Below are 54,941 nucleotides of genomic sequence, written 5' to 3' on the forward strand. Positions count from 1 at the left end.
CGGTGCTCAAGCTCAGCTAGCCGCCACGCAGCCTTCCGCCCGCACACCCGCCCAACGCAAGGACAAGCAGAAGAATGACCATCAACGGGAACGTGTCGTTTTGGTATGCCGAAGACGGGCTGCCGGCCCCGCGCCCGGCGCTCGCCGGGGACCTGGAGGTCGATGTGGCCATCGTCGGGGCCGGGTACACCGGGCTGTGGAGCGCCTACTACCTGGCCAAGGCCGATCCGTCGCTGCGCATCGCGGTGCTCGAGTCCCGCTTCGCCGGGTTCGGCGCCTCGGGCCGCAACGGCGGTTGGCTGGCCAACACCATCACCGGCGGACGTGACGGGTACGTCAAGAGCCACGGCCGTGCCCTGGTGGGGGACTTCCAGCGGATGCTCAACGACACCGTCGACGAGGTCATCAAGGTTGCCGCGGCCGAGGGCATCGAGGCGCACATGCACAAGGGCGGGGAACTGCTGGTGGCCCGCAACCCCGCGCAACTCGGCAGGCTCGAGGCCATGGCGGCGGAGCAGCTGAGGTGGCCGGAGGACGACGCGGTGCGGCTTTCGGCCGCCGCGACGCGCGAGCGGATCAACGTGGCCGGCGCCCTGGGTTCGATGCACATCCCGCATTGCGCCCGCATCCACCCGGCAAAGCTGGTGCGCGGGCTGGCCGAGGCGGTTGAACGCCGCGGTGTCAGGATCTACGAGAACACCCTGGTCACCGAGATCAATGCCGGGGCCAACGGGGCACTTGCCGGCGCGGTGACCGAACGCGGGACCGTGCGCGCCGCACACGTCCTGCGGGCCACCGAGGGCTTCACCGCGAACCTGGCGGGGGCGCACCGCGACTGGCTGCCGATGAACTCCTCGATGATCGTCACCGAGCCGCTGGATGCGGGTACCTGGGAGCAGATCGGCTGGGAGGGGTGTGAGACCCTGGAAGATTTCGCCCACGCGTATGTGTACCTGCAGCGCACGGCCGACGGCCGCATTGCCATCGGCGGTCGCGGGGTGCCCTACCGCTTCGGCTCGCGCACCGACATGGACGGGGCAACCCAACCCAAGACCATCAAGACCCTGACCGGGATCCTGCACGAGATGTTCCCGGCAGCGGCGGAAGCCCGGATCGAGCATGCCTGGTCCGGGGTCTTGGGGGTGCCGCGTGACTGGCGGGCGACGGTGAACTACGACCCGACCACGGGCCTGGGCTTTGCCGGGGGATATGTCGGCACCGGGGTCACCGCGACCAACCTGGCCGGCCGGACGCTCACGGACCTGGTGCTGGGGCGGGACACCAAGGCCACCATCATGCCGTGGGTCAACCGCACGGTGCGCCGCTGGGAACCCGAGCCGGTGCGCTGGCTCGGGGTCCAGGGCATGTACGCCATGTACCACCGGGCCGATGCCCAGGAAAGGGACGGCAGGGCCGCCACCGCCCCGATCGCGCGGTTCGCGGATCTGGTCTCCGGCCGGTAGGACTCAGCTGCCGGAGGCGATGGCCTGCAGCGCGGCCAGGTGCTGGGTCCAGGTCTCCCGGCCGGCCTTGGTCAGCGAGAGCCAGGTGCGCGGACGCTTGCCGACGTAGCCCTTGCGGATGCGCACGATGCCGGCTCCCTCCAGTGCGGAGGCCTGGCGGCTGAGCACCGAGTCGCTGACCTGCAGGTGGTCGCGGAGCACCGCGAATTCCGTCTCGTCGGTGGCCTCCAGCGCTGCGGCCATCGAGAAGCGCACCGGGTGCGCGAGGTCCTCGGCCAGCTGGTGGCGGGGGTGCGAAGGGATCTCCGGCGTGCTCACTTGGAGACCTCGGTCCAGGCACCGACCACGGTGGCGATCGTGATGGCGGCCGCGCTGGCGGCGAAGAACCACAGGTCATCGGCGAAGACGTTCAGTCCGACGATGCACCCGATGCCCCACGGCACGGCCCAGATTCCGATGCAGATGCCCCAACGGACGGTGAAGCCCTGCTTCGGGGACCTGCCGAAGTGCAGCATCCCGACCATGGGGATCCAGATCAGTGACTCGTCGACCTGGCCGACGAGCCAAAACGCGAGCAGCGACAGCGAGGAAATTGCGCCCAGGCCCAGCAGCATCGTGATGTGCGGCCAGCTGGCCCCGAAGCGCGAGGCGGCGCCGAGCCGGCCCGCCTCGTTGAGCAGGTCCTGGGTCGCTGAGGGTGAAAACTTGTTGTCATCCATGGTGTTCTGCTTGCGGATGGTTGCCGGCGATCCAGCGGTTTACCCAGGGCACGCAAGTACTTTCCAATATGACAAGTACTTTTCGTAGGGGATTGTTTGTCCGAAGACGGTCGGCCATGCTTTCCGTTGGCATCGCGGTTGTAGTCCGGGTTGTCCCGCGTCCAGGTCCATGGCACAGGCCCGAAACACAACGCCCCGACAAGCGCCATGCCCGCCGGGGCGTCTGAAACCGGCGTTAGTTCTTCTTGAGCTTCACGGTTGTCGTGGTTCCAAGTGCGCTGACCTTGTAGCTGATGGTGTCACCTTCGTATGTGAACTCCTTGGTGTCGGACGTTGAGGCCATCAGCGCGGAGTCGGTCGCTGCAGCATCCCTTTTTGAGGTCCAGGTATGCGGTTCGTTTGCGTCCGTCGGAGCTGCGAAGGTTCCAACCCAATAGATCGAGGTCGTATCTCCGCCGTCGGCAACCCATTCGACGGTGATGGTGTCTGCGGTGATCGTGGCCTGCTGGTAGGCGTCCTCGCTGTTGGGATTGCTCTGCCTCCAGGCCCCGGTCAGCTCGGGAACCTGGGGAGTTTCCTTGGCGGCCGTGGAAGGTGCAGGACCGGTCGGGGCGGTGGATGCTGCGCCACACCCCGTCAAGGCAAGAACGAGGGCAAGGGCAACAGGTGAGATGAGCTTCTTCATGGATTGATCTTTCCGTGCGCCACCGACGCTTCTTGACCAAGGTTCGCTCTTGGCCGCTGACAGGTTTTCTTGCACGACCTTGTAAATCAATGCGCAGCAAGTCGAGGAATGCCCCGCATTTTCAGGCCGTCGGTTTCGCCACTATCGGAGGCGGGTTCGGCACCGGCAACCATGGCCAAGGTGGCGATCGGGGTGATCCCGGCCAGCGCCTGCAACGAAGCCCCGACCCAATCCCCGAAGGCGTTCCGGTTCGTGGGCCGTGTGCCCGTCTAACGACGATTCCCGCGACCAACGCCCCTCGCAGGCCTGGCTAGATGCTCGGCACCAGGTTCTTGGTTGCCTTGTCCTTGGCCGGGGTCCAGCGCAGGTGGACCTGCTCGTCGAGCTCGTTCTCCTTCAGCAGCGACAGGCGCGGGCGGACCGCGTCGGTGCGGGCGCTGGGCGGCTTGCGGCGCCCGGCCCTGAACGGCAGCGGCCAGGTGGCTCCGTCACCGACATAGTCCTGCTCGGCGGCTGCCTGCAGCGTCCACTGCGGGTTGTACAGGTGCGTGCGGCCCAGTGCGACAAGGTCCGCGCGGCCCGCGAGCAGGATCGAGTTCACGTCGTCGTAGGAGGAGATGGCACCCACCGCGATGACCGCGACGCCGGCCGCCGCCGCGACCTGGTTGCGGATCTTGTCGGCAAACGGGGTCTGGTAGCTGCGGCCGAACGCGGGGCGTTCATTGCGCACGATCTGCCCGGAGGACACATCGATGGACTTGACCCCGTGGTCGATGAACGCGGCGGCGATGGCCAACGCATCGTCCTCGGTGTTGCCGCCCTCGGTCCAGTCGGTGGCGGAGATGCGCACGCCGATGGGCTTGTGCGCCGGCCACGCCTTGCGCACCGCGTCGAGCACCTCTAGCGGGTAGCGCAGGCGGTTTTCCAGCGATCCGCCGTATTCGTCGGTGCGCCCATTTGCAAGCGGGGAGAGGAAGGATGAGAGCAGGTAGCCGTGGGCGGCGTGCAGCTCCAGCAGGTCGAAGCCCGCCGCATCGGCCCGGCGGGCCGCTGCGACAAACTGGTCGCGGACCGTATCCATCGCGACGCGGTCCATTTCCACCGGGACGTGGCAGCCCTCGCCGTAGGGGATCGCGCTGGGTGCCAGCACCTCCCAATTGCCGGACTCCAGGGGCTCGTCGATGCCCTCCCACATGAGCCTGGTGGAGCCCTTGCGGCCGGAGTGGCCGATCTGCGCGCCGATCTTGGCATTGGAGTTGGAGTGCACGTACTCGGTGATGCGCTTCCAGGCGCTCGCCTGCCGGTCGTTGTACAGGCCGGTGCAGCCGGGGGTGATGCGCCCGTTCTCCGAGACGCAGACCATTTCGGTCATGACCAAACCGGCGCCGCCCATGGCCTTGGAGCCCAGATGCACCAGGTGGAAGTCCCCGGGAACGCCGTCGGTCGCGGAGTACATGTCCATGGGGGAGACGACCACGCGGTTGACCAGTTCCAGTTCACCGATCTTGTATGGCTGGAACATGGCCGGTGCGGTCTCCGCGGAGCCTGCCAGGCGCGCGAAGTCGGCATCGACCTTCGCGGCGAAATCGGTGTCGCGCAGCTTCAGGTTCTCATAGGTGATGCGGCGGGAACGGGTGAGCAGATTGAAACAGAACTGCACCGGATCCTGGTCCTTGTACTGCCCGATGTTCTCGAACCACTCCAACGAGGCCTGGGCGGCGCGCTGGGTCGAGGCCACCACCGGGCGGCGCTCGGTCTCGTAGGCTTCCAAGGCCGCGTCGACCGATTCGTGTTCGTGCAGGCACGCGGCCAAGGCCAGGGAGTCCTCCATGGCGAGCTTGGTGCCCGAGCCGATGGAGAAGTGCGCGGTGTGCGCGGCATCCCCGAGCAGCACGATGTTCTCGTGGCGCCAGTTTTCGTTGCGCACGGTGGTGAAGTTGATCCACTTCGAGTTGTTGGTCAGCACGTTGTAGCCGGCCAGTTCCCCGGCGAAGATTTCCTTGACCTTGGCGACCGCCTTGTCGTCGCTCACCCCTGGGGCGAAGACCTCGTGCTGGGTCTCGTCGAAGCCCGCGGCCCGCCAGACGTCCTCGTGCATTTCCACGATGAAGGTCGAGCCCGTCTCCGAGTACGGGTAGCCGTGGATCTGCATGGTTCCGGCGTCGGTTTCCTTGACGAAGAACTTGAACGCCTCGAAGACCTGGTCGGTGCCCAGCCACATGTACTTGGAGGTGCGCGCGTCCAGGGACGGTTTGAAGGACTCGGCGAAGCGGGTGCGGATCGCGGAGTTCAACCCGTCCGCGGCCAGCACCAGGTCGTAGTTTGCCGACAGCTCGTCCACGTCCGGGGCGATGGTGGAGAACCGCACGTCGACGCCGAGCTCGATGGCGCGGCGCTGCAGCAGCTGAAGCAGTTCCTTGCGGCTCATGGCGGCAAAGCCCTGGCCTCCCACGGTATGCATCTGCCCGCGGAAGTGGATGTCGATGTCACTCCAGCGGGCGAAGCGCCGGGACATGTACTCGGCAATGACGGTGTCGGCGTTGCCGATGCCGCCGAGGGTCTCGTCCGAGAAGACGACGCCGAAGCCGAAGGTGTCCGAGGCCGCGTTGCGCTCCCAGACGGTGACCTCGTGGGAGGGATCAAGTTGCTTCATCAGGGAGGCGAAGTACAGGCCGCCGGGGCCGCCGCCAACAACTGCAATTTTCATGTCTGGGTCCTTTCGGGGGTCGGCAGGGCTGCGGCGGCCGGGGCTGGACCCGGGGCCGTGCGGTGCTGACAGGGGGGGAAGAATAGGGAAAGTGGTTAGGAGGCCGGGGATTGGGCCAATGCCTCGCGCAACTTGAAGTGCTGGAGCTTGCCGCTGGGGTTGCGGGGCAGCTCCTCGACGAAGCGGACCTCGCGCGGGTACTTGTACGGTGCGATGACGGTCTTGACGAAGTCCTGGAGTTCCTTGGCCTTCTCGGCCGAACCGGTGACCCCGTCCACCAACACCACGAAGGCGCAGACCACCGAGCCGCGGTGTTCGTCGGGCCGTGCGACGACGGCGGTTTCCATCACGTCGGGGTGCTGGATGATGGCTTCCTCGACCTCGGGCCCGCCGATGTTGTAGCCGGAGGACACGATCATGTTGTCGCTGCGTGCCTGGTAGGTGAAGTAGCCGTCGGCGTCGCGCACGAAGGTGTCCCCGGTGACGTTCCAGCCGTTGGAGACGTAGGCGTGCTGGCGTTCGTCATCGAGATACCGGCAGCCGGTAGGGCCGATGACCGCCAGGCGTCCAACCTCGTTGGGCCCAAGTTCGTTGCCGTCAAGGTCAAGAATCGTTGCGCGGTAGCCGGGGACCGCCGTCCCGGTGGTGCCGGGGCGGATGTCCGCCCCTGCAGCGGAGATGAACACGTGCAGCAGCTCGGTCGAGCCGATTCCGTCGATCAGCTCCAGGCCGGTGGCGTCCTTGACGGCTTCCCAGGTGGCCGCCGGAAGGTGCTCGCCGGCCGAGACGGCAATGCGCAGCGGGCTCAGCAACTCGGCCTTGCCCTCCTTGAGGATGGCGCGGTAGGCGGTGGGTGCCGTGAAGAGGATCGTGGCGCCGGCGTCATGGGAGAACCGCGCCAGCTCCACCGGGGTGGTGCGTTCGGTGAGCAGGGTGCTGGCGCCGAAGCGCAGCGGGAAGACGACCAGTCCGCCCAGGCCAAAGGTGAAGGCCAGGGGCGGGGAGCCTGCGAACACGTCGTCGGGTGTCGGGGCCAGGATGTGCCGGGCGAAGGTGTCCGCGTTGGCCAGGATGTCGCGGTGGAAGTGCATGGTGATTTTCGGGACCCCGGTGGTCCCGGAGGTCGGGCCCAGCAGGGCCACGTCGTCGGCCGCGGTGTCGACGTTGGCGAACTCGCCGGATCTGGATCCCGAGAGCACCACCAGGTCCGCGGGGTCCTGGGATCCGACTGCCACGACGGGGTAGGAGGAACCTGCGGCGTCGCGGGCGTCATCCAGGAAGCGGTGGTCGCACAGCATCAGGGCGGGCTTGGTCAACTGGGCCAGCTTGGCGATTTCCGGGGTGCGCAGGGCGGGCATGGTGGTGACCACCACGGCGCCGGCTTTCAACACCCCGAGCCAGCAGGCCACGAGCCAGGCATTGTTGGGGGCCCGGAGCATGACCCGGTTTCCGGGGACGATCCCGAAGTCCTCGACCAGCACCTGGGCGACCTGGTTGGAGCGGGTGAGCAGCTCTCCGTAGCTTTGCACGGTTCCGTCGGGGGCCAGCAGAGCCGGGGAATCGGCCCCGAACTTGGCCACGGCGTCGTCGATCAGCACCGTCGCGGCGTTGAGCCTTTCGGGGTATTGCAGCTCGGGCAGCGTGAATTCCAGGGTTGGCCACAACTCGTGCGGCGGCAGGTGATCGCGCGTGAAGGTGTCTTGATGGGCCGAAAGCGATAATTCCATGAACTTGCCGTCTCTTTCCAGGAGTCGATTTTCAAGATTGCAATGGTGCTTGTGGTGCCTTAGCGCGGTCCGCGGATCATGCCCTCCTGGGCGACGGTGGCCAGCAGCCGGCCATCCCGGGTGTAGAAGCGGCCCAGTGCCAGGCCGCGGTTGTTTTGGCTGGAGATGGCTTCCTGGACGTAGAGCACCCAGTCGTCCACGCGCCCGCTGCGGTGGAACCACATGGAGTGGTCAAGGCTCGCGGTGACAAGTCCTTCGGTGCTCCAGGACAGGTTCTGGGTCCGGAGCAGCGGTTCCAGGATGGTGTAGTCGCATACGTAGGCCAGGGCCGCGCGCTGGGTGATCTGGTCATCGGGAAGTTCGGTGAACGCCTTGACCCAGACCGCCTGGTGGGCCGACGGCTTGCCGTCGACCTCGAGGTACAGGGCCCCGGGAACGTGGCGCATGTCGAAGGACCGGCCGGTGGACCAGTACTCGGCGGCGGGACCCTCGGCCGAGGCGAGGACGCTGGCCGCGCTGGCCAGGGTTTCGGGATCCAGGTCCAGGAATTCGGCCGGGGCCGTGGAGGACTGTTCGGGACCGGTTTCGGGTACGTGGAAGGAGCCCAATGCGGTGTAGACGGCCTTGCCGTTTTGGAAGCCGCGGACCTGGCGGGTGGAGTAGCCGCGGCCATCGCGCATCAGCTCGACCTCGTAGCGGACCGGCACGTGCATGTCCACGGGGCGCAGGAAGTAGGAGTGCATCGAGTGCAGTTCCCGGTCCCCGTTCACCGAGCGCATCATGGCCGAGGCGCCCTGGGCCACCATGTCCCCGCCGTAGGCCTTGGGCCACGGAACATATTGGGGGATGGCGGTGAAGGCCGTGTCAAAGACCTCGGCGTCGCAAGCGGTCAGGTCGATGGCATCAAGGAAGATTTGTGAGCTCATGCCCGGCGGTATCCTTCCAGGGTTTCGTCGGCGACCTCTTCGAGGTTCACCACGATGTTTTCCGGGGTGCGGGCGGTGAGCCACACGAGGTCCTCGGTGATCGACATGTTGGCCTCTACGTGCGGCATGAACGGCGGGACGAAGACCCAGTCGCCGGCAGTCATGTCCAGGAACTGTTCGTAGTTCTCGCCGAAGTAGATCCGGCCGTGGCCGCGCAGCACGTATCCGCCGGTCTCGGCTTCGCCGTGGTGGTGGGGGAGGGACCGGTATCCGGGGGTGTTGGAGACCTGGCCGAACCAGAGCTTGGTGGCCGGTGTGTGCTGGATGCTGACCCCGGAGACGCGGATGCAATCGCCGGATTGCGCGGTGTTGGTGTCTTCGGCTCCCTTGCGGGTGACCACGGGGACGACGACTCCGTCGGAGTTGGCGTAGACGGTGTTCTCACCCTCGGTGCGGTAGATGGTGGGGGTCGGGTTGTCCATGGGCTTGGCTCCTTGGTCTGTGGCTGGATGCATGGATGAGGTGGTTGGCATGGTGTCTAGAGTGAAGCGTTGATTCGCAGGCTGATGCGGTTTGACAGGGTTCCGATTCCAGGGAGCTCGGTGACAAGCTCGTCCCCGTCCTGCAGGAAGCGCGGCGGGACCATGCCCATGCCGACCCCGCCCGGGGTTCCGGTGAGGACAACGTCGCCGGGGTGCAGCACGGTGAAAGTGGAGATGTAGGACAGCAACTTGGCGGCGGAGAAGAACAGGGTCTTGGTGTTGCCGCGCTGGACCTCTTCGCCGTTGAGGGTGCAGATGACCTCGAGGCCGGCCTCCGGGTCCAGCGCGTCGGCGGTGACCAGCACGGGGCCCAGTGGCGTGGTGCGGTCAAAGGCCTTGCCCTGGAACCACTGCAAGGTGCGGCGTTGCCAGTCGGGCATGGAAATGTCGTTGGCCACGGTGTAGCCGGCGATGGCGGTTGCCGCCTCGTCCTCGGAGGCGTCCTTCAGGGTGGATCCGACCACCACGGCCAGCTCGGCTTCCCAGTCCAGGTCCACCGATTCGTCGGCGACGATCGGTGCGCCGGGGTCGGTGAGGGTGTCGGCGAACTTTGCGAAGAGCGTGGGGAACGCGGGGAGCTCGCGTCCCATTTCCAGGATGTGCTCCGAATAGTTCAGGCCGCAGCAAATGACCTTCGCCGGCCTCGGCACCGGGTTCAACAGCTCGACCGCGGATGCGGGCAGGACATCGGGACCGCAGTGGCCGGAAGCGGCATCCTTGAGGATATTCTTCCACCCGGGAAGGGCAAGCAGCTCGCTGAGATTGCGTGCGGGCAGCGGCTGGTAGCCGCCTTCCACCACCAGTGCGGCGGGGGTGCGCCCACCATGTCGAACCGTCGCGAGTTTCATTCCTTGGGCTCCTTCGCCATTCACCAAACCCACTGTGTCGACTTTATGACTGCCGTCACGTATCCTCAATGTAACACGCATCACTAACCTGCGCCAGAGCGGAAGCCGCTCAACCGCCACAAGAACCCACAGGAGAGCACGATGACCGAAACCACCCTCATCCAGAACCTCACCGTCAACCCCGATTCACTGGGCAAGCCCTCCGGATTCGCCCACGGCGTGCTCGCCGGCAAGACCGTGTACCTGGGCGGCCAGACGGCCCTGGACAAGGACATGAAGATCGTCCCGGGCAACATCGTGGACCAGTTCAAGCAGGCGTTCTCCAACGTCCTGGCAACACTCGTCGAGGCCGGCGGACAGCCCGAGGACCTGGTGTCGGTGACCATCTACCTCACCGATGTCGATGACTACCTGGCCAACGGTCGCGAGATCGGCCGGCTCTGGCGCGAAATGGCAGGCAGCAAGTACCCGGCGCTCGCCGGCATCGGCGTCAGCCGTCTGTGGCAACCGGAGGCACTCATTGAGATCCAGGGCGTTGCTGTGATCCAGGACCGCGCCTAGCTGCCGGGGCAAGCAAAAGGGGTTTCAACCCAAGGAAGCCGTGCTGCGCAACCGCATCCCCGTTAGAGGACGGTTGCACGGCACGGCTTCCTTTTGATGTGGGGGAACAGCTATGCGGTGACCGCGTGGTCGGCAATGGCACGGTCGGCATGGCGCTGGGCACGTGGGGCCAGCAGGGTGTGGAGCTGCTGGAAGAGGTGCTCGGCCTCCAGGGCGTTCCAATTATCGGGCAGGAACTCGGTGGGTAGTCCCGGGTCGAGGTAGGGCAGGCGCCGCCACTGGGTGACCAGGACCAGGTAGTCGCCGAAGGCCCGGGCATCGGAGTCGGGATCGGCGTCGAACCCGTCGCGCTGGACCCATGACTCCAGCAGTTCCCGGTTGTGCTCGAGGAAGTCCGAGTACAAGGAGTCCAGCGCCGGCAGGTCCCACCAAGATCCGATGTTCTTGTGCAGATCGGCCCCGCCGACATGGTCGGCCATGAAGAATTCGAGGTACTCGTTCAGCCCGCGGGTGTCGAAATAGGCCAGCACCGCGTCGCGGAGGTGGCCCGGCGCGATCCACAGTCCCGGGGTCACCGAGCCGAAGCCCATGCGGACCAGCGAGGAGCGGATCTTGTGACGGATGTTGCGCTGGGACTCGGGGACGGTGAAGGTCGCCAGCAACCATTGATCGCCTTTCTTGGCCCGCCGGGGGTGGAAGATGCGTTCGTCGCCCTCGATGAACGTGGCGATGACCGAAGACGCCAAGGCATACCCGTTGCGGCCGTTGACCTGCACGCTGTCGATGACACCTCGCTTTTTCAGGCGGGAGATCGAGGACCTGGTACCAGTGGATTCGATCCCGATGTCACGCATCAGGTCAATGATGGTGGCTACGGCCAAGGCGCCGCCATGTTGGCGTGCGTACAGACCGAACAAAGAGACGATGAGCTGGTGGTGCCGAGGTACCGGGGTCTCACTGGGGCCCTTGCGGTCACCTACGTGTGTGGTCATGCGCTCACCTTATCGAATCACCCAAGGTAGCCTGTCCGAGGGGCCCTGTTTTTCGTCGTGTCGTTCTCGTGACGCCGGAGACCACAACGGATGAGTCATGCCCCGTTGGTCCCGCCACCCAATGAAAGAGGTTCTGGAGTCCCATGCGCCCACAGGTATTGATTTGCTCGTTTCTCCAGGAAGAGCTGGTCGACCGGTTGATCGATGCCACTCCCGAGGTTGATGTCATCTACCGACCCGAACTGCTGCCGGTCCCGCAATTCGAGGCTGACCACTGGGGCAAGCCTCGTGAACTCACCCAAGGACAGTTGGCCGAGTGGCAGGGGCACCTAGCCAATGCCACCATCAAGTTCGACTTCGACTGGTGGCAACCGCGCGGTTGGCAAGAACACAGCCCACTGCTCGAATGGATCCAGGCCTCGCAGGCCGGAGTCGGTGCGCGGGCAGCAGCGATGGGGCACACCGAAGACAAGGTCCGGATCACCACCGCTGCGGGCGTGCATGCCAAGCCCTTGGCGGAATTTGCCTTGGCCGGGCTGCTTCATTTCATCCGCGAACTGCCGCGACTTGAATCGCAGAGAAGGGCGCACCGTTGGACGAACGGGGCGTCGCAGACCCTGCACGGACTACGTGCCTTGATCATCGGTGCGGGCAGCATCGGTGGCGAAGTGGCCAGGACCTTGAGCTTCATGGGGGTCAGCTGCGACGGGACCACCCGAGGAAGCAGGCTGCTGGACAAGCCATTTGAACGATCCGTCAGCCTGCAGGAATGCCAGCTGGGGGAGTACGACATCGTGGTCCTTGCCTGCCCGCTGACCGAAGAAACCGCGGGGCTCATGGACAAACGGAGACTGTCCGAAATGAAGCAAGGGGCATTTCTCGTAAATCTGGCGCGCGGCCCGGTCATCGACCAGGAGGCCCTTCTGGACATGCTCGCCGGAGGGCATCTTGGTGGAGCCGTTCTTGACGTGGCGAATCCGGAACCACTACCAGCCGGGCACCCCTTGTGGGACGCCCCGAACCTGATCCTCTCCCCTCATACCGCCGCAAACGTGGACGCCGAAAACGCACGTCTGGTGGAACTCTTCACGAAAAACCTGCGCCGATACCTGGACGGAGAGGCATTGCTCAATACCTATGATCCATTCCAGGGATACTAATTCTGGCCAAAGATTCAGGCACGGGGCGTTGCATGACGCAAGCGGCCGACCCCCAAGGGCACGGTCGTTCGCGATTCTTCCAGTAGACCGGCCTGAACGGCCAAGACAGCGAGCTGGACACGGTTGCTGACACCAAGTGGCTCCATGATTTTTGCCAGTTGCGCCTTGACCGTGCCCTCACTGACATGCAGCAATGCGGCGATTTGGACGTTGGTGAGGCCTTCTGACAGCGCTTGTAGTATGCGTCGATCGCGAGGTCCGGTCTGACGCAATAGTTGCGATTTCAAGTCGTACTTGCTCGCGGAGTGGGGCGGGAACTGGTCCGCATCCGTGGGCTTGGAGAAGATCATGTTTCCCGAGTGGATCATCCGAAGCGCGGCGCCCAGGTCGGTTGAAATCGAATTCTTGGCCAGGTAGCTGCAGGCACCCGCCGAGTGGGCTCTGGCCATGGTCTCGATGTCGTGGGTCGACGAGAGCATTACTACCTTCGTCCCCGGGGCCGCCGACACGATCCGCCGGGTGGCTTCCATGCTGCATATGTTGCTGAGCCTGCTTTCCATGAGGACCATGTCGGGATTTGTCTCCAGTGCCGCGTCAGCGGCGTCGTTGCCGGTGCTGGTGACTTGTTCAAGCAGGACGTCCGCGCTGGCGGCCAAGAGGCTTTCCAAGCCAAGCCGAAGAAAGTAATCGCCATCAGCAAGACGGGTTCGTATTTCTTGTCTTCTACACGGCAGTCAACGCACAGAACACGGCGATTGCCGATGGCGGAAACTACTTCATCCGCATCATGCTGATCTACATGATCTTTGCCGACATCTCACGCCGTTGGTCCTTGGATGCCAAACGACGTGCAACGGGTCCGACCCGTCTCACGAACACCGAGACCCAAGTTGGCACGGTCTTCCACAACCTTGCCCTGTGCTTGATTGTTGCGCAGTTATGCATCGTGTACTTCGAAGCTGGAATGGACAAGGTTCAGGGGCGACTGTTGCAAGAAGGTACAGCCATGTACTACCCGATCAGTTCCACGGCCTACGGTGTCTTCCCATGGCTCTCCGAAATTTTGACGGCTAACACCTGGATGGTGGTGTTGCTGACCTACTTCACCGTCATTGTCCAGATTGCCTTCCCATTCCTGCTGTCCAACCGCATCACTCGACGCATTGCGTTGATCTCAATCTTGGGAATGCACCTCGGCATCGCCATCGTCATGGGGTTGCCGTTCTTCTCAGGCATCATGGCTTCCGCCGATGCAGTCCTGGTGTCCGCAGCTACCTGGATCACGATAGGTACATGGTTGGCAAACCAGTTCCGGTCCATCGGCAGAAGGTTCCCAAAGTTCAGAGAACGGATACGCGACGAGGAAGAACCGCAGAAATCTGTCGTGCACCTGGACCCAGAACCCACGGTCGGGAAGGATTCTTCCGACAAGAAACCAACCTTGGTCTGAGTTCGGGGACCATGCGAAAACTCGACTGTGCCTCGCCATCTTGGCGGGGGCACAGCCGACAATCCACTATTTCTTGCTGCGGATCCGACCGCATGTCAAATATGCAGCTGGGCCCAAGAAATTGATGAACGACGCAGCGGCCCACCCAACCTTGGATCCCCGGACATCTTTGGCTGGACGCTTGACCAGATCGCGCAAAGCGACGAACTGCAAGGCCAGCTGGACGATACCCAAGACAACGATTCGCCAGCGTGAAACTACAGAAATTTCGTTCCAGCGTTTCTTCTGAGCCATGTTTCTCCTCAATCAGGGGTTCGGGTACAAAGCCTTCAAGTCGCGTATCCAGTGACTACTACTCATCGTAGTCGCGGGCTAACGGAAATTATCGCGAAGCCGTTCCATCTCACGCCGATCCTTCTTCGTCGGTCGACCCGCGCCCCTGTCCCTGATCGGGACCTGGGGGATGACTTCCTTGGGACGGACAGGTGTGTGGTCAACGTAGCAGCGTGCTGCGATATCGGCACCGACCCTTTTGGCAATCACTGCCGTAACTTCCAGGATCCTGTCGAAACCTGCCTGTCTGACCCGGATGGTATCGCCCGGAACAACAATCTGTGCCGCTTTCGCGGGCTTGTCGTTCAGGCGCACGTGGCCGGCTCTGCACGCCGTGGTCGCCGCCGAGCGGGTCCTGTAGATTCGAATCGACCATAGCCAGGCGTCGATTCTGACGGCTCTTGATTCTTGCTTCACCTCGCCAGTCTAGCCATCCAAGAACGAACGGTTAGGCCATGTTGCGCCAGGCCGGGACCGCGAACTGTGGCAAGGACCCATTCGAACGCGGTTCTAGTGGCAACCGTTGGCAGGACTGAACATTCCAGCGTTGTCTCGTTGCGCCTGCTTTTGTGCCGTGAGCAGCTGGGCATAGAACTGCACGTTTGGTTCCACTTTCATGGCCTTGGCATGGCCCGAGGCGACCAACGACTCGTTGATGGATTCGCCTGTGTAATTCACCAAGGCAAGGGTGCGCCCGTAACGGTCGTATCGCTCGATATCGAATGCAAGCTGGATCGTTGAACCCTTGGGCAGCTTCTTGGAAAGATACCGCGAGGCCTCCTGGCCGAAGCACTGCCCGGGCTGGTCACCGTGGGTGAGCTCCGGCGCATCCACATTGAGCAGTCGGACCTTGGTTCGTTCCCCGTCCAGCAAGACATACAAAGTGTCGCCGTCAACGACATGTTGGACCGTTGCGCTGCTCGACAGATGGCCGGTGTCGTCGTTCTTCGGCGTGAACAGCCAGTAACCGACGATGACGGCTGCGCAAAGCAGCACGACGGTCACTGCAAACCCGCTGCGGTTTCCTCTTCGCAAGGCAGTGGCCCGTTCGCCTAGACCAATGCGTTGTCGCAGGCGGTGACGAGCCTGGCCTGGACATCGGCGGGAACCTTGTCGCCCGAGGCAGCAACGTCGTCAAGGGCGCTGACGATCTCTTGGGGCAAGCCGCCTTCGCGGACCGCGTCAACCATGGAAGAGACGACCTTGAGGTCGGAGGCGTTGATGCTGCCGTCCTTGATGGGGGCGCACACCTTCTTGATGAGTTCCTTCTTTGCCCCATCGGCCAGCTGAGTAGCCGCCGAGGATGCGGCGGAGGAAGCGGTGTCGGCGATGGTCGCGCAACCGCTCACCGAGAGCAGCAAGACGGCAGCGGAAAGGAGCACGGCATTTTTGGAACGTGAAAATCTCATGCGTTCCATCGTAGTGGCTCGAAGGTGGGAGAACGCCGGGAATTTCGAGGCCTCCCACCCGCGGGCGCTGGCGACTATCCAGAAACCGGTACGATCTCCTGACGTGCCGGCTTGGCCAGGCCCAGGGTCTCGCGCAGGGTGCTGCCCGGGTATGACGAGCGGAACAAGCCTCGTGCCTGCAGGATCGGAACCACGAGTTCCACGAAATCATCCAATCCCGCCGGGAAGCTTGGGCACATGAGGTTGAAGCCGTCGCAGGCGCCGGAAATGAACCACTCCTCGATCTCGTCGGCGACCTCGGTGGGAGTGCCGATCATGGTGGCATGCCCGCCGCCGGCCGCCAAGAACCCCAGCAACTCGCGAAGCGTGGGCTGCTTCGTTTCGATGATGCGTTGCACCGTGAGGTAGCGACCCTGCGGGCCCGTGAACGCCTCGACCGGCGGCAGTTCTACCACCGGCTCATCCAGCGGATGCGAGGTGTAGTCCTGGCCCGTGAACATGTTCAACTGGGCAATGGCCGAATCGATGTCCAGGTAGGCATCCAATGCGGCCTTCTTTTCCAGAGCTTCTTCCCGAGTTGCCCCGATGTAGGTGACCAATCCGGGAAGGATGGGAACCGAATGCCCTGCCCGTCCCACAAGTTCCAGGCGCCGTCGGATGTCGGCGGCATATTCCAGGGCCGATTCCCGGTCCCAGGAGACCGAGTAGATGGCTTCTGCGTACCGGGAGGCAAAGGAACGCCCGGCCTCCGAGGACCCTGCTTGGAAGAGCACCGGTCGTCCCTGCGGGCACCGCGGGACGGTCAGCGGGCCGGAAACCGAGAAATGGTTGCCGCGGTGGTTGATCGGGCGGATCTGGGAGGGATCGAGGTATTGGCCGGTCTCGCGGTCGACCACCAGCGCCGAATCCGACCACGAATCCCACAGTCTCTGCATCGCGTCGACGAACTCCTCGGCGCGTTCGTAGCGTTGTGCGTGCCCCGGCAAGGCATCCATCCCGTGGTTGCGGGCCTCGGCGTCGAACATGGAGGTCACCACGTTGATGCCCGCGCGTCCCGCACTGATGTGGTCGAGGGATGCCAGTAGCCGGGCGGCATGGAACGGCGTATAGAAGCTCGCAGAGATCGTGGTGACCAAGCCAATGTGCTCGGTGGCCCGCGCCATGGCGCTCAGCGCGGTCACCGGTTCGAGGAACCAGGGGATCCCTGCCGCGTACTCGTGGTTGACGCTCTGCCCGTCGGCAAAGAACACGGCATCCAGGCAACCGCGCTCCGCCAGCCGGGCCAGGTCCTCGTAGTAGGCGATGTCGCCGACGCGGTCGGCACTGGAGTCGGGGTGGCGCCACCCCATGGTGTGGTGGCCGGCGCCGTAGAAGAAGGCATTCAGGTGCAATTGGCGTGTCGAGTCCATGAAAGGTTTCGTTCCCGTTCCTAGTTCATCACCAGTCCGCCGTCGACCACCAGGTTCTGCCCGGTCACCGCCCGCGACCACGGGGAGGCAAAGAGCAGGGCTGCATCGGCGAACTCGGCAGGGGTGGTGACGCGGCGCAGGGGAGTGGACCCGGCGATCAGGTCGAAGACCTCCTCCGGCGTGGCCGCCGAGGCATCGGTGGTGCGCAGCAGACCGCCGGAGATCATGTTGACGCGGATGTTTTCCGGGCCCAGGTCCGAGGCGAACGTGCGGGTCAGGGACAGCAGCGCTGCCTTGGCCGCGGTGTAGTCGTGGTAGGGGACCACGGGGTTCTGGAAGAGGTTGGTGCCGATGTTGACGATGTTGCCAAAGCCAGCGGATTTCATGCCAGGCAAGGTCGCCTGGATCGTGTTTAGTGCACCGCCGATGATGCCGGTGAATTGCGCCCCGAATTCCGTGTAGCCGATCCCGTCCGCCTTGGAGCGGGCATCGCCATTGAACGAAAAGTCCGGCAGCGCATTGTTGATCACCGTGGTGATCGGGGCGCCAAAGTGTGCCAGTGCCGTGGCCACCAGCTCGGCGACCTGTTCCGGGTCTGAGACGTCGGCTCGCACCGCGAGCGCGCGATCCGTCCCGATCTCGGCGGCCAGTTCCTGGGTCGCGGATTCACTGGAGCGGTAGTTCAGCACGAGCCGTGCGCCCTCGCGGGCAAAGGATCGGGCCAGGTCGGTTCCCAGCCCGCGGCCGGCACCGGTGATAAGTACGATTTGGTCCTTGATGAGCATTCCCTTGCACCTTTCGTTGGAGCGAAAGGATGCCATGGAACCGCCACATGGTACCCAAAAGCGGGGTGCCACAAGGCGACATGCCGGACCGGCATCCCTTCGCTCGGATTATCGAGATCAGGTTCAACGGGTCTATCTCTCAGCCGCCAGGCGGCACCCCGTGTCGAGTCCTACGGCCAACCTAGCACCGCCCCAAGCCAATCCCCAATCAGTGACTTCGTGCGGGCCGCATGGATGGTGTCCGCCCCGGTCATGAAGCCGAATGCACGCGCCCGCCCTGGATGATCGTGCGGGGGCGGGACTCGTCGAAGAGCACCGACGGGTCCTCGAAGGGGTTGCCGTCCAGCAGCAGCGCATCCCCGGCCATGCCCGGGGCAAGCCTGCCCAGCGTCGGTTCCTGCAGCAGCGCCGCGTTCACGCTGGTGGCCGAGCGCAGCGTCTCAAAGACACCCACGGCCTCGATCTGCAGGGCCAGGCCGTTGAGCTGCTCATCCGCAAGGTCTCCCATCAGGTCCGAACCGAAGCCCACCTTGATCCCCGCCCTCAAGGCAATCCTGATGGCTTCGCGCCCGGCGGTGAGGACCTCGAGGTTCTTGGCCTTGGAAACCTCGGGCAACCCGACCTCGTCCCCGCGCCGGTCCATGGCGGCGTAGGCTGCCAGCGTGGGCACCAGGAAGGCACCATGCTCGGCCATCAAGTCCGCGGTGGGCGTATCGAGCAGGTTGCCGTGCTCGATGGAACGCACGCCGTTGCGCACCGAGTGGGCGATGGCCTCCGGCGAGTAGGCGTGGGCCGCCACGTATGAGCCGCGGCGCGTGGCCTCGGCGACGACCACCCCAATTTCCTCGTCCGAGTACTGCGGGATGGCCAGCGGGTCGGTCAGCGAGACCACACCTCCGCTGGCCATGATCTTGATCGCGTGGGCTCCGGTGCGCAGGCGTTCACGCACGGCAATGCGCAGCGGCTCGGGCCCGTCCACGACCTCACACATATGGCCGTGGCCGAAGCAGACATCCACGTCCGCCTCGCGAGGGTCCCCGTGCCCGCCGGTCTGGCTCAGGGCAGGGCCGGTGTAGAAGTATCGCGGGGATTCCAGCAGACCGGCCTTGATGGCGCTGGACAAACCGATGTCCCCGCCGGCCACGTCGCGCACGGTGGTGAAGCCGCGGGACAGGGCCTCGCCCAGGCGCTTGGCCCCGGCCAGGGCCGCGAAGGAAAGCGGGCCGCGTTCGTTGCGGAACCCGTCCAGCGAGATGGCGTAGGCGTGGAAGTGGGCGTCGATAAGCCCGGGGATTAGGACCCGTCCGTTGGCCGGGAGCAGTTCCCCCGCCTCCTGGGTGCCGATGGCCATGACCATTCCGTCCTTGAAGGTCACGTTGCCGCGGAGAAGCTCGGGGTTTTCGCCGTCGAAGACCAGCGCGTCGGTGATGGTCAGGACAGGTGCGTGGCTCATGCCTTGGCCCCTGCCTGTGCTGCCATCCAGGCCTCGATGCCGTCGGCGTCGATGGGCAGTGCGTCGGAGAGGTTCTCGTGCCCGTCGGCGGTGACCAGCAGGTCGTCCTCGAGACGAACTCCCATGCCGCGCAGTTCCGGCGGAACCATTTCGTCGTGCTGGTGGAAGTAGAGGCCCGGTTCCACGGTGAGCACCATGTTTTCCTGCAGCACGGCGCCCTGGTACTCCTCGTATGAGGCCGAGGAACAGTCGTGGACGTCCAGGCCCAGGTGGTGGCCGACCCCGCAGACCAGCCAGCGGCGGTGGTGCTGGCCGGCGGGGGAGAGCGCCTCGTCGACGGAGACCGGGAGCATGCCCCAGTCGCTCAGGCCGTTGGCGATGACCTCCATGATGGAGGTGTGGAAGGCAGTGAAATCCTTGCCGGGGGCGATCTGGGCCAGGCCTGCGCGGTGCGCCTTTTCCACCAGGTCGTGGACTTCGCGTTGGGCGGTGGTGAAGCGGCCATTGGCCGGGAAGGTCCGGGTCACGTCGGCGGTGTAGAAGCTGCTTTCCTCCACGCCCATGTCCAGCAGGAGCAGCTCGGATTCCTGGACCGGTCCATCGCACCGGACCCAGTGCAGGGTTGGCGCGTGGTGGCCGGAGCCGATGATCGTTGCGTAGCCCGGGCCGTGCCCGTGGGTGCGGGCGACCCGATCAAAGGTTCCCTGCAGCCAGCGCTCGCCGCCGCCGGCGATGGCGGTGGGGATCTGGTTGATGACCTGGGAGAAACCCTCGATGGTGTGGGTGACGGAGTTGCGCAGCTCGGTGATCTCCCATTCGTCCTTCAGCAGGCGAAGTTCGGCCAGCGTGCGGCGCAGCACGGCCGAGGGCTTCAGCGAATGGGTTGCCACCATCGAGGAACCAAGGTTGCCGGCGGCCTGTGCGCCGGAAAGCCGTGCCAGGGCCTCGTCCAGCGCACCGAGCGGGGAGGTTGGCAGACCGAGTGCTTGTTCCCAGTGGGTGGGACCGTGGGCGGCGCCGACCCAGAGTTCGCCGTGCGCGGCGCTGGCGAAGAACGCGGGGTCCCCGGGCAGTGCGGGGGCCGGGACAAAGAGTCGGTAGTCGTGCCCGCCGGAGGACGGGGTACCCACCAGCACCGCGCCCTCGGCGTGGCAGTTGGTCAGCCACAGGAAGTCCGAGTGGGGCCGGAAGTCGTAGAAGCAGTCGTTGCTGCGCACCGGCGCCCACCCCGCGGCAACCACGAAGGCCACCCCGGGCAGCGCTGCCGAGAGCTTGGCACGGTGGGCAGCCGCGGCGCCCGCTGCATCGGGTGTGGCGGCGGGGGTGCGCTCGGGCTCGGCCCATCCCTGGGTCATCCACTGCGTGAAGGCCGGCACCTCGGCCAGCCTTGGCAGCTTCGGGTCGGCCGTGGCGGGTGCGGGCATGGAGGCTGTTTTTTGCTCGGAAGTGTTCACGACTGCTCTGGCTTTCGGTTCAAGGGTGCCGATGGTGAAAGATGGCGCGGGTCTCGACGCGCACACCATGGCTTCCAGCATCACACATCGGTGGTGTTTGGTGGGCCACGGCACCTTGTCGTCTTGGCGACAAGGTGCCGGTGCGCCTTTGTGAAACATCCACGGCACACGGCGACGGAGGTGGGACCAGCCAGCATGGATGCGGCAAACTGGAAGGGTGAGCCAGAGCCGAATAATCCAGACCATAGCCGCAGAACTTTCCACAGCCGGGGCACCGGTTGCCCCATGGCAAGTCAAGGCCGCCATCGAGCTGCTTGACGCCGGATCCACCGTTCCCTTCATTGCCAGGTACCGCAAGGAAGTCACCGGGACCCTTGATGATGCGCAATTGCGCATGCTCGAGGAACGACTGCGTTACCTGCGCGAACTCGAGGAGCGCCGGACCACCATCCTCAAGGCCATCGCGGAAGCCGGCAAGCTCACCGAGGAGCTGGAAGCCGCAATCGGGGCCGCAACCACCAAAGCGGAACTCGAAGACCTCTACCTTCCCTACAAGTCCAAACGGCGCACCAAGGCCCAGATCGCCAGCGAGGCGGGCCTTGAACCGCTGGCCGATTCGCTCATCAAGGACCCGTCCCAGGATCCGGAGACGTTGGGGGCAAGGTTCCTGAACCCGGAGCACGAGGTCAACGCCGCCACCGAGGCGCTCGCCGGTGCCCGCGCCATCCTCACCGAGCGGGCCTCCCAGGACGCGGTGCTGGTCTCCGAACTTCGCGAGCGCTTGTGGACCCGGGGCAAGATCGCCTCGAAGACCGCGGCAGGTGCCCCGGCCGCGGACGCCGCCAAGTTCTCCGACTACGAGGACTTCGTCCAGCCCGTGGCAACCCAGCCCTCACACCGGATCCTGGCGCTGCTGCGTGGGGAACGCGAGGGCGTGCTGGATCTGGAACTTTCCGAGGCGGACCCGCGTGACGACGTGGCACTGGCCGAGGCGCGCGCCTCCTACGAAGCTGCGGTCGCCAAGTCCCTGGGCATCACCGCGGCCGCGGATGCGCCGGCCGGAAAATGGTTGGCCCAGACCGTGCGGCTGGCCTGGCGCGGCCGCCTGCTGGCCCGGCTCGAATCCGACCTGCGCACCCGGCTCTTCGAGGCCGCGGAGGAAGCTTCCGTGAAGGTCTTCGCCGCGAACCTTCGCGACGTGCTGCTCGCGGCCCCGGCCGGGAACCGCGCGGTGCTGGGCCTGGACCCGGGGCTGCGCACCGGGGTGAAGGTCGCCGTCGTTGATGCCACCGGCAAGGTCGTGGACATCGCCACAATCTACCCGCACGCCCCGGCCAACAAATGGAACCAATCCGTTGACACGCTGGTGGCCTTGGCCGCCAAGCACGGCACCGAGCTCATCGCCGTGGGCAACGGAACGGCCAGCCGGGAAACCGACAAGCTTGCCGGCGAGGTCATCGCCAAGCTGACCAACAAGCCCGCCAAGGTCATCGTCTCCGAGGCGGGCGCCTCGGTGTATTCGGCCTCCGCGCTGGCCAGTGCGGAACTGCCGGAGCTGGACGTGTCCATCCGAGGTGCTGTCTCGATTGCTCGACGCCTGCAGGACCCGCTGGCCGAGCTGGTGAAGATCGAACCCAAGTCCATTGGCGTGGGCCAGTACCAGCACGACTTGACCCCGGCGAAGCTGGACCGCTCGCTGGATGCGGTGGTCGAGGACTGCGTGAACGCGGTGGGCGTGGACGTGAACACCGCATCCCCGGCGTTGCTGGCCCGGGTCGCCGGCGTCGGCGCGCTGCTGAGCCGCAACATCGTCGAGCACCGCAACGCCAACGGCCCCTTTGCCAGCCGCAAGGCGCTGCTGAAGGTCCCGCGACTGGGAGCCAAGGCCTTCGAGCAGTGTGCCGGGTTCCTGCGCGTCACCGGCGGCAAGCAGCCGCTGGATGCCTCGGCCGTGCACCCCGAGGCCTACGGCCTGGCCGAGACCCTGCTGACCGCGGCCACCGCCAAGAACCAGTCGGTGGACTCTTTGGATGCCAGGGAATTTGTCACCGAGCAATTCGGGTTGCCCACCGTCAAGGACGTCATCTCCGAACTGGTGCGCCCGGCCCGGGATCCGCGCCCCGACTTCAAGACCGCGAACCTCAAAGAGGGCGTGGAGAAGATCGGGGACCTTGAGGTCGGCATGATCCTGGAGGGAACCGTCTCCAATGTTGCAGCCTTTGGCGCCTTCGTCGACGTGGGCGTCCACCAGGACGGGCTGGTCCATGTCTCGGCCATGAGCAACAAGTTCATTTCCGATCCACGCGAGGTCGTCACTTCCGGGCAGGTCGTGAAGGTCAAGGTCCTCGAGGTGGATCCGGCGCGCAAGCGCATCTCCCTGACCCTGCGCCTGGACGACGAGCCCGGTGCCAAGGCCGAAAAGCCTGAGCGCGGGCCGCGGGGCCCACGCGATGCCGGGTCCCGCGCCCCGCGCGAGACCCACGGTGCTCCGCGCGGCAACAAACCGGCCGCTTCCCGCGAGGCCAAGCCTGTCGGCGGCAACACGGCCATGGCCGAGGCCCTGCGCCGCGCCGGGCTGAGCGGCTAGGGACTGCCAACCGCACCAGCCACGCGCTGGAGGCCCTCCAGATAGCGCACCGCCGGCGAATACCTCTCGGCTGGCCTTGGACACCGAGTTTCGCCCACGTGGCGTAGCGTTGTCTGCAACTGACGGCGAGGCGCAAGGAGCGAACCACACCCATGGGCGGGGAGACAATGACCGATTTGATCATGACGGTGTTCATGGTGCTGCTCATGGCGGCACTGGCCTGGACGATGAGGGCCGCTGCCATGGGGCAGATCAAGCGCAACGCGTGGGTGGGGATCCGCACGCCTGCCCTGATGCACTGCGGGGAATGCTGGCTGCTGGGCCACCACGCCGCCGCCCAGAAGGGCATCATCGGCTGTTGGGTTGCCGCGGCAGTCATGGCAGCCGGCGGCGTCGCCGCGCTGCTGGTCCCGGACGCGGACTACCTCCAGCCCGTATCCCTGATGATTGGGGTGCTGGTCATGGTCGGCGGCCTGCTGCTGGGCCTGCGCGACGCGAACACCATGCTGGCCAAGATGCACGGAGGCGATCGGGCCGCCCGCCCGTGAGCGAAAACCAGGTTTCGGTCCTGCTCTGCGCCGCATTGGCGGTGGCCTTCACCTGGGCCGTGCGAGCCGTCAACGGGACCGTCGAGCGCGGGAGTTCCGGTATCAACCCGGCCCTGGGCATCCGCACCGCCGCCACCATGCACTGCGAGGAATGCTGGAGCACCGGACACCGTGCCGCGGCGGCACCGCTGCGCCGGATGCGCCTTCCCGTGGCCCTGCTTGGCCTCGCCGCGCTGCCCGCAGCCCTCCTCGAATCGGTGATCGGGCTGGCGCCGGCCTGGATCGCGGTGATTGCCGGATGGATCTGGGCCATGGCCGCAGTGTCCGCCGCCTTAAGGGTGGCCAACGCCGCGGCTCGGGAATTGCACCCGTCAAGTTCGCCCTCCGGGGTCCATCGACCAAGGTGAGCATCACCTTGGTCGGCCCGTATCTTGGCCCGAGGCATGCCATATTTATGGCGAGGTAAGTGCGGCCATCCTTCGGTGACAAGGCACAAAAGAGTCGGTAGCGTGTGTGCCATGGAACTTAAAGGAAAGCTTGCAGACGCGTTCAACGACCAAATCACCCTGGAACTTGCGGCCTCGACCGTCTATCGCCAGCTGGCCATTGAAATGGATGTGCTGAGCCTGCCCGGCGTTGCGGGCTGGTTCCGCGCCCAGGCCGCAGAGGAACTGGTGCACGCGGAAAAGTTCATCACGCACATGACCGACCGCGGCGCACACCCGGCGATCGGCGACATCTCGGCCCCGGCGTTGCGGGTCTCCACCGTGGATGGTGCCTTCCAGGCCTCGCTGGACCACGAGAAGAAGGTCTCCGAGTCCATCCGCGACCTCTACCGCCTGGCACATAACGAGGGTGACATCGACTCGGTGCCGCTGCTGAATTGGTTCATCGAGGAGCAGGTCGAAGAGGAAGCCACCGTTGGCGAGATCCTTGACCGCGTGAAGATGATCAACAACGACGGCAACGGACTGCTGCGCCTCGACAGCGAACTGGCCGCCCGCCAGGTGTGACCGCGTCGGGTCCTGGGGCGCTGTGGCGCCGAACGGCCCGACACCATGATGTGACCAAGGCCCCCGGACGTAGACTGGGGGCCTTGGCCGTCTGTGCAATAACATGGGGTGTAGGCATGTCCAAGTGTCCGCACCCCGGCACGAGGTTGTTGCCAACGGTCCGGGTGGGGCATCGCGCCGTGCAATGAGTTGCCGCCGCGCATGCCAGTCTTCGGTCAACCACTTTCCCAGTGAGGTCATCCAAACGTGCTCCACGTCCGTGCATGCCTCGCCATGGCCGTTCCCGATGCCGCCATGCCGCCGCGGGGTGATGCCTGAATGAAGAAATTCGACTTTGCACGCACGAATCCGGCCCCGGTGCAGGTGGAAGTCCCCGGACCGACGCACCGCACGACGGCCGAGCTCAAGCTGCGCAAGGGCGCCGGCCGGCACTACGCCACCCAGTACCTGATCGCGGAAAACACCCCCGTGTACCTGCTGCGCGTCAGCGGCCTGTGGGCCAGCGTGCAGCACGGCCAGACCTTCGGCTGGCTCCCGACCCAATGCCTTGAGCGGCTCGAGGCGCCCCGGCAACGCCCGCAGGTCCCGGTGCGTCCGGTAGCCAGCCAGACGGCTGCCATGGCCGGAGGGGCCTCCAGCGCCCCGGAAGTTCCCAATGAGGAATTCGTCCCCACCCACCGCAGCACCGCGGACCTGAACCTGCGCAAGGGCTCGGGCACCAACTACCCGGTGCTTCGTGTGCTGGCGGCAAACCTCCAGGTCAGGAAGCTGGAGGAGCTGGGCACATGGGCCAAGGTCTCCACCGGCAAGGACATCGGCTGGGTTCCCAGCGCCTACCTTGCCCGCATCAATGTGCGGCGCCCGGCAACGGGCATCCAGCCCATGGCACCGACGGAGTACACCACCACCGTGCGCCTGAATGTCCGCAAGGATGCCGGGGATCATTTCCCGGTCATGCGCATCATGCAAGCCGGGACCCTGGTAAGGGTCAATGGGAAGCTCGGTCCGTGGTGCCGGATCATGCTGGACCAGGATGCCGGGTGGGTGCCGGCCAGCCAACTGCAATTGCGCTACCTGGCTTCCACCACACCTGTCACGACCGCGGAGACCACCCTGTATCAGGGAGCCTCCGCCAACTACCGGGCCGTGGCGCAGCTCGGGGCCGGCCACCAGGTCGAGGTCCTGGCCAGCCGGGGGCAGTGGACGAAGGTCCGCGCCGGACGGCTCGAAGGTTGGGTCCACAGCACCCACTTGGGCTGACGCGAGAAATCATGTTTGCCGTTTCCCGGCACAGACGGCGGATTTTGCATAGGGTAGTGACTTAGGGGGCGATGTTTGGGTGACGCTCCCAACCACTCGCACATCGCGTTGCTCCCTTTCGGGGCGACACACCCCTTAGAGGAAGACCACTGACAATGGCCATACCGAAATCCCTTCGCGCCCTTTTCTCGGGGGTGTTGGCGGCTGGGTTGGTGTTCACGGCTCTGCCTGCCACCTCGCAGATGCGCACGGAGGTTCCAGAGACCAGTTCCGTTCGCGCCGGGGAATTCTCCCTTCCGCTTGTCCCGGAAACCTACAGGATGACCTCGCCCATGGGGCCGCGCTGCATGCCGGTGGTGGGTGGATCGACCCACCACCTGGGCCAGGACATGGGCACCAAGGACAACTCCCCGATCTATGCGGTGGCCGACGGCACCGTGCGCAAGATCGTCCGGGGCACCGGCTCGACCTCGGGCCAGGTGATTGTCACCCACCGGTTCGGCAAAGACACCTACGAATCGGCCTACATGCACATGTGGCCCAATGACGTATTGGTCAGGGAGGGCCAGAAGGTCAAGTCCGGGCAGAAGATCGCCCTGGTGGGCTCATCGGGTCCCTCGACGGGCCCGCACCTGCACCTGGAGATCTGGAGGGAGCGCTTCTACTCCAAGGACGGAAACGTGCGCAACCCCGCCGCGTTCCTCAAATCCCGCGGGCTCGACCTGGGTTCCCACGCCACCGCAAGCTATTCCGAGTCGCAGAAGACCTGCGCCTACTTTGCGCGCGGCAAGGCGGAGCTTTTTGCCTCCGCATCCGCCACCTCGAAGGTCCTGGCCAGGCCGTCGCGCAGCGCCAAGGTCACCAGCAAGCCTGGCGCCATCAACGGACTGCTCAACGGCTCATTCGTCAAGGTCAAATACGGCTCCACGACCGGCTGGATGAACCGTTTTGCCGTCACGCCCAACCCGATGGCCGCGGCGCCCGAGTGGGCGCTGACGCCCACCGGCACTGTCACCAACGGCGTCCGGGTGCCCTTCGCCACGTACACCAACCCCAACGGCCTGAACATGCGTTCAGGGGCCGCCACCTGGTATTCGAAGCTCTTGATGATTCCGGCCGGCGCCACATTCGAGGCCTACGAGAGCTCCGCCGGCTGGCTGCGGGTCAAGTACAAGGGAACCGACGGCTGGGTCTCGGCGGGCCTGACGCGCAAGGTCGCCACCGTCAACCAGACGACACTGCCCGCGACGCACGAGGTCCTTCGGAACCTGAAGTTGCGTTCCGGAGCCGGAACGACCTACAAGGAAACCCAGGCACTGAGCCGCGGCACCAAGGTTGCCCTGCGGCAGGTACGGGGCACCTGGTCCCAGGTCCAGGCGGGGAAACACACGGGGTGGACCAGCTCGGCGGACTTGAAGAAGATCGGTTCCATCACGCCCCAGGCGTCGAAGCCGCCGGTGGGCAAGCCCGCGCCGACCAAACCGACCCATGAGGCCACGGCGAACCTGAACATGCGCAGCGGGCCGGGTGCCAACACCAAGATCGTCAAGGTCTTGCGCAACGGCACAGACGTGATCGAGCTGAAACGCCAAGGTACCTGGAGCCAGGTCAAGGTCGGGAACTCCACCGGCTGGGTCAGCAACCGCTACCTGCGCGTGGTCAAGGCCGGTGCGGCCCCGGCCAAGCCCAAGCCGACGGCGAAGCCGAAGCCCCCGGTGATCCAGTCGGTGAAGAAGACCACGTACCAAACCAGGTCGAAGGTCGTGGCGCGCAAGTCGGCGGATGCGAAGTCGGCTTCGGTGGTGGGCATTGCGGCGAAGAAGCAGGTCGTCGTTGATGCCAAGAGCGGGTCGTGGCTGCGCGCGCGCTACGCGGGGAAGACCGGCTGGGTGCCGGCGAACCAGCTGGCCCTCTACAAGGCCCCGGCCAAGCCGAAGACCCCGGTGATCCAGTCGGTGAAGAAGGCCACGTACCAAACCAGGTCGAAGGTCGTGGCGCGCAAGTCGGCGGATGCGAAGTCGGCTTCGGTGGTGGGCATTGCGGCGAAGAAGCAGGTCGTCGTTGATGCCAAGAGCGGGTCGTGGCTGCGCGTGCGCTACGCGGGGAAGACCGGCTGGGTGCCGGCGAAGCAACTTGCCGTGTACAAGGCTCCGGCCAAGGTGAAGACGACCACCGCCCGGCTTAACCTGCGCACCGGAACCAGCACGTCGACACGAACCTTGCTGATTATTCCCAAGGGGAAGAAGGTCACTGTCAAGGCCACACGCAGCGGCTGGACGCAAACCAGCTATGCGGGGAAGAACGGCTGGGTCAGCTCGAAGTACCTGCGTTAGCCCCAGCAGCTCTTGGGGTCTGCACCCCGACGTAATACGGGCCGTGGATCCAACCAAGAGGTTGATTCCACGGCCCGTATCATTTTGGGAAGCTCGCGATCAGGAGCGCTTGGCGCGCAGACCCGGTGACGGGGAGCCGGTTTCGCGCTCGGCGTCGGCATCCTGTGCCCGCTCGGCTACACCAACCTCGGCATGGGCCAGGACCTGCTCCTTGGTAGGCTCCTGTGCGGCTTCGTCCTTCTTGGAATCGGCGCCGGGATCCAAACCCGGGAGGTCACGGCCGGACCAGATCTTCACGATTGCCCAGGCAACGGCCGTCAGCGGCACGGCCAGCACCGCACCCACCAGCCCGCCGAGCACCGTGCCGGCGGCCAGCGACAGCAGGATCACCAGTGCGTGCAGGTTCAGGGCGTGGGCCATGACCACGGGCTGCAGGAAGCTGCCCTCCAGCTGGTTCACCACGATCACCGCACCGAGGACAATCAGGGCAACCACGGGGCCATTGGTCACCAGGGCAATCAAGGTCGCCAGGATCCCGGCGAAGGTGGCTCCCACCAACGGGATGAACGAGCTCATGAACACCACGACTCCCAGCGGGATGGCCAGCGGGACCCGCAACACCAGCAAGGCCACAGTGATGCCGATGGCATCCACGGCCGCCACGGTGGCGGTGCCGCGCATGTAACCGCCGAGGGTTTCCACGGTGCGTCCACCAGTGGAAAGCCAGCGGTGCATCTGGTGGTCCGGCATCCAGGAAAGGAAGAACGCCCAGATCTTGTCGCCGTCCTTCAGGAAGAAGAACAGGATCACCAGCAGCAGGGCCAATCCGGTGAAGAAGTTGCCCGCGGCGGAGAGCCCGTTCAGGGCCCCGGCACCAAACTGGGAGCTGGTCAGGAAACCGGTGACCTGGCTGACTGCCTGGTCGATCTGTTCACTGGATATGCTCCAGGGCAGCTGGTTCAGCATTTCCTGGAGCTTGTTGAAGCCCTCAACGCCCTTGTCCACCAGCGTGGACCATTCGGCAAGCACCGAATAGACCAAGGCGGTCCCGATGCCACCGAGAACGAGCAGCGATCCCAGGAACACCGACCATGCCGCCAGCAGGGCCGACATGACCTTGCGCAGCAGGCGCACCAGCGGCCACAACGCGCAGGAAAGAATCAAGGCGATCAGGATCGGCAGCGCGATCACGCTCAAGCGCAGGAGGCTGAAGATGACAGCCGAGGCCAACACCAGTACCACCAGCAACTGGACCGACCGCGTGGCCACCCGTCCCAGGGGATCGATCCACATCCCGGACACGCTGTGGGTCGGTGGAGCCGCGACGGCCGCCGTGACGGGGGCTTCCTCGGGCGGGATCGGGCGTGGCTTTCTCTTGAAACCTAGTTTCGCTGACATCCGGTGACTCCTCGCAATTGGCAACGGCTCCACTCCAGGCACGGAAGGTGCGGGCGGGCGCCGGAAAAACCTCTTAGCAAAAAGGTTAGTCTAATAATGCACTAGTGGGCTTCGAATGCCCCTTGTTAGGTATGTCGCGTGAAAGTGGATGGTGGGGGAGCTATGCAGGGCAAAGACAAACGGGATGGTCCATGGCCACCCAACAGGGTTTCCACCGCATTGTTCATGGGAGCCGCGCTCGTGCTGGCCACCTTGAGCCCGGCGCAGGCACAGCAGGCTCCGTCGGCAGTCATGCAGGGTTCGGTCGTGTCCGCCGCTGCGACGTCACACCCGGCAGCGCGGCTGCCGGGCAAGATCAGCGCGGCCGCCGTGAAGGCCGTCCAAACGACGGCAAACCTGAACCTGCGCGCGAAGCCCGCCAGCTCGGGCAGGAAACTGGCGCTCATTCCCAAGGGCACCAAGCTGACCGTGGGCTCGACGAAGTCGGGGTGGAGCCAGGTCCGTTACGCCGGGAAAACCGGTTGGGCCTCGAGCACCTATTTGCGTTCAGTGCCCACGAAGACCTTGCCGGCAACCAAGCGCGGGGACCTTGGCAAGAGCACCGTCGCGCTGAAGCTGCGCCGGCAAGCGAACACCACCTCCAAGGCCTTGGCCACGGTGCCCAAGGCCGGCATCTACACGGTCAATAAGGTATCGGCGGGATTCAGCCAGATCACCAGCCGGGGAAAAACCGGATGGGTGCAAAGCAGGTACCTGAAGGTTGTTGCGAAGAAGCCCGGTCGCGAGATCTACATCGACAAGAAATACACCTCCAACCGTGCCGGTCTGACCGACCGGTACTGGACCAATGTCTCCGGCAGCGCCCTCTATGAGAGCGTGGAGGGCAAGATCCGCATCGGCGACATCCCACGCAACTCGGTGGTGTACCGCGACATGAAGATGGAAAAAACCGCAGGCTCGGTCAAGGGGTGGATTTTCGTCCGGACGCAGGGGATGAGTGGCTGGATGAAGACCAGCCAGCTGGCCCGGAAAACCACTGCGACAACCAAGCCCGGAAAATATTCGGCCAAGACCGTGCTGGCACAGAAAAACGGCAAGGTCCCGGAACGGATGCTGGTGGCCATCGGATGGGACCAGGAAAAGACCCTCATTGCGGCTCCCGCGGTGAAGGACCTGAACCGGCTCAACGCCGCCTTCAAGAAGAAGTTCGGCCACAACCTCGACATCGATCTGGCCTATCGGACCCGCGCCACCCAGGATGCATACTGGGTCGAACTCGGACCCTATGTCGCGGCGCGCCCCGGAACCTCCAACCATGGTTGGGGCACCGCCATCGACGTACCCGAGACCTACAACTATTCCTTCCGCGGAAAATACCACAAGTGGTTGAAAGTCAACTCCAAGAAGTTCAACTGGGTGCACCGCAAGATCCTTGAAGAGGGCTCGCCCTATGCCGAGGCCTGGCACTTCGACTACGTGGGGAAGTAGGCAATGACGAGGAAGTTTTCCGCACTCGCGCTGCTGGGTGCAGTCCTGCTGCTGACCTCCTGTGCTCCCTCGACGCCCGAGCTGCCCGATCCTCTGGGCGGCTGGGGAACCGATGGGCCCGGGCAACCGAACCTGGTGCTCGAAGCCGACGGGAAACTGCACGGCACCGACGGCTGCAACCGCTTGGTGGGCAGCTACGAGGCATCCGGCACGGACATCACCTTCGGCCCCTTGGGAGGGACCAGGATGTTCTGCGAGGGCGTCGACACCTGGCTTTCACATGCCGCCGGCGCCACGCTCGGGGCCGACACGCTCGAGATCATTGACGCACAGGGCCAGCGGATCGGCTCATTGGAACGCATGCCGTGACAGGCGCGCTGCAGACAACAAAAAGCGAGGCTTCGTGCAATCCCCGCAGGGGGATCGCACGAAGCCTCGCTTCATGACGCGGTGAAGCGTGTGGTTAACCGGCCACGTAGAAGAGGCGCTTGTTGACGAACTCCTCCATGCCCAGCGGGCCAAGCTCGCGGCCGAAGCCCGAGCGCTTCACGCCGCCGAAGGGCATGTCTGCGCCCTCGGCCGCCGGGGTGTTGACGTTGGCCATGCCGACCTGAAGGCCAGCGGCAACCTTTGCGGCACGGGCCGGATCGGTGGAGAACACCGCGCCGCCCAAGCCGTACTGGGTGTCGTTTGCCAATTCCAGGGCTTCCTCGTCGGAAGACACCTTGTAGACAATCGCCACCGGGCCGAAAAGCTCTTCGTAGTAGGCGCGCATGCCCTTGGTGATTCCGGAAAGGATCGTCGGGGCCAGGTACGCTCCCGGGCCCTCGTGCAGCACGCCGCCGGCGTGCAGCGTTGCACCCTTGTCGATGGCGTCCTGGACCTGTGCGGCCAGGCCCTCTGCGGCGCCGCGGGTGGAGAGCGGACCGAAGGTGCCTTCCTCTTCCTTGGCCGGGTCGCCCGGAACAAGGTCGACGGCAAGCTTGGTCAGTTCGCCGACGAAGTCATCGAAGATGTCCTCCATGACGATCATGCGCTTGTTGGAGTTGCAGGCCTGTCCGGTGTTCTCCATGCGGGTGGCCCACGCGGTGGCCGCGTCCCCGGCGATATCCGCCGAATCCAGGATCACGTACGGGTCCGAACCGCCCAATTCCAGCACGGCCTTCTTCAGGTTGCGGCCGGCCTGCTCGCCAATGATGGCGCCGGCGCGCTCCGAACCGGTCAGCGAGACACCCTGGATGCGGGAGTCCTCGATGATCGTGGAGATCTGCTCGTGCGAGGCGAAGACGTTGTTGTACACGCCGGCCGGAACCCCTGCGTCGTCCATGATCTGCGCGATGGCCAGGGCCGAACGCGGGCATGTCTCGGCGTGCTTGAGCACGATGGTGTTGCCAAGCATCAGGTTCGGGGCCACAAAGCGGGCGACCTGGTAGTACGGATAGTTCCATGGCATGATGCCCAGCAGCGGGCCGACGGGCAGGCGCTGGATGATGGCCTTTCCGCCGCCGATGGTCTTGATTTCCGTGTCCGCGGCCAGGGTCGGGCCCTCGGCGGCGAAGTACTCGAAGATGTCCTTGCAGAACTCGGCCTCGCCCTTGGACTCGGACAATGCCTTGCCCATTTCCTGGGTGATGATCGCGGCAAGCTCGTCGGCGCGTTCGGCGAAGAGCTCGCCCACGCGGGAAACGATCTTGGCGCGTTCGTTGATGTCGACGTCCTTCCACCCCTGGTAGCCGGATTCGGCCGCGGCAATTGCTTCCTGGACCTCGGCGTCTGTGGCGGTGGCGAATTCCTCGACCACGGCGCCGGTGGCGGGGTTGAGGACTCGGTATCCGGTGGCGGTTGGCGTCGTCTGGGCGTTGGCGGTCACGGCCATGCTCCTTCTGGGTAGTCACTGGGCGGCGAAAATCTGCGTTGCGCGCCACGTACGGTTACATCATGTCGCGAAAACTGCGATTTGTGAAGCCGGTCACGCGGGATCGGTGGTGATATCCGCCGTCAGCGAATTGTTCGTCTGCGGTATCCGTTGTTAACGACGAGAAACCCTGCGGATTTCGTCTCCACAGGGTTTCAGGTCAGGGCGCTTCGGCTTCTTAGCTCGTGGCCGCCGCGCGCCAGTGGTCGATGCCGGCATCCCCTGCGGCGATCCTGTCGATCAGCTCCAGTTCCGCGGTGCTGAAGGCGGTATTGCCCAGTGCCCCGAGGTTCTCATCGAGCTGGGCGGTCGAGGACGCCCCGAGCAGCACCGAGGTCACCCCTCCCTCGCGCAGCAGCCAGGCGATGGCCAGTTGGGCCAGGGATTGGCCGCGTGCTTCGGCGACCTTGGCCAGGTCGCGGGCCTTGGACAGGTTCGCCTCTGTCAGGTGCCCGGCCAGCGAGTTCCGTCCGCCGGACGGGATGGCCGACTCGTTCTTGAGGTACTTGCCGGTCAACAGCCCCTGGGCCAGCGGGGTGAAGGCGATCGAGCCCATGCCGTGTTCCTTCAGGGTGTCCAGCAATCCGTCTTCCACCCAGCGGTTGAGCATCGAGTAGGAGGGCTGGTGGATGACCAGCGGGGTGCCCATGTCCTTGGCGACCTTCGCGGCCTCGGCTGTGCGCTCGGGGGAATAGGAGGAGATGCCCACGTAGAGGGCCTTGCCCTGGCGGACCAGGGTGTCCAGCGCGCCGATGGTTTCCTCGATCGGGGTGTCAGGGTCCGGGCGGTGCGAGTAGAAGATGTCCACGTAGTCGAGGCCCATGCGGGCCAGCGAATCGTCGGCCGAGGCCATGATGTACTTGCGCGAGCCAAGGTTTCCGTGCGGGCCCGGCCACATGTCCCAGCCGGCCTTGGAGGAGATGATGAGCTCGTTGCGGTAGGCCTTGAAGTCGCCTCGCATCATGCGGCCGAAGTTTTCTTCGGCCGAGCCGTAGGGAGGGCCGTAGTTGTTGGCCAGGTCGAAGTGCGTGATGCCGTGGTCGAAGGCGTGGCGCAGCACTTCGCGCTGGGTGTCGAAGGGGCGGTTGTCGCCGAAGTTCCACCACAGGCCCAGGGAGATCGGGGGAAGGATCAGGCCGGAGTTGCCGACGCGGCGGTAACCGGTGGACTCGTAGCGATCCGCGGCGGCCACATAGGGTGCGTGGGTTTCGGGGACGGGGGCATACCGGAGCTCTTCGGCCATGGTGGTGGTGTTCTCCTGAAATAGGTGGGACGGAAAATCCTCTGAAGCTTCTTGGCTTCATCCGTTTCCATTCTTGTCCCCCGAGGCGTCGTTAGTCCACGACGGCGGGCTCGGCACGCGGGGGAGAAACGAAATGTGCTGCTTTGCGACCCAGGGAACCCCGGTTTGGGGCCTGGTGCTTAAAGTGAAGAACCGGTCGTGACGGCTAAGGAGGTGAAACTCCGCCGCGACCGGTTCTTCTGATCACTCGCACCTTGAGAAGGTAGCTTCAGCCTAAGAGGCCAAGCTGAGCGTGGGCTGAGGATTGGTTGTCAGTCAGCCGAGAGTCAGTAATTCGACGGGGGATCGGAGGCGGGGAAGGACTCGTCTTCCCATTCCTCGACCAGCGCCTCGTCGTGTGCGCTGGCAACATGTTCCGGTTCTGCGGCAGCTTCTTCTGCCTTGACATCTTCTTCGTCGCCGATTGGTTTTTCACTCATCACGCGTGCTCCTTGGTCCGTAGAACATGTCGCCCGATTCACCGGCGCGACCGGTATCTTCAGTTTGGTCCGAAGTTCCGTCGTTGTCGAGGGCGTTGCATGCCACCTCGCGGCGCCTTGACAGGACGCAGCCGGGCTTAAACGGGTGAGCACCGGTCGGAAGGCTGGGGGGAATCTGCCTTTTATCCGACCGGTGCTCTCATCACTCGCATCTTCATGAGGTAGTTACAACTCTAGGAACCCAATCTATGTGCAGGCTGTACAGAGCCCGGCAACCACGTGTGAACTCAGGCCCGGAGCACCAGCGCATCGCCCTGGCCGCCACCGCCGCACAGCGAGACGACCCCGGTGCCGCCGCCGCGCCGTGCCAGGTCCATCGCCATATGCAACACCAGCCGCGCCCCGGAAGCGCCCACCGGGTGGCCCAGCGCGATGGCCCCGCCCTCGGTGTTGACCCTGGCAGGATCCACACCGAGGACCTTGGCCGATTGCAGCACCACCGAGGCGAAGGCTTCGTTGATCTCGATCGCGTCAAGGTCCCCGGCCTTCAGCCTCTCCTTCGCCAGGGCCGCGAGGATCGAGGTGCTGGGCTGGGAATGCAGCTGCCCGTCCGGTCCCGCGGTCTGTCCGTGCGCGCCGATCTCGCACAGCCATTCCAGCCCCTCCTTGCGGGCGGCTCCCTTGGCAGCCACGACCAACGCGGCTGCCCCGTCCGACAGGGGCGAGGAGGAACCTGCGGTGATGGTTGCGCCGGGATCCCGGGAGAACGCCGGCCGCAGCGCCGCCAGCTTCTCCACCGTGGTCTCGGGGCGGATGCCCTCGTCGGTGGAGACGACCAGGTCCTCGCCGCGGCGTTGCGGGATGGAGATCGGTGCGATCTCCGCATCAAGGTGCGCCCGGGCGGCGGCCGCGCGCTGGTGCGAGGCCGCCGCGTACGCATCCTGCTCCGCCCGGCCGATGCCCAGCTTGGCGTTGCCGCGTTCGGTGGTCGAGCCCATGAGCTCGCCGGTCAGCGGGTCGGCCAGGGCATCGTGGTTCAGCGAGTCCTCCAGGCCGCGGTCCCCGATCGCCAGCCCGGTGCGCATGCCGCGGACCAGATGAGGGGCGTTGGACATGGATTCCTGGCCGGCGGCGACGATGAAGTCCGCCTCCCCGGCCCGGATCATCCGTGCGGCGTCGATGACCGCTGTCAGCCCGGAGAGGCAGAGCTTGTTGATGGTCACTGTGGGCACGTCCCAGCCGATGCCGGCCTTCAAGGAGGCCTGGCGGGCCGGACCCTGCCCGGTGCCGGCCAGGACCACCTGGCCCATGATGACGTGGTTGATATCGCTGGCCTTCACCCCGCTGCGTTCCAGTGCCGCCTTGATGGCGTGGGCGCCAAGGTCGGTGGCCGGCACCGAGGAGATGGCCCCGCGGAACCTGCCAAAGGGCGTGCGCGCCCCGCCAAGGATCACGGGGGTCAGATCGTCATTCATTGCTGCATCCTTAGCGCTTGGGAAAAGTCCGGTTCGGTGCCATAGGCTCATTCACATGCCCCTTGCCGTGAACCCGATTGATGCCCAGACTATCTACTTCGACGCCAGCGACACAGGGGCCCCACCGGTCCTGCTGCTGCACGGCTCGGCACTCTCCCGTTCCATCTGGCGTGGATTGGGCTACGTGAAGGCACTTGAACCGGAGTTCGACACCATCCGCATGGATCTGCGCGGGCACGGGCGCTCGGGCAAGCCGCACGACCCTGCCGCCTACAACATGGACCTGGTCCTGGCGGACGTCAAGGCGGTGCTGGCGGCGACCGGCCACGAGTCGATCCACATCGTGGGATATTCGTTCGGCTCGCGCGTGGGCCTCTCGCTGGCCATCAAGCACCCGTCGATGGTGCGCTCGCTGACCATGCTCGGCGGAACACACGCCATCGAGGCCCAGCACATCAGCACGCTCTTCTTCGACGGCTACCTCGAGGCGCTCAAGACCGGTGACATGGATGCCTTCATCGCCGGGATGGAAGCCGACGGCGGGAAACTCGACCCCGCAACACGCCTGGCCTTCGCCTCCAACGATGCGCTGGCGCTGGCGGCCTACTTCGAATCGACCGAGGCCGGAAGCGCAGTCAGCGAGATGCTGCTGGCGCAACTGGACACCCCGACGTTGCTGATGACAGGAACCCGGGACAGGCCGCGCATCGAGCACTCGCGGACCATGGCCGCGGTGATGCCGAACGCCCGGTTGGTTGAGCTGGAAGGCCGCACCCATGGAGGCACGCTCTTCCCGCCACAGCCCGTCCTGGAGCAGTTGCTGCCGTTCCTGCGGACCAACGCCTAGGGTTCCTCGGCATCAGGGCATGGGCAGATAAGGGGCACCCGGTTTCCCCGGTGAGAGCTCCGGCGGAACCACCAGCACCGGCACCGTGCGGTGGGACAGGAACCGGGCCAGCGTGGAGGCACGGAGCCGGGCGGAAGTGCTGCCGAAGGGCCGCCGCTTCGGGGAACCGAGGACCAGCAGCGAGGCGCCCAGTGCCGTGGCGTAGGCCTCGAGCGCACCCGCGGGAGCGCCCACCAGTATGCGCAGCATCCAGCGCACGGGCGAATCCTGCAACGCCGCTCCGAGGCCGGAGTGGAGCTCGCGGACAACCGTGACGCCGATTTCCTCCTGCTCGTCCCGACCCAGCGTCTCAAAATCGATGATTGCCTTCGCCTTCCACTCGGAAGATTCCAACCCCGTGACGGCGTAGGCACACACCAGATCCAGTTCCAGGGCCACGGCCAAGCGTGCCGCGGTGGCCACCACCTCCGGGTGCTGGTACCGGCACACTCCCACAAGCACGGGATGAGGTGTGCGGATACTTCCTTCTCCGCGCAGCTCGTTCATGGCGCGCTCCTGGAGGTGGACGGTGGCAGCGGGCTGCGCGGCAGCCTTTCACCCAGTATGGCCGGACCTCGCCGGTCAAGGATAGGGCGGGGTCGCGTCCGGGCGCCCAATCGCTCTTGACCGGGACCGCAACAGGGGCGAGACTCAAGAAATGGATGCTGACACGGCGGCAATCTCGATCACCGGGCTGAAGGTGTTGCGCGGAAAGAACCTGGTGCTGCCGGGCCTTGACCTGCTGGTTCCGCGCGGCGAGGTCGTGGGGCTGCTCGGTCCCAGCGGCTGCGGCAAGTCCACCCTGATGCGTGCGATCGTGGGCACCCAGATCATCTCCGGCGGGGACGTGAAAGTGCTGGGGGACACCGCAGGGTCCCCGGCGCTGCGCCGCCGCGTGGGGTACATGAGCCAGGAAGCAGGTATCTACGACGACCTGCCGGTTGCAGCGAACCTGAACTACTTCGCCAAGATCCTCGGTGCCCCGCCCGCGCAGGTCGCCGCCGTCATCGAACGCACCGGCCTGGGGTCGGTGGCCAGGTCCATGGCCGCGGACCTCTCCGGGGGCCAGCGCAGCAGGCTCTCGCTGGCCATCGCCCTGCTCGGATCCCCCGAGCTGCTGGTGCTGGACGAGCCGACCGTCGGGCTGGATCCGGTGCTGCGCGTGGCCTTGTGGGAACTGTTCGCCGAACTGGCCGCCGAGGGTGTGGCGCTGCTGGTTTCCAGCCACGTCATGGACGAGGCCACGCGCTGCGACCGGCTGATCCTGATGCGCGAGGGCGAGATCGTCGCCCAGGAAACCCCCGGCTCGCTGCTGGAACGCACCGGAACCGACAACGCCGAGGACGCCTTCCTCGCCCTGATCCGCGCGGCGCAGGAACCCGGGACCGACACGCCGCACGTCCCCAAGCACCGCGCCGGTTCGGAGGAAGCATGAGCCTTGCACGTGTCCTTGCGACCACCGCCCGGGTGCTGAACCAGGTGCGGCACGACCACCGCACCCTGGGCCTGCTGCTGCTGGTCCCCGCGCTGCTGGTGGGCCTGGTCGCCTGGATCTTCACCGACACCCCGGTGTTCGGGCGAATTGGCCCGGCCATGATCGCGCTCTTCCCCTTTATCGTGATGTTCCTCGTCACCTCGATTGCCACGCTGCGCGAGCGGCGCAGCGGCACCCTGGAACGCCTGCTGTCCCTGCCGCTGGGCAAGGCCGACTTCATCCTGGGCTACGCGCTGGCCTTCGGGCTGTTGGCGATCGTGCAGACGGGGATCGCGGTGGGCTTCGCCGTGTGGGTGTGCGGGCTGGAAGTGTCCGGGAGCCTGGGACTGCTGTTCGCCGTGGCGATCGTCGACGCACTGCTGGGCACCTCGCTGGGGCTTCTGGCCAGCGCCTTTGCACGCAGCGAGTTCCAGGTCGTGCAGTTCATGCCGGCCTTCGTCTTCCCGCAGATCCTGCTCGGCGGGATCTTCCTGCCCCGGGACCAGCTGCCCCAGGTGCTGGAGAAGATCGGCGACTGGCTGCCGCTGAGCCACGCCATCGACGCGCTGAACGCGGTGGCCCGCAACGACCAGGACGCCGGCTACATCTGGTTGCGCATCGGCTTCATTGCCGCCTGGATCCTGGCCGCCATCGTCGTGGGCTCCATGACGCTGCGCCGCCGCACCCCCTGATCGGCGGGACCCGGCTGCAACACTGGATAATGGGGCGGGTGAGCACCCAGCAGATCCGGCAGGAAAAGCCCCTACCCACCCACGACTTCGACCTGGCAGCCATCGGGCACGGGCTGGTCTTTGCCCATTCCCTGCCCGAACTTGCCATGGCGCTCGAAGCAGGCGGTGCCAGCGCCACCGCGGTCATCCAGGCGCCGCCGGGCACCGGCAAGACCACCCTGGTCCCGCCGCTGGTCGCCAACGCCGTGGCCGCGCGCACCGGGGCGCCCGCCCGCATCGTGGTCACCCAGCCGCGCCGCGTCGCCGCACGTTCCGCCGCCCGCCGCCTGTCCTTCCTGGATCGCAGCCCGCTGGGCACCCGGGTGGGCTTCACGGTGCGCGGGGAACACACCGCAGATGCCCACACGCTGGTGGAGTTCGTGACCCCCGGAATCCTGCTGCGCCGGCTGCTGGCCGATCCGGGCCTGGAATCCGTGGACGCGGTGATCATCGACGAGGTGCACGAGCGCGGGCTGGAAACCGACCTGCTGCTGGGCATGCTGCGCGAGGTCCACGAACTGCGCGGGGACCTCACCTTGGTGGCCATGTCCGCCACGCTCGATGCCCCGCGCTTCGCCAAGCTACTGGGGGATGCCACGGGCATGGGGGAAGCACCGCTGGTTGACTGCCCGGCGGCGCTGCACGAGCTGACGGTGCACTGGGAACCGGCAGCGGCCCCGCGGCTGACCGACCGCGGGGTCTCGCGCACCTTCCTGGGCCACGTGGCGGCCGTCGCCGCCGAGGCCCATACCCGGGCGCTTCAGACGGATCCTGGCGTCGATGCACTGGTGTTCCTGCCCGGGGCCTGGGAGGTCGCCGATGTTGCGGCGCAGTTGCGTTCCAGGACCGTCGGCACCGAGGTGCTCGAACTGCACGGACAGGTGCCCGCCGGCGAGCAGGACCGCGCGGTTTCCGGGCGCGAACCCGGTGGGAAGCCGCGGATCATCGTCTCCACCTCGCTGGCCGAATCCTCGCTCACCGTCCCCGGGGTGCGGCTGGTCATCGATTCCGGGCTGGCCCGCGAACCGCGCCGGGATGCGGCCCGCTCCATGAGCGGACTGGTCACGGTTTCCGCCTCGCGGGCCTCGTGCATCCAGCGTGCCGGACGTGCCGCCCGTCTGGGCCCTGGCACCGTGGTGCGCTGCTTCGAGGAAAAGAGCTTCGCCGCCGCCCCGGCACATCCGCGCGCCGAGATCACCGTCGCGGATCTGGCCTCCGCCGCCCTCATCCTGGCCTGCTGGGGCGCCCCCGGCGGGCAGGGACTGGCGCTGCCCGAAGCTCCCCCTGCCGCCAGCCTGCAGGCCGCCACCACGGTGCTCGAACACCTCGGCGCGATCGAGCACTCGGGGCACGCCACCGCGCTGGGCCGGCGCCTGGCCGCGATCCCGGCTGACCCGCGGCTCGGGCGCGCACTGCTCGACGGCGCGCCGCTGGCCGGGGCCGCCACCACCGCACGCATCGTCGCGTTGCTGGCCGGAGACTACCGAGCCCAGGGTGCCGACCTCGGTGCGCTGCTGGCCTTACTGCGCAACGGCCAACACCCCGGATCCGGTGCCTGGAAACGCGAATCGGCCCGCCTCGAACGCATCGCCAAGCAGGCAGCAGGCAAGGCGGATCGGGCCGCGCGCCAATTCACCGGCGATCCGCTTGGCCTCATCACTGCGCTGGCCTTCCCAGGCCAGGTGGCCCGGCGGGTGGAAGGCGCCGCGGGAACCACCTACCTGCTGGCCTCCGGGACCCGGGCGGGGCTGCCGACCGGAAGCCCGGTGGCACACCACCCCTGGATCGCGGTGGCCGAGGTGGCCCGTGCCGCCGGCCGCGACGCGGCGGGCACCGGCGCGCTGATCCGCGCCGCGGCGCCGCTGGACCAAGACACCGCGCTGCTCGCCGCCGCCCACCTGGAAACCGAGGACACGGCCACCGTCTTTGCCAACGGCAAGCTCACCGCCCGGGACGTGCACCGGCTCGGTGCCATCGAGCTGACCAGCACCCCCGTGGCACCCACCCGTGCCCAGGGCCGCACCGCGGTGCTTGACGCGTTGCGGGCCAACGGCCTGGGCATGCTGAGGTTCTCGGCCTCCGCCACGGCACTGCGCAACCGGCTGGCCATGCTCAACCGCGAGCTCGGGGACCCGTGGCCGTCAATGGATGACGCCGCACTGCTGGAGGCGGCCGAAACCTGGCTGGCCCCGGAACTCGAGGCGCTCGCCGGGGGCAAGTCCGCCGGCTCCCTGCACCTGGCCGATGCGCTGCGCCGGCTGCTGCCCTGGCCCGAGGCCACCGCGCTGGACGAGTTGGTCCCCGAACGCCTCGCGGTGCCCAGCGGATCGAAGATCCGCATCGACTACCCGGGCGTCGATGACCCTGACGCGCCGCCGGTGGTCGCGGTGAAGCTGCAGGAATGCTTCGGGCTCGCGACCTCCCCGGCACTGGTGCGCGGGAGGGTGCCGGTCCTGTTCCACCTGCTTTCTCCGGCCGGACGCCCGCTGGCCGTCACCGACGACCTGGCCTCCTTCTGGTCCGGGCCCTACACCCAGGTGCGCGCGGAAAACCGTGGCCGCTACCCCAAGCACCCGTGGCCCGAGGACCCGTGGACCGCTCCCGCCACCCGCCACGTGAAAAAGCGCATGGGCCGGCCCTGAGACCCAGGGGTTCCGCAGGTCCGCGGCCCGCCGGGGTTCGGCGCAGTTGGGCACCGGCGGACATCTCCATGGCACACTGGGGGCCATGACCCCCTTGCCCTCCGGCGCGCAGCCGCCTGCGTCCCGGCACCTGCCCCCGGGATTGACAATGGTCTGCTTGGCCGGGATAGCCTGGGGAACCATCGGACCCGCGGTCCAAATCGCGCACCAAGCCTCCGGGCTTTCCCCTTCGACGCTGGGCTCCTACCGTGCCGCCGCCGCCGCGTTGGCCCTGCTGGCCGCCGCACTGCTGACCGGGAAACTGGGCACCTGCTGGGCCTTGGGCAAGAAGCATTGGCGCCGCGCGCTGGGGGTCGGGGCGCTGATTGCGGCATTCCAGTTCTTCTTTTTCCTGGCCGTGGTGTGGGCCGGGGTCAGTGTCGGAACCGTGGTGTGCCTGGGCCTGGCCCCGGTGCTGCTGCTGGTGGTCAAGGGCATCCGGACCCGCTCATTGCCACCGGCCGCGAACCTGATCACCGTCGTGGTGGCGGTCGTGGGGCTGTGTCTGGTGGGCCTGTCCGGCTCCGAGGTCTCAGCCGCGCCGCACCCCGTGGCGGGGTTGCTGGCAGCCTTGGTATCCGGAGCGGCCTTCGCCCTGTCCACGGATTTCGCGGTGCCGCTGGCCAGGACGTTGGACAGCTTCCCGTTGACGGTGATCACCATGGGTGCAGCAGCCGCGTGTCTGATTCCGGCCGGGCTGGTCCTGGCCTGGGTGAACCATGAGCCGTTGGGCACCACCCACACCGGAACGTGGATGTTGGTCATCTATCTGGGGGTCATCACCATGGCCCTGGCCTACGGGCTGTTGTACGCGGGGCTGCGCACCACCTCCAGCGGCACCGCGGTGGTGGCCACGCTGCTGGAACCGGTCACCGCGGTGCTGATCGCCGTGCTCTTTTTGGGGGACCGGCCCACACCGGCCTCGGCGGTAGGGTTCTTCCTGATTGTCGCGGCGATCGCGACGCTGGGTCGGGCTCCCCGGGAGCCCGACGAGGCACACCGGCGGACTGAAAGCACGGTGCCCGGCCCCGACTGATTCAGGGGTCCGATCGCTGCAGACCGGCTACCCGAGGCAGAGCAGCGTTTCGCTGATGTCCCAGAGTTCCCGGGCCAACGCTGCATCATTGGCCTGTGGGTTGGTCCGTGCCACTTTGCGACGGGTGAAATACTCGCCCGATTGCCAGGTCTTCGGACTCTGCTGGGAAGCAAGCCAGATCAGCGTGTCGGCTCCCTTCCGGGGAGACAACAGGAATTTGGAGATGATCTTGTGGCCGTAGATGCCCTCCATGGAGGTTCCCGGCGAGCGTGAGAAACCGGTGCTGACGACTCCCGGATGGAACGCCGCAGCGGCCAAGCCCCGGCCAGTAAAACGCCGATGCAATTCACGGGTGAACATGATTTGACCGAGCTTGGCGTTTCCGTAAGCCCTCTTGGGCTCGTAGTGGCCTTCGGAGTTCAGGTCGGAGATATCGACTTTGCCGAAGAGTCGATTGGCCAGGCTGGAGGTGCTGATGACACTGGCCCTCGAGTCGATGAGGCGATCAAGAAGCAGGTGGGTCAGCAGAAACGGGGCCAGGTAGTTGATCTGGAAGGTCATCTCAAACCCGTCCGCGGTGACCTGCCGCACGGGAGTGAAAATGCCTCCGGCGTTGTTCGCCAACACGTCGATTCGGGGGTATTTCTCGAGCAACAACGAGGCAAGGGTCCGAACCTCGTCAAGATCGGCGAAGTCAACGAGAAAGTGATCGGCCCCGAGTTCCTGGGCAACAGCAGCTGTCTTTTCCCTGTTCCTGCCCACCACGACCACCTCATGGCCCATTCGGGCGAGTTGGCGCGCAGCTTCAGCGCCGATCCCATCGCTCGCACCCGTAATGATGATCGTTTGCCGTCGCATGCATAAACCTTTCGGGAGAGTTTGCGGGCCGGGCCCATGGTGAATCCTAGTCGGGTTGGCACACTGGGCGCTGACGAAGCAACGGCGCCGGCGCCTCCGGCCGCACAGCCGCTTGGCTTGGTCATTAGGCCATGGACCAGATGTCGACCCGTTGCCGCCCGCATCGTGTTGTTGCATTCTTCCGGGCGTGGAGGAATGGTGGTTGAAATGGGCCGGACGGGGAGCAGCGGGGTGCGCGCCGAGACTGCCCGGGGCAGCTAGGCTGCGGTGATCCGGAATGGCTTGTGGTTCAGCATGCCGTTGGTGGCAAGAATTTTCTGGTCCTCGTCGTCCGCCATGGTGATCCGCGCGGGACATGCGCCCAGCAGAGCCTCTGTGCCCCGGTAGCGGATCCCGGCGGCCACCGAGTGGCGCCCGGCGGGGAGGGCCACCTTACAGGGTGAGCCCCGGCAGGCCGCGTGTTCGATGTCGTTGACGACGACTACGGGCCTGGCGGCCATACGGAGGAACCAGGCACCCAGCCAGTGCGGGTGGACGGTGAGGACCAGATGGGCGGGCATCCACTGATCCAATGCCACCGAGGGCGAGGAGTCCTCCTACCGCAAGGTCCGTTCTGGGCCGAACCACAGCCACCGCAAATTTCCCGCTCATAGCATCGGATTCCACCCACCACGCGCCGGAATCGGCGCTCACGGCCAGGGGATCCACCGAGCATGGAGAACCGGCAGCGGCACCGTCCGTCATGTTCCGCCCACCCGAGGTTCAAGGGAGGACGGGTGCTCCCACGGCCGGGCGAGGACATCGAGGACCAGGGCCTGCGCTTCGTACATCCAGACGCTCCCGGTGCGGCGCAGCGCGCTGAAGGCCTTCGGGGTCGGTGCCCTGGCGCCCGGCCTGGCCGCTTGCAGCTCCACGGCGAAGGACGGTGCCGCAGGCACCTCGGTAGGGGAGATCCCCGATGCAACGGCCGGCCCCTACCCGGGAGCCGGGTCCAACGGCCCGGACGTGCTGGAACAAAGCGGCATCATCCGCTCCGGCATCCGTTCCAGCTTCGGGGATTCGACAACCACCGCGGCGGGGGTCCCGATGACCCTCGAACTCTCGATCAAGGATCTGGCCAACGGATCGGCGGGCTTTGCCGGGGTGGCTGTTTATGTTTGGCAGTGCGACAGCGAAGGGAACTACTCGATGTATTCCGAGGCCGTCGAGACCGAAAACTACCTGCGCGGCGTGCAGGCAGCAGCTGCAAACGGCACGGTGCGTTTCCCCGGCATCTTCCCCGCCTGCTGTACCGGCCGTTGGCCGCACAGCCACTTTGAGGTCTATCCAGACGCGGCCTCGATCACCGATTCGACCAACGCGATTGCCACCTCACAGGTGGCGCTGCCGCAGGACGTATCGGAGGCCGCCTACGCGATGTCGGGGTACTCGTTCTCTGTCGCAAACCTTTCACGTCTGACGCTGCAGAGCGACACCGTCTTTGGCGACGACCGGAGTGCCAGCCAGCTGGCCACCGTCACCGGTGATGCCACAGCTGGCCACCGTCACCGGTGATGCCACAGCCGGCTACAAGGTAGTGCTGGAGGTCGGTGTTGACACCGGGACCACGCCCGCCGCTGGTGGCGGTGTCCCGGGAAGCAACCGGCCCAGCGGCGGACCGGGCGCTTCGGGCAACTGGCGAGTAGGGCGATGGCTTTGCCTCCGCTTCAATCCGGCCCGGGCAGAGCTGCACGCCGGGGAAACAGTGATTTGACCGAAGGCTGTGGGTCGGGAGCCTGCGCGTGCCACGGAGGAGTGGGCAACTCGCCGAGACTCCGGCGCACGTCCTCCGTATACATTTTCAAGACCCGCGGGTCAGGGTGCTCACCACGTGCCTCGGCGACCACCAGAACCGCTTTGTAGAAGTCAACCCAGGAACCGTATGGCACAGGTTCAAACATTGGCTCCGTGATGATCGCGCGCGAGACATGTCTCAGTTCGATCAGCACCCGCTGAACTTCCGCTGCCTTCGCATAGGGACCCGGCATCCGAAAGACGCTGGCTCCCCAAGAGGTGGGTTTTTCTTGTAGCCCGGGCTTTGAATTCTTCAGGCCGAGCAAGGCTTCGACTGGATGGCGGAACACACCGATGACCAGGGGAACCTCTCGTTGTGCCAATGAATCCTCAAGGGCGGGCAACCCTGCCCGAATCTGCTCGGCAGTGACCTGCTTTTCACCCGGGGTCGGGAACTACACGATGTTGGTAAAAGCGATGCCATATTGACGGGCAGCGTCGTCAAGGAAGGGTGCGTCTTCGGGGTTGAGCATTCCGGCTTCCGCCACGCGCAGCAACTGGCGCCGTGCCGCCAGCTCCTGGTAGTAATGGCCGGCTTCGACGCTCTTCGGCGCCGGATTCAGGCCGACGACGGCTGCGACAATGCGATTGTCGGGCCACAAATCGGCGAGAGTCGGTCCCTCGTGTCCTTCAGGAAACTTCTCCTGATGCCCAATCAAACCTGCGGTATCCAAGGAGATCCTCCTCTACTTGGTCGTTGCACACCTCATGCACCAACGCACCTTCGTATTGGTGCCGCAGGCGTTCTCAGGGTCGGGACAGAGGTGAACGGCGAAAAATTCGCCCGCTGGCCCAGGGCAAGGCCCGAGATGGGTGGCGCGACTTGTGCCAAGCCGACGGCTTGAAATAGCGGCAGAACCGAAGTCAAGAGTTCGAGCGGTTTTCGCTGTTCCGGACGGACCTGCTCCGCGCAGCCACCTTGGGGTGAATATCCCCAGCTGCCAAGGTCCGTGGAGGTCCGGTGGCGGCATGTGAATCTGCCCAGAGTGCAGCCATGTGCGGGAACATGGAAAACGGCCGCATCCACCGGAATCGGTTTCGGTGGATGCGGCCGCACGCGGTGTTGGATTCGATGCCCTGCGTCGTTTTTAGGCGAAGGCGGAGATCCCGGTGATGGAGCGCCCGATGATCAGTGCCTGCACCGTTTCGGTGCCCTCGTAGGTGTGGATCGCCTCGATGTCGGCGATGTGCCGGGCCACGCGGTTCTTCAGCAGGATGCCGTTGCCGCCGAGCAGGTCCCGGGCGTTGGAGGCGATGGTGCGCGCGATGCGGGTGCAGGTGAACTTGGCCAGCGAGGCCTGCACCGGGCTCAGCGTGCCGGCTTCCTCGCGGCGGGTGGCCTGCATGACCATCAGCTGCATGGTGGCCAGCTCCGAGTGCATGCGGGCCAGGCGTTCCTGGACGATCTGGCTGGCGGCCAGCGGGCGGCCGAACTGGATGCGCTGGGCCGCGTACTGCACCGCGGTCTCGTAGCAGGCGGTCGCGTGTCCCACCGCGGACCAGGCGACGCCCAGCCGGGTGGCGAAGAGGACCTTGGCGGTGTCCTTGAAGCCGTTGGCCCCGGGCAGCACGTGCGAGTCCGGGACGAAGACGTTCTCCATGCGGATGTGGGCCTGCCAGATGGCGCGCAGGGACAGCTTGCCCTCGATCGTGGTGCCGGTGTAGCCCTCCCACTCCTGCTGCACGATGAAGCCGCGGACCTTGTCCTGCTCGTCGCGCGCCCACACGATGGTGATCCCGCCGGTGGAGCCGTTGCCGATCCACTTCTTCTCGCCGTTGATCCGGTAGCCGCCCTCCACCTTGGTGGCACGGGTTTCCAGCGACACCGAGTCCGAGCCATGGGTGGGTTCGGTCAGTGCGAAGGCGCCGAGCACCTCGGCGGTGGCCAGCTTCGGCGCCCACTGCTTGATCTGTTCGGGCGAGCCGCAGTAGACGATGGAGCGCAGGGCCAGCCCGGCCTGCACGGCGGCGATGGTGCCCACCGATCCGTCGGCGCGGGAGAGTTCCATGTTCACCAGCCCGGCGGCCAGCACGCTCATCTCCGGGTGGCCCTCGAGGGTGATCCCGTCGCGCAGCAGGTCGAGCTCGCCGAGGCGCTTGGCCAGGCCCAGTGGGTAGTCGGAGTTGTTCCAGTATTCGTCGATGACCGGGCGGACCTCGTCGAGCCCGAACTTCCGGGCGCGGTCCCAGTATTCGCGGTCGGCCGCGTCGATGTCCTCGAAGAGCCCTGCCGGATCGACGTCCACCTCGCCCCAGAGCTCGTACTCGGGTTCAACGACCCCGGCGGGGAAATCGGTGCTGAGGCTGGCTTCGATGCTCATGGAAGGTGGTGCCCTTTCGTCGGCGGCGGGAATGTCGCTAGGGCACCAGCATACTGGAACTGAGTATCACGTCAAGAGACTGAGGTTCATTTGTGGTTGCGGTCCAGGGCCTCGCGCACCTGGGAGAGCACGGCCTCGGTGTCCGGGGTTCCGCCGGCAATGGTGATGACCACCGTCGTCGGTTGGAGTGCCGGCGCCGATTCCTGCGGCTCGAGCACCGGGGCGAACAGCGCGCCCAGCGCGTTCAGCTCGCGGTCCAGCTCCGGGCGACGGGTGTCCTCCGGGTGGCGCAGCCAGCGCCGCAGGTGGTCGTTGTGGACCGAGACGATCCCGGAGGCAAAGGCGATGCACATCGCCCGCCCGTTGGGCAGCGAGTACAGCCCGCGGTCGCGCAGGTGGTTGCGGAAGACCCGCTCGTAGCGGTGGATGGAGACCAGTTCGCGGTCGCGCAGCGAGGGGACATCCAGCAGCAGGCGGTGGCGCAGGCCCGCGGCCTCGGGCCGGGCGGTGTGCTGGTCGAAGACCGTCAGCCCCGCGTGGACCAGCGAGGCCACGGGCCCGGCCGAGGAGGTGGCCAGCACGGTTTCGAGGTGGTGGATGATCGTCTCCATGTCCGCGAAGACCATCTCTTCCTTGGAGCCGAAGCGCCGGAAGAAGGTGGAGCGCGAGATGCCCGCGGCCTGGGCCAGCGCATCGACGCTCGTGGCGTCGAAACCCTTTTCGACGAGCAGGCGCAGGGCGGCATCGGGAACCGCAGAGGAGGTGATCATGCACGAGAATCTAGCACGTCGCCCGATTTCGGCGCCCCCTGGGCGACGCGTGATTTCGCGAATGTGCGGCAAACCACAGCCCGTGCGTGGGCCCGCACTCGCCCCGCGCCACACCGGGGGAGCTATAGCCGTAGCGGAGGGCCAAACCATAGGGTGGGGTGAGAAGTAGCAAGACCGCGACCCACGACCAGGAGAAAACACATGGGCTTCAACATTGCCAACGCCGCACTACGACTCGTCTCGGGTGCCTACATCCTCAACAGCGGCATCGGAAAGCTGCGGCTGCCCGCCGAATCGGCCCAGGGCCTGCAGACCATGACGGCACACGCCATCCCGCAGGTCGAAAAGCTGGAACCTGCCGTCTTCGGCAAGGCCCTTGCGGTCGGCGAGATCGGGCTGGGCGCCGCCCTGCTGACCCCGTTCCTGCCCTCGCGCCTGGTTGGCCTGGGCCTGGGAGCCTTCGCCGCCGGCCTGGTGGCGACCTACCTCAAGACCCCGGGGCTGACCGAGTCCGACGGAATCCGCCCGACGCCCAACGGGGTGCCGATGGCCAAGGACTTCTGGCTCGCCGGCATCGCCGCCGCACTGGTCTTCGGCCGCGGCAAGACCAAGACCAAGATCAAGGAAGTCGCCAAGCCCGCCAAGTAGCCCGAGGCGCAAATAGCGGGGGCCGTGGCTCACGAATCATCGTGTGCCACGGCCCCCGCCGTGCTTGTGCGTGTGGGCGGGGGCGCCTACTTGGCCGAGGCGCGCGCACCCTTGCGGAACATCAAGGCCACCAGCGCCGCGGCCATCGCGACGATGCCCGGCAGCAGCAGCGCCTGGCCCAGGGCCAGCGAGAACGCCTGGTGCAGGAAATCGGGCACCTGTGCCCCGGTTCCCGGCTCCGCGCCGATCCCGGCCGGCCCTCCGGAGGCCATGGAGGCCACGACCTTTTCGGACTCGACGGCAATGCGCGATTCCATCATCAGCGCGATCAACGCCGAACCCAGCACCGCACCGACCTGCCGGGTGGTGTTGTATACGCCGGACCCGGCGCCGGCATTTGCCTGGACCAGGTCGCGGGTGGCGGTCAGCGAGACCGAGGGCCAGATCATGGCCGAGCCCAGCCCCATGAACACCGGAGGGAGCAGCAGCACCCAGAACGGGGTGTCGGCGCGCAGGATCAGCCCGTAGACGGTGATCGAGGCGCCGAAGAGGAAGAACCCGGGGACCGCGAAGTACTTGGCCTCGATCTTCCCGACGCGCTTGCCGATGACCGGGGCCAGCGCCCCGGCGACGACTGCCATCGGGGCGAGCATCAGCGCCGAGAGCGTGGGGGTCAGCCCGCGCACCGACTGCAGGTACAGGATCATCGGGAAGCTCATGGCCGTGATGGACAGGCCCATGAAGGCGATCGCGATGTTGGCCAGCGAGAAGTTCTTGTCCTTGAACAACCCCAGCGGCACCAGCGGCTCGGCCCGGGTGGCGGCCTGCCACCAGATGAACAGCCCCAGCAGCACCACGCCGCCGATGATCAGGTGCCAGGAACCGATGGGGCCGATGAACGGTCCCCAGTCGTGTCCGTTGCCCTCCTGGATGCCGAAGACCAGCGCAAACATCGCAGAAGCGCTCAGGCCCACGCCGAGCCAGTCGAAGGAGTGCGAGTGGCGTTCCAGTTCGGGGACCTTCACCAGCACCCGCCAGATGGCCAGCACACCGACCGGAACGTTGACGAAGAAGATCCATTCCCAGCCCAGGGTGTCCACAAAGATGCCGCCGGCGATCGGGCCCACCAGCGTGGCGATGCCGGCGACAGCTCCCCACAGGCCCATGGCAGCGCCGCGGCGGGCGTAGGGGAACATGCGGGTAATGAAGGTCATGGTCTGCGGGCTCATCATGGAGGCGCCCAGGCCCTGGACCACGCGCGCAACGATCAGCGTGTTGATATCGGGGGAGAGCCCGCACCACAGCGAGGAGAGCGTGAAGACCACAAGCCCGATGAGGTAGATGGTGCGCGGGCCGAACCGGTCTCCCAGGCGCCCGGTGATCAGCAGCGGGACCGCGAAGGCCAGCAGGTAGGCGCTGTTGACCCAGATGACGCCGTTGATGTCGGTGTCCAGGCCGTTCATGATCGCCGGCATGGCGGTCGAAACGATGGTGGAGTCCACCAGGATCATGAAGAAGCCGATGACCAGTGCCCACAGGGCACCCCATGCGCGCTTGTCCTCGGCCGTTTTGGTATCTGTCTGGTTCGCACTCACCGCTTGAGTGTACGCGCGGCCCCGGTGCTGGGACAGGGGCCTGAGCCCAACCTCACAGCCGGGCGAAGGGCGGCACCACTAGGGCAGATTGACGAAGCCCTCGATGCAGGTGACCGACTGCCCGGCGATCCACACGCCGGCCGGATCGCGGTCCACGTGCAGGATCGCGGAGCGGCCCAGCCGGGTGCCTTGGCGTACCGTGTAGGACTCCGGGGCCAGCCCGGAACCGGTCAGCCAGACCCCGAAGCCGGCATTCAGCGACCCGGTGGCCGGATCCTCGGGAAGCCCCTCGCCGGGGCAGAAGGCACGGACCTCGTAGTCGGCCGGAATGCCGGTGACCACGTTGCGGAAGCGCTGGGAGCCGCGGCGCTCGTCGGCCTCGGAGACCGGGCGCAACTCCTCGCGCGCCCCGGAGGGGCGGTCGGTGGGCACGTTGGGGTCGTAGGAGCGTGCCGGGATGCCCGGGACGGTGTGCGGGCCGATGACCCCGACCTCCAGCCCGGCCAGGATCGAGTAGTCCGGTTCCAGGGCGAGCACCATTTCCGCGTCGCGCAGCAGCAGCCCGGCGAATTGCGGCCCGTTGGCCAGCCACTGGTGCCCGAGAACGTCCTCGCGCTTGATGCCCAGCCCGGTCAGGGCCCACTCCAGCACGTCGTCCTCGAGCTCGCCGGTGCGCACCATGGGCGGTGCCTTGAACGCCAGGGACTCGGGATCGGACGGATCCTCGCCCGGGACGCGGCGGACCTCGATGAGCCCGGCGTCGCATTGCTGGATCAGCGCGGCGGGGTTCTTGGGCACCCCTCCGGCCTCGAGCCATGCGTGGGCCGCACCCAGGGTGGGGTGGCCGGCGAAGGGCAGCTCGGTGGTGGTGGTGAAGATGCGCACGCGGTAGTCGGCGTCGGGGTGAGTGGCCGGCAGCAGGAACGCGGTCTCGGCCAGGTTGGTCCAATTGGCGAAGTTCAGCATCTGCGAACCGCTCAGCCCCTCCCCGTCCAGCACCACGGCCAGGCCGTTGCCGGTGTAGGGGGAGGAGGAGGAGAAGACGTCGACTTGCTTGTACGGGCGGGCAATACTCATGAATGAATCGTGACACATCCGCCGGTGCGGCGCGCCGGATGACGCCGTTTTGTCATCCAACGACGCAACAAGCCCCTGCGGGAAGCAACTGGCACCAGGGAAGGGCGCCGGACGCACGCCACGAATCCCGTGGTGTGCGGCCGGCGTCCTTCGTGCCGGGACCGAGGAGGCCTACCAGCGGTGGGCCACATCGATCACCAGGCGGCTGGTGCCCGTGGCGTCGATGAGCACGAAGGTCCGGAACGGCAGCCGGGCGCGGACCCCCAGGCCGAAGGAGCTCTGGCCCTCGAAGCTGCCCAGGAACGCCACCTGCCTGAAGGTGGTGTAGCCCGCGACGTTGCCCACGTTCAGCCGGTTGGCCGGGTAGTACGTCGGGGTCCCGGAGGTCGTGTAGGCCGGTGCCTTGACGACGATGCGCAGGTCCGCGGCCCCGGCCAGCGGGACCAGCCTGCCCTGGCCCTCGGTGTAGACGGCCGACACGTAGCGCACGTCGTAGCCCTTCACCTTGCCCTTGAGGTCGATGACCATGCGGTCAAAGCAGTCGTGGCGGCCGGTGCGGACGTTGGTGACTGTGGCCGAGGAGTAGCCGGCGACCGAGTCGGCCAGCGAGCCCCAGGCGATGCCGCAGTACGGTGCGCTCACCGCGGCGGGGGTTGCGGCGGGGGCGGCCGGTGCGGTGCCGAGCCCCGCTATGAGCAGCGCGCCGGCCAGGCCGGCGGCGATCCTGGTTTTCATGGTGGTCCTCGCTTGGTGCGGAAAATCCGGGTGTGGGTGGATGGTGAAATCAGCATGCGCGCGGGAAAACCAGGCGGCAAGGGGGTATGTCCACAATCCATTCCATTGCAATGCGCAGGAGATATGCCTAACGTCGGGCGGTCATAACCAGCGTGCGCCCACGGGGTTGTGACAACCTTGTTGACATGCAGATCTTTGCCACCGGAACACTGGACGACGCCCTGAACGAAGTTGTGGAGAACACGAACGCATTACCGGATCCCATCCGACCATGGGTTGTGGTTGCGGTCGGGTTACTGGCCGCGGTGCTCATCACCGTGGTCCTCTCCTTCATCCTCACCCGCATGCTCCGCAGGATCCAGGGGCTCGCACCCGATCGCACCCTGCGCCGCATGCCGCTGCTGCTGACCCTGGTCTTCGCATTCACCAAGATCGCCCTGGGGGTCTCGTTCGCCTCGAGCCAATGGGTCACGATCTGGCAGTTCCTGCTGTTGCTGGGGCTGATCAGCTCCATCGCCTGGCTGCTGATCGTCGCCATGGGGATCCTGGAGGACATCCTCCTGGCCAAGTACCGCGAGGACGACGGACACCCCCGGCGGCTGGCGAAGATCCAGACGCAGGTCGGATTGCTGCGCCGGGTAGCCACCGCGCTGGTCATCACCCTGGCGGTTGCCGGTGCCCTGCTCACGATTCCCGAGGTCAGGGCGCTGGGCGCCGGCCTGCTGGCCTCCGCGGGCCTGATTTCCGTGGTGGCAGCGCTCGCCGTGCAGTCCTCGCTGGCCAACGTGTTTGCCGGGCTGCAGATCGCCTTCACCGACGCCATCCGGGTCAACGACACCGTGGTGGTGGAGACCCAGCGCGGCAGCATCGAGGAAATCACCCTCACCTACGTGGTGGTGCTGCTGCTGGATGGGCGCCGGTTGATCATCCCCTCGACGCACTTCACCACGGTACCGTTCGAGAACTGGTCGCGCCGAAGCACGGAGATCAGCGGGTCGGTGCTGCTGGACCTGAACTGGAACGCTCCCATCGAGCACCTGCGCACGCGCACCGAGCAACTGCTCGCATCCACGGATTTGTGGGACGGGCGCACCGGGTCCCTGAACGTGACAGACGCCATCGGAGGGATCCTGAAGGTCACGATTGCACTGTCCGCGCGCAACCCCGGCGACCTCTACGACCTGCGCAACTTCATCCGCGAGCACCTGATTGCGGAGCTGCGCAGGGATTACCCGGACGCGCTGCCCAAGCCCATGATGCCGGGCGCCGCCCCGGCTTAGAGACGCAGTGACGCCGGCCCGTAGTCCTCGTAGGCCCGGGCCCGGGCCGTGCGTTCGCGCAGGATCGCCACCATCGCGTCGGCCTTGGAGATCAGGTCGGCGATCTCCGCATCGTCGCGGTCCACCCAGCGGGTCAGCGGCTCCCGGTGGACCGGGACGAAGTCCTTGTGCGGTTCCCACACAAAGAGCGTGCGTTCGGCGCCGAGCACGTATTGCTGCCAGAACACCTGGCGCAGGTAGTTGCGCGGGATGGTCTTGAACGGCTTGTTGGTTGTCTTGATTTCCGCCAGCTCCACCCGCCCGTGCTCCCGGATGCCCAACCCGTCGGGGGTGGCCAGGTGGATGTGGTTCTCCGCGGCATGGAAGAGCTGGGTGGAGGGCACGATCCCGTAGTTCTCCTGCACCCACGCGGCGATCACCGGTTCGCGGGCCCGCCCGTGGTCGGTGTACGGGTTCCCGCCGAAGCCCGAGCCGTTCAGCTTGTCCCAGGCCGCGGACTGGATTGACTTCGGGGTGGAGAGCCTGGCCGCGTCGGTGGCCGTGATGCCCTGCGAGCGGGCCCGCAGCCAGGCGATCCGGTCCGAGGAATCGGCGACGATGCGCTGCAGGCAGGCGGCGGGGGCGGGGTCAAGCGGGGAGGGGATCACCTGACCC

General features: G+C 66.1%; 54 protein-coding genes, 1 pseudogene and 1 riboswitch (2 of these 56 running past the window's edge). Of the genes and pseudogenes, 21 read left to right on the plus strand and 34 right to left on the minus strand.

From position 1 onward, the window contains the following. Both DQ353_RS10055 and DQ353_RS10060 read left to right on the plus strand, forming a co-directional pair. Positions 1-20, plus strand: partial view of a S9 family peptidase gene (locus DQ353_RS10055; RefSeq protein ID WP_113762624.1) — the end only. Its footprint begins 1,939 nt before the window's first position; only the last 20 of its 1,959 coding nucleotides appear in the window; its start codon lies off the left edge, out of view; its stop codon occupies positions 18-20. 54 nt (positions 21-74) lie between these two features. Continuing rightward, entirely contained in the window at positions 75-1,463 is a 1,389-nt protein-coding gene (locus DQ353_RS10060; protein ID WP_113762625.1) for an NAD(P)/FAD-dependent oxidoreductase, read from the plus strand. A 3-nt stretch (positions 1,464-1,466) separates the two neighbouring features. Here DQ353_RS10060 and DQ353_RS10065 read toward each other — a convergent pair whose 3' ends face one another. The 8 genes from DQ353_RS10065 to DQ353_RS10100 all read right to left on the minus strand — a co-directional run bounded on the left by DQ353_RS10065 (position 1,467) and on the right by DQ353_RS10100 (position 9,617). After that, entirely contained in the window at positions 1,467-1,781 is a 315-nt protein-coding gene (locus DQ353_RS10065) for a winged helix-turn-helix domain-containing protein (protein WP_286166729.1), read from the minus strand. Then, complete coding sequence (locus tag DQ353_RS10070; RefSeq protein ID WP_113762626.1) at positions 1,778-2,182, minus strand: hypothetical protein; 405 nt, start codon at positions 2,180-2,182, stop codon at positions 1,778-1,780. The genes DQ353_RS10065 and DQ353_RS10070 overlap by 4 nt, the downstream gene beginning before the upstream one ends. 235 nt (positions 2,183-2,417) lie before the next feature. Then, positions 2,418-2,867, minus strand: coding sequence for a hypothetical protein (locus tag DQ353_RS10075; RefSeq protein WP_113762627.1), 450 nt, complete (start codon positions 2,865-2,867; stop codon positions 2,418-2,420). Between the two features lie 310 nt (positions 2,868-3,177). Then, the gene (locus DQ353_RS10080) at positions 3,178-5,574 is read right to left on the minus strand and encodes a bifunctional salicylyl-CoA 5-hydroxylase/oxidoreductase (RefSeq protein WP_113762628.1); all 2,397 of its coding nucleotides are present in this window, start codon (positions 5,572-5,574) and stop codon (positions 3,178-3,180) included. A 95-nt stretch (positions 5,575-5,669) separates the two neighbouring features. Continuing rightward, complete coding sequence (locus DQ353_RS10085; RefSeq protein ID WP_113762629.1) at positions 5,670-7,301, minus strand: AMP-binding protein; 1,632 nt, start codon at positions 7,299-7,301, stop codon at positions 5,670-5,672. Positions 7,302-7,360: 59 nt separating this feature from the next. Then, complete coding sequence (locus tag DQ353_RS10090; RefSeq protein ID WP_113762630.1) at positions 7,361-8,227, minus strand: acyl-CoA thioesterase; 867 nt, start codon at positions 8,225-8,227, stop codon at positions 7,361-7,363. After that, positions 8,224-8,709, minus strand: coding sequence for a cupin domain-containing protein (locus DQ353_RS10095; RefSeq protein ID WP_113762631.1), 486 nt, complete (start codon positions 8,707-8,709; stop codon positions 8,224-8,226). Before DQ353_RS10095 ends, DQ353_RS10090 begins: the two co-directional genes overlap by 4 nt. Positions 8,710-8,765: 56 nt before the next feature. Continuing rightward, positions 8,766-9,617 (minus strand): fumarylacetoacetate hydrolase family protein, encoded by an 852-nt coding sequence (locus tag DQ353_RS10100; protein WP_113762632.1) that lies wholly within the window; start codon positions 9,615-9,617, stop codon positions 8,766-8,768. Between the two features lie 141 nt (positions 9,618-9,758). Here DQ353_RS10100 and DQ353_RS10105 point away from each other — a divergent pair, with 141 nt between their 5' ends. Further along, a complete protein-coding gene (locus DQ353_RS10105; RefSeq protein ID WP_181578326.1) occupies positions 9,759-10,178 on the plus strand; it encodes a RidA family protein in 420 nt (139 codons plus the stop codon). A 110-nt stretch (positions 10,179-10,288) separates the two neighbouring features. Here the strand turns inward: DQ353_RS10105 and DQ353_RS10110 are convergent, their stop codons facing one another. After that, entirely contained in the window at positions 10,289-11,170 is an 882-nt protein-coding gene (locus tag DQ353_RS10110; protein ID WP_113762633.1) for a PaaX family transcriptional regulator, read from the minus strand. A gap of 143 nt (positions 11,171-11,313) precedes the next feature. Here DQ353_RS10110 and DQ353_RS10115 point away from each other — a divergent pair, with 143 nt between their 5' ends. Next, positions 11,314-12,330, plus strand: coding sequence for a D-2-hydroxyacid dehydrogenase (locus DQ353_RS10115; RefSeq protein WP_113762634.1), 1,017 nt, complete (start codon positions 11,314-11,316; stop codon positions 12,328-12,330). A gap of 14 nt (positions 12,331-12,344) precedes the next feature. Here DQ353_RS10115 and DQ353_RS10120 read toward each other — a convergent pair whose 3' ends face one another. Next, entirely contained in the window at positions 12,345-13,064 is a 720-nt protein-coding gene (locus DQ353_RS10120) for a response regulator transcription factor (RefSeq protein ID WP_353616686.1), read from the minus strand. Here DQ353_RS10120 and DQ353_RS10125 point away from each other — a divergent pair. Then, positions 13,049-13,780 (plus strand): annotated as a pseudogene (locus tag DQ353_RS10125) (HTTM domain-containing protein); the annotation flags it as partial. The gene DQ353_RS10120 and the pseudogene DQ353_RS10125 overlap by 16 nt on opposite strands. A 66-nt stretch (positions 13,781-13,846) precedes the next feature. On the opposite strand, the gene DQ353_RS10130 reads toward DQ353_RS10125, so the two are convergent. The 8 genes from DQ353_RS10130 to DQ353_RS10165 form a co-directional block, all read right to left on the minus strand. After that, positions 13,847-14,074, minus strand: coding sequence for a PLDc N-terminal domain-containing protein (locus DQ353_RS10130; protein WP_113762637.1), 228 nt, complete (start codon positions 14,072-14,074; stop codon positions 13,847-13,849). A 78-nt stretch (positions 14,075-14,152) separates the two neighbouring features. Continuing rightward, complete coding sequence (locus tag DQ353_RS10135) at positions 14,153-14,530, minus strand: RNA-binding S4 domain-containing protein (protein ID WP_113762638.1); 378 nt, start codon at positions 14,528-14,530, stop codon at positions 14,153-14,155. 93 nt (positions 14,531-14,623) lie between these two features. Then, positions 14,624-15,118 carry a thermonuclease family protein gene (locus DQ353_RS10140; RefSeq protein ID WP_181578327.1) on the minus strand — a complete coding sequence of 165 codons (495 nt, stop codon included), beginning with the start codon at positions 15,116-15,118 and terminating at the stop codon, positions 14,624-14,626. Between the two features lie 47 nt (positions 15,119-15,165). Then, positions 15,166-15,522, minus strand: coding sequence for a hypothetical protein (locus DQ353_RS10145; protein ID WP_286166731.1), 357 nt, complete (start codon positions 15,520-15,522; stop codon positions 15,166-15,168). Positions 15,523-15,596: 74 nt separating this feature from the next. Further along, positions 15,597-16,931, minus strand: coding sequence for an LLM class flavin-dependent oxidoreductase (locus DQ353_RS10150; protein WP_113762641.1), 1,335 nt, complete (start codon positions 16,929-16,931; stop codon positions 15,597-15,599). Between the two features lie 20 nt (positions 16,932-16,951). Beyond that, entirely contained in the window at positions 16,952-17,716 is a 765-nt protein-coding gene (locus DQ353_RS10155) for a 3-oxoacyl-ACP reductase (RefSeq protein ID WP_113762642.1), read from the minus strand. 77 nt (positions 17,717-17,793) lie between these two features. Then, a riboswitch (TPP riboswitch) is annotated at positions 17,794-17,887 on the minus strand. Positions 17,888-17,966: 79 nt separating this feature from the next. Continuing rightward, the gene (locus DQ353_RS10160; protein WP_113762643.1) at positions 17,967-19,169 is read right to left on the minus strand and encodes a metal-dependent hydrolase family protein; all 1,203 of its coding nucleotides are present in this window, start codon (positions 19,167-19,169) and stop codon (positions 17,967-17,969) included. Further along, positions 19,166-20,593, minus strand: a complete 1,428-nt coding sequence (locus DQ353_RS10165; RefSeq protein ID WP_113762697.1) for an aminopeptidase P family protein — start codon at positions 20,591-20,593, stop codon at positions 19,166-19,168. The genes DQ353_RS10160 and DQ353_RS10165 overlap by 4 nt, the downstream gene beginning before the upstream one ends. Before the next feature lie 229 nt (positions 20,594-20,822). On the opposite strand from DQ353_RS10165, the gene DQ353_RS10170 reads away from it, so the two are divergent. The 6 genes from DQ353_RS10170 to DQ353_RS10195 all read left to right on the plus strand — a co-directional run bounded on the left by DQ353_RS10170 (position 20,823) and on the right by DQ353_RS10195 (position 28,364). Continuing rightward, positions 20,823-23,210, plus strand: coding sequence for a Tex family protein (locus DQ353_RS10170; protein ID WP_113762644.1), 2,388 nt, complete (start codon positions 20,823-20,825; stop codon positions 23,208-23,210). Between the two features lie 152 nt (positions 23,211-23,362). Then, positions 23,363-23,758 carry an SdpI family protein gene (locus DQ353_RS10175; protein WP_113762645.1) on the plus strand — a complete coding sequence of 132 codons (396 nt, stop codon included), beginning with the start codon at positions 23,363-23,365 and terminating at the stop codon, positions 23,756-23,758. Then, complete coding sequence (locus DQ353_RS10180; protein ID WP_113762646.1) at positions 23,755-24,165, plus strand: SdpI family protein; 411 nt, start codon at positions 23,755-23,757, stop codon at positions 24,163-24,165. The genes DQ353_RS10175 and DQ353_RS10180 overlap by 4 nt, the downstream gene beginning before the upstream one ends. 111 nt (positions 24,166-24,276) lie before the next feature. Further along, positions 24,277-24,771, plus strand: a complete 495-nt coding sequence (locus DQ353_RS10185; RefSeq protein ID WP_113762647.1) for a ferritin — start codon at positions 24,277-24,279, stop codon at positions 24,769-24,771. A gap of 318 nt (positions 24,772-25,089) precedes the next feature. After that, a complete protein-coding gene (locus DQ353_RS10190; protein WP_113762648.1) occupies positions 25,090-26,031 on the plus strand; it encodes an SH3 domain-containing protein in 942 nt (313 codons plus the stop codon). A gap of 320 nt (positions 26,032-26,351) precedes the next feature. Next, complete coding sequence (locus tag DQ353_RS10195) at positions 26,352-28,364, plus strand: SH3 domain-containing protein (RefSeq protein ID WP_181578328.1); 2,013 nt, start codon at positions 26,352-26,354, stop codon at positions 28,362-28,364. 99 nt (positions 28,365-28,463) lie between these two features. On the opposite strand, the gene DQ353_RS10200 is transcribed toward DQ353_RS10195, so the two are convergent. Further along, positions 28,464-29,762, minus strand: coding sequence for an AI-2E family transporter (locus DQ353_RS10200; RefSeq protein ID WP_113762650.1), 1,299 nt, complete (start codon positions 29,760-29,762; stop codon positions 28,464-28,466). Between the two features lie 225 nt (positions 29,763-29,987). Between DQ353_RS10200 and DQ353_RS10205 the strand changes: the two genes are divergently transcribed. After that, positions 29,988-31,250: an SH3 domain-containing protein gene (locus tag DQ353_RS10205; RefSeq protein ID WP_181578329.1), complete on the plus strand. Its 1,263-nt coding sequence runs from the start codon at positions 29,988-29,990 to the stop codon at positions 31,248-31,250. Between the two features lie 3 nt (positions 31,251-31,253). Then, positions 31,254-31,619 (plus strand): META domain-containing protein, encoded by a 366-nt coding sequence (locus DQ353_RS10210; protein WP_113762652.1) that lies wholly within the window; start codon positions 31,254-31,256, stop codon positions 31,617-31,619. A 94-nt stretch (positions 31,620-31,713) separates the two neighbouring features. On the opposite strand, the gene DQ353_RS10215 is transcribed toward DQ353_RS10210, so the two are convergent. The 4 genes from DQ353_RS10215 to DQ353_RS10225 form a co-directional block, all read right to left on the minus strand. Beyond that, complete coding sequence (locus DQ353_RS10215) at positions 31,714-33,120, minus strand: NAD-dependent succinate-semialdehyde dehydrogenase (protein WP_286166732.1); 1,407 nt, start codon at positions 33,118-33,120, stop codon at positions 31,714-31,716. A 223-nt stretch (positions 33,121-33,343) separates the two neighbouring features. Then, positions 33,344-34,408 (minus strand): L-glyceraldehyde 3-phosphate reductase, encoded by a 1,065-nt coding sequence (gene mgrA, locus DQ353_RS10220; protein WP_113762654.1) that lies wholly within the window; start codon positions 34,406-34,408, stop codon positions 33,344-33,346. Between the two features lie 326 nt (positions 34,409-34,734). Then, positions 34,735-34,887 carry a hypothetical protein gene (locus DQ353_RS21650; protein WP_181578330.1) on the minus strand — a complete coding sequence of 51 codons (153 nt, stop codon included), beginning with the start codon at positions 34,885-34,887 and terminating at the stop codon, positions 34,735-34,737. A gap of 287 nt (positions 34,888-35,174) precedes the next feature. Next, on the minus strand, positions 35,175-36,362 hold the full coding sequence (locus tag DQ353_RS10225) for an acetyl-CoA C-acyltransferase (RefSeq protein WP_113762655.1): 1,188 nt from the start codon (positions 36,360-36,362) through the stop codon (positions 35,175-35,177). A gap of 55 nt (positions 36,363-36,417) precedes the next feature. On the opposite strand from DQ353_RS10225, the gene DQ353_RS10230 reads away from it, so the two are divergent. Beyond that, positions 36,418-37,209 (plus strand): alpha/beta fold hydrolase, encoded by a 792-nt coding sequence (locus DQ353_RS10230; protein ID WP_113762656.1) that lies wholly within the window; start codon positions 36,418-36,420, stop codon positions 37,207-37,209. Positions 37,210-37,221: 12 nt separating this feature from the next. Here DQ353_RS10230 and DQ353_RS10235 read toward each other — a convergent pair whose 3' ends face one another. Further along, positions 37,222-37,755, minus strand: coding sequence for a universal stress protein (locus tag DQ353_RS10235; RefSeq protein WP_113762657.1), 534 nt, complete (start codon positions 37,753-37,755; stop codon positions 37,222-37,224). A gap of 151 nt (positions 37,756-37,906) precedes the next feature. Here DQ353_RS10235 and DQ353_RS10240 point away from each other — a divergent pair, with 151 nt between their 5' ends. The 4 genes from DQ353_RS10240 (at position 37,907) to DQ353_RS10255 (ending at position 43,170) form a co-directional block, all read left to right on the plus strand. Then, positions 37,907-38,683, plus strand: coding sequence for an ABC transporter ATP-binding protein (locus DQ353_RS10240; protein WP_113762658.1), 777 nt, complete (start codon positions 37,907-37,909; stop codon positions 38,681-38,683). Then, positions 38,680-39,414, plus strand: coding sequence for an ABC transporter permease (locus DQ353_RS10245; protein ID WP_113762659.1), 735 nt, complete (start codon positions 38,680-38,682; stop codon positions 39,412-39,414). The genes DQ353_RS10240 and DQ353_RS10245 overlap by 4 nt, the downstream gene beginning before the upstream one ends. Before the next feature lie 38 nt (positions 39,415-39,452). After that, on the plus strand, positions 39,453-42,095 hold the full coding sequence (hrpB, locus tag DQ353_RS10250; RefSeq protein ID WP_353616684.1) for an ATP-dependent helicase HrpB: 2,643 nt from the start codon (positions 39,453-39,455) through the stop codon (positions 42,093-42,095). Positions 42,096-42,180: 85 nt separating this feature from the next. Then, complete coding sequence (locus DQ353_RS10255; protein WP_113762661.1) at positions 42,181-43,170, plus strand: DMT family transporter; 990 nt, start codon at positions 42,181-42,183, stop codon at positions 43,168-43,170. A 27-nt stretch (positions 43,171-43,197) separates the two neighbouring features. Here DQ353_RS10255 and DQ353_RS10260 read toward each other — a convergent pair whose 3' ends face one another. Beyond that, on the minus strand, positions 43,198-44,028 hold the full coding sequence (locus DQ353_RS10260; RefSeq protein ID WP_113762662.1) for an SDR family NAD(P)-dependent oxidoreductase: 831 nt from the start codon (positions 44,026-44,028) through the stop codon (positions 43,198-43,200). A 257-nt stretch (positions 44,029-44,285) separates the two neighbouring features. Beyond that, on the minus strand, positions 44,286-44,588 hold the full coding sequence (locus DQ353_RS10265; protein WP_113762663.1) for a hypothetical protein: 303 nt from the start codon (positions 44,586-44,588) through the stop codon (positions 44,286-44,288). Positions 44,589-44,871: 283 nt separating this feature from the next. Between DQ353_RS10265 and DQ353_RS10270 the strand changes: the two genes are divergently transcribed. After that, the gene (locus DQ353_RS10270; RefSeq protein WP_353616685.1) at positions 44,872-45,582 is read left to right on the plus strand and encodes a peptidase associated/transthyretin-like domain-containing protein; all 711 of its coding nucleotides are present in this window, start codon (positions 44,872-44,874) and stop codon (positions 45,580-45,582) included. A 152-nt stretch (positions 45,583-45,734) separates the two neighbouring features. On the opposite strand, the gene DQ353_RS22255 is transcribed toward DQ353_RS10270, so the two are convergent. The 4 genes from DQ353_RS22255 to DQ353_RS10285 form a co-directional block, all read right to left on the minus strand. Further along, positions 45,735-46,184, minus strand: coding sequence for a hypothetical protein (locus DQ353_RS22255; protein WP_286166735.1), 450 nt, complete (start codon positions 46,182-46,184; stop codon positions 45,735-45,737). Between the two features lie 72 nt (positions 46,185-46,256). Further along, entirely contained in the window at positions 46,257-46,535 is a 279-nt protein-coding gene (locus DQ353_RS22260; RefSeq protein WP_286166736.1) for a uracil-DNA glycosylase family protein, read from the minus strand. 414 nt (positions 46,536-46,949) lie between these two features. Then, on the minus strand, positions 46,950-48,182 hold the full coding sequence (locus tag DQ353_RS10280; protein WP_113762664.1) for an acyl-CoA dehydrogenase family protein: 1,233 nt from the start codon (positions 48,180-48,182) through the stop codon (positions 46,950-46,952). Positions 48,183-48,268: 86 nt separating this feature from the next. Beyond that, positions 48,269-48,952: a TetR/AcrR family transcriptional regulator gene (locus DQ353_RS10285; protein ID WP_113762665.1), complete on the minus strand. Its 684-nt coding sequence runs from the start codon at positions 48,950-48,952 to the stop codon at positions 48,269-48,271. A gap of 201 nt (positions 48,953-49,153) precedes the next feature. Between DQ353_RS10285 and DQ353_RS10290 the strand changes: the two genes are divergently transcribed. Next, entirely contained in the window at positions 49,154-49,600 is a 447-nt protein-coding gene (locus DQ353_RS10290) for a DoxX family membrane protein (protein ID WP_113762666.1), read from the plus strand. 86 nt (positions 49,601-49,686) lie between these two features. Here the strand turns inward: DQ353_RS10290 and DQ353_RS10295 are convergent, their stop codons facing one another. From DQ353_RS10295 to DQ353_RS10305, 3 genes are all read right to left on the minus strand, one after another. After that, entirely contained in the window at positions 49,687-51,195 is a 1,509-nt protein-coding gene (locus DQ353_RS10295; RefSeq protein ID WP_113762667.1) for a DHA2 family efflux MFS transporter permease subunit, read from the minus strand. Between the two features lie 78 nt (positions 51,196-51,273). After that, positions 51,274-52,272: a PhzF family phenazine biosynthesis protein gene (locus tag DQ353_RS10300; protein WP_113762668.1), complete on the minus strand. Its 999-nt coding sequence runs from the start codon at positions 52,270-52,272 to the stop codon at positions 51,274-51,276. A gap of 171 nt (positions 52,273-52,443) precedes the next feature. After that, on the minus strand, positions 52,444-53,007 hold the full coding sequence (locus DQ353_RS10305) for an AMIN-like domain-containing (lipo)protein (RefSeq protein WP_113762698.1): 564 nt from the start codon (positions 53,005-53,007) through the stop codon (positions 52,444-52,446). Between the two features lie 185 nt (positions 53,008-53,192). Here DQ353_RS10305 and DQ353_RS10310 point away from each other — a divergent pair, with 185 nt between their 5' ends. After that, the gene (locus DQ353_RS10310; RefSeq protein WP_113762669.1) at positions 53,193-54,287 is read left to right on the plus strand and encodes a mechanosensitive ion channel family protein; all 1,095 of its coding nucleotides are present in this window, start codon (positions 53,193-53,195) and stop codon (positions 54,285-54,287) included. Here the strand turns inward: DQ353_RS10310 and DQ353_RS10315 are convergent. Further along, positions 54,284-54,941, minus strand: the 3' portion of a protein-coding gene (locus tag DQ353_RS10315) for a YqaJ viral recombinase family protein (RefSeq protein ID WP_113762670.1). It continues 2 nt past the right edge of the window; 658 of the gene's 660 nt are visible here — the last part of the coding sequence; its start codon straddles the right edge of the window (only 1 of its three bases is visible, at position 54,941); its stop codon occupies positions 54,284-54,286. The two genes, DQ353_RS10310 and DQ353_RS10315, sit on opposite strands and share 4 nt — an antisense overlap.

Source organism: Arthrobacter sp. AQ5-05 (genome assembly GCF_003287975.1).
Classification (GTDB): Bacteria; Actinomycetota; Actinomycetes; order Actinomycetales; family Micrococcaceae; genus Paeniglutamicibacter.

Excerpts from the sequence above, each read along its gene's own strand:
- DQ353_RS10265 (WP_113762663.1), bottom strand. The coding sequence starts at position 44,588 with ATGCCCGCCCATCTGGTCCTCACCGTCCACCCGCACTGGCTGGGTGCC.
- DQ353_RS10195 (WP_181578328.1), top strand. The coding sequence starts at position 26,352 with ATGACCTCGCCCATGGGGCCGCGCTGCATGCCGGTGGTGGGTGGATCG.
- DQ353_RS10300 (WP_113762668.1), bottom strand. The coding sequence starts at position 52,272 with ATGAGTATTGCCCGCCCGTACAAGCAAGTCGACGTCTTCTCCTCCTCC.
- DQ353_RS10230 (WP_113762656.1), top strand. The coding sequence starts at position 36,418 with ATGCCCCTTGCCGTGAACCCGATTGATGCCCAGACTATCTACTTCGAC.
- DQ353_RS10095 (WP_113762631.1), bottom strand. The coding sequence starts at position 8,709 with ATGGACAACCCGACCCCCACCATCTACCGCACCGAGGGTGAGAACACC.
- DQ353_RS10155 (WP_113762642.1), bottom strand. The coding sequence starts at position 17,716 with ATGCTCATCAAGGACCAAATCGTACTTATCACCGGTGCCGGCCGCGGG.
- DQ353_RS10285 (WP_113762665.1), bottom strand. The coding sequence starts at position 48,952 with ATGATCACCTCCTCTGCGGTTCCCGATGCCGCCCTGCGCCTGCTCGTC.
- DQ353_RS10090 (WP_113762630.1), bottom strand. The coding sequence starts at position 8,227 with ATGAGCTCACAAATCTTCCTTGATGCCATCGACCTGACCGCTTGCGAC.
- DQ353_RS10255 (WP_113762661.1), top strand. The coding sequence starts at position 42,181 with ATGACCCCCTTGCCCTCCGGCGCGCAGCCGCCTGCGTCCCGGCACCTG.
- DQ353_RS10080 (WP_113762628.1), bottom strand. The coding sequence starts at position 5,574 with ATGAAAATTGCAGTTGTTGGCGGCGGCCCCGGCGGCCTGTACTTCGCC.
- DQ353_RS10225 (WP_113762655.1), bottom strand. The coding sequence starts at position 36,362 with ATGAATGACGATCTGACCCCCGTGATCCTTGGCGGGGCGCGCACGCCC.
- DQ353_RS10185 (WP_113762647.1), top strand. The coding sequence starts at position 24,277 with ATGGAACTTAAAGGAAAGCTTGCAGACGCGTTCAACGACCAAATCACC.
- DQ353_RS10130 (WP_113762637.1), bottom strand. The coding sequence starts at position 14,074 with ATGGCTCAGAAGAAACGCTGGAACGAAATTTCTGTAGTTTCACGCTGG.
- DQ353_RS10190 (WP_113762648.1), top strand. The coding sequence starts at position 25,090 with ATGAAGAAATTCGACTTTGCACGCACGAATCCGGCCCCGGTGCAGGTG.
- DQ353_RS10100 (WP_113762632.1), bottom strand. The coding sequence starts at position 9,617 with ATGAAACTCGCGACGGTTCGACATGGTGGGCGCACCCCCGCCGCACTG.
- DQ353_RS10245 (WP_113762659.1), top strand. The coding sequence starts at position 38,680 with ATGAGCCTTGCACGTGTCCTTGCGACCACCGCCCGGGTGCTGAACCAG.
- DQ353_RS10175 (WP_113762645.1), top strand. The coding sequence starts at position 23,363 with ATGGGCGGGGAGACAATGACCGATTTGATCATGACGGTGTTCATGGTG.
- DQ353_RS10070 (WP_113762626.1), bottom strand. The coding sequence starts at position 2,182 with ATGGATGACAACAAGTTTTCACCCTCAGCGACCCAGGACCTGCTCAAC.
- DQ353_RS10170 (WP_113762644.1), top strand. The coding sequence starts at position 20,823 with ATGCGGCAAACTGGAAGGGTGAGCCAGAGCCGAATAATCCAGACCATA.
- DQ353_RS10200 (WP_113762650.1), bottom strand. The coding sequence starts at position 29,762 with ATGTCAGCGAAACTAGGTTTCAAGAGAAAGCCACGCCCGATCCCGCCC.
- DQ353_RS10075 (WP_113762627.1), bottom strand. The coding sequence starts at position 2,867 with ATGAAGAAGCTCATCTCACCTGTTGCCCTTGCCCTCGTTCTTGCCTTG.
- DQ353_RS10085 (WP_113762629.1), bottom strand. The coding sequence starts at position 7,301 with ATGGAATTATCGCTTTCGGCCCATCAAGACACCTTCACGCGCGATCAC.
- DQ353_RS10105 (WP_181578326.1), top strand. The coding sequence starts at position 9,759 with ATGACCGAAACCACCCTCATCCAGAACCTCACCGTCAACCCCGATTCA.
- DQ353_RS10110 (WP_113762633.1), bottom strand. The coding sequence starts at position 11,170 with ATGACCACACACGTAGGTGACCGCAAGGGCCCCAGTGAGACCCCGGTA.
- DQ353_RS10165 (WP_113762697.1), bottom strand. The coding sequence starts at position 20,593 with ATGCCCGCACCCGCCACGGCCGACCCGAAGCTGCCAAGGCTGGCCGAG.
- mgrA (WP_113762654.1), bottom strand. The coding sequence starts at position 34,408 with ATGGCCGAAGAGCTCCGGTATGCCCCCGTCCCCGAAACCCACGCACCC.
- DQ353_RS10145 (WP_286166731.1), bottom strand. The coding sequence starts at position 15,522 with ATGAGATTTTCACGTTCCAAAAATGCCGTGCTCCTTTCCGCTGCCGTC.
- DQ353_RS10150 (WP_113762641.1), bottom strand. The coding sequence starts at position 16,931 with ATGGACTCGACACGCCAATTGCACCTGAATGCCTTCTTCTACGGCGCC.
- DQ353_RS10240 (WP_113762658.1), top strand. The coding sequence starts at position 37,907 with ATGGATGCTGACACGGCGGCAATCTCGATCACCGGGCTGAAGGTGTTG.
- DQ353_RS10060 (WP_113762625.1), top strand. The coding sequence starts at position 75 with ATGACCATCAACGGGAACGTGTCGTTTTGGTATGCCGAAGACGGGCTG.
- DQ353_RS10305 (WP_113762698.1), bottom strand. The coding sequence starts at position 53,007 with ATGAAAACCAGGATCGCCGCCGGCCTGGCCGGCGCGCTGCTCATAGCG.
- DQ353_RS21650 (WP_181578330.1), bottom strand. The coding sequence starts at position 34,887 with ATGAGTGAAAAACCAATCGGCGACGAAGAAGATGTCAAGGCAGAAGAA.
- DQ353_RS10210 (WP_113762652.1), top strand. The coding sequence starts at position 31,254 with ATGACGAGGAAGTTTTCCGCACTCGCGCTGCTGGGTGCAGTCCTGCTG.
- DQ353_RS10115 (WP_113762634.1), top strand. The coding sequence starts at position 11,314 with ATGCGCCCACAGGTATTGATTTGCTCGTTTCTCCAGGAAGAGCTGGTC.
- DQ353_RS10160 (WP_113762643.1), bottom strand. The coding sequence starts at position 19,169 with ATGAGCCACGCACCTGTCCTGACCATCACCGACGCGCTGGTCTTCGAC.
- DQ353_RS10235 (WP_113762657.1), bottom strand. The coding sequence starts at position 37,755 with ATGAACGAGCTGCGCGGAGAAGGAAGTATCCGCACACCTCATCCCGTG.
- DQ353_RS10280 (WP_113762664.1), bottom strand. The coding sequence starts at position 48,182 with ATGAGCATCGAAGCCAGCCTCAGCACCGATTTCCCCGCCGGGGTCGTT.
- DQ353_RS10260 (WP_113762662.1), bottom strand. The coding sequence starts at position 44,028 with ATGCGACGGCAAACGATCATCATTACGGGTGCGAGCGATGGGATCGGC.
- DQ353_RS10205 (WP_181578329.1), top strand. The coding sequence starts at position 29,988 with ATGGGAGCCGCGCTCGTGCTGGCCACCTTGAGCCCGGCGCAGGCACAG.
- DQ353_RS10290 (WP_113762666.1), top strand. The coding sequence starts at position 49,154 with ATGGGCTTCAACATTGCCAACGCCGCACTACGACTCGTCTCGGGTGCC.
- DQ353_RS10310 (WP_113762669.1), top strand. The coding sequence starts at position 53,193 with ATGCAGATCTTTGCCACCGGAACACTGGACGACGCCCTGAACGAAGTT.